Consider the following 53,543-nt stretch of genomic DNA (forward strand, 5'->3'; position numbering starts at 1 on the left):
CTGGTGCGCCCGGCAGGATTCGAACCCACGACCCCTTGGTTCGTAGCCAAGTACTCTATCCAACTGAGCTACGGGCGCTACGTGAAGCCAAAGATTATATACACTCTGACAGAAATTGGAAGCCCTTCGTTGCATTTCGATGAAATTAGTCGGTGACGACGTTTACGCGGGGGCTTTCCCCAAGAGAGTCCGGGGAAGGTTTTCGGGATAATCGGGCTTTCAAACACTGAACCCAGCCCGGAGCGTCCATGAAAACCCTGCGCATTCTCGATACGGAACTCGAAATCGTCCGCCTTGTTTCCGCTCACCCGCGGCCGGGCGCACCGGCGATCGTCTTTCTTCACGAAGGCCTGGGCTCCGTATCCATGTGGCGGGATTTTCCCCAGCGGGTGGCCGATGCCACCGGGTGTGAGGCGGTGGTCTTCTCGCGCTATGGCTACGGACGCTCCACGCCGCACCGGGGCGAGGCTCGCACGCCCCGCTACATGCACGACGAAGCCCTTGAGGCCTTGCCAGCCGTGCTGCAAACCCTGGGTCTGGAGCAGCCCTTCCTGCTGGGCCACAGCGACGGCGGCTCGATTGCGCTGATCAACGCCGGCGGCACCCACCGCCCGCTGTCCGGAATCATGGTGATGGCGCCCCATGTGCTAGTCGAGGATTTCACCCTCGCGGGCATCCGCAAGGCGGTCGAGTTCTATAAGACGACCGACCTGCCCGCCCGCCTCGCCCGCCACCACCGCGACGCGGCGACAACTTTCCGCGTCTGGCAGGACATCTGGCTGGACCCGGCCTTTCGCAGCTGGAACATCGAGAACTATCTCGCCACCATCCGCTGCCCGGTGCTGGCGCTCCAGGGCGAGGATGACGAGTACGGAACGATGGACCAGATCGAGCGCATCGCCCGCCAGGTGGCGGACGTGGATCTGGTCAAGCTGGCCGACTGCCGCCATTCGCCCCACAAGGATCAGCCCGAAGCGGTGATCGAGGCGGTGTCAGGTTTTGTCGCCCGCATCCTGGATGCCCAGGAAAGCGCGGCCTGAGCCTTTTAAACCGGCCCTTACCCGTAAGGCGCCGGCTCAAAACGCCATCCACCAGTCGCCGTTTACATCCGGCATGTCGCAGATGGCCTCGATCTCGCTCAAAGAGTCGCGGGCCAGGATGATCTTGTCGGCGATGCCCATGAAGGCATCCACGATGCGCGGGTCGAACTGCTGGCCGCGGCGTTCGCGGATCATCTCCAGCACCTCTGCATCGGGCAGGGCCTTGCGGTAGCAGCGGTCCATCGTCAGCGCATCGAAGAAATCCGCCAGCCCGACGATCCGCCCGGAAAGCGGAATGGCGTCGCCCGCGATGCCCAGCGGGTAGCCGGCACCGCTGTAGTGCTCGTGGTGCGAGAGCGAAATCTCGGCGGCCAGCTCCAGCATGGGCAGATCCGAGCCTGACAGGATGCCGGCGCCGATGCGCGGATGTTCACGCATCAGCTTCCATTCGTCGGTCGTCAGCGCACCGGGCTTACGGAGGATGCTCTCGTGGATGCCGATCATGCCGATATCGTGCAGCTGGGCCGCCTTGTAGAGCAGCTCGCAGTATTCGTCCGGGTAGCCCAGCGCCTCAGCGATCATTCCCGCAAAGAGGCCGATCCGGCGCATGTGGTTGCCGGCCTCACCGTTCTTGTGTTCGGCGGCGCGCGCCAGGCGAAACAGGGTTTCCTGATGCGCATCTTCGAGCGCGCGGTAGGCCCGGTCGCGTTCGCTGCGCAGGGTCTGCACTTCAAGGGTCAGCTGGTTCAGCCGCGCCTCGGCGGCGACCCGCTCGCGGTGGTCCTGATCGCGGCGACGGGTCAGTTCGTCAAGCTGGTCTGCCAGACCCGTGCCGTGGGCAGGCAGCGTGAAGGCGGTGAATTGATGCAGCGTGCCGTGACGGTTCGTCATCATGTGCTCCTTGTTCAGGCATTTTCGAGGACAGGCGCTGCGGCGCCTTGGTCCTGTGTTTCGGCGGGTGCGGCGTCCCCGATGGGTGGGGCCACGGGCAACCAGAGAGTGAGCGTCGTTCCGACGCCCGCCTCGCTGTCGAGGTCCACGCTGCCGCCATGTATCTCGATGATTTCCTTGACGAGGGACAGCCCGAGGCCAGTGCCCGGAATATTCCCCGAGCTGTCGGCGCGGTAGAAGCGCTCGAACGCCCGCGCGCACTGTTCGGGCGTCATGCCCAGCCCTTCATCGCGAACCCTGAGGCCGATGCGGTCCTCCTGCAGTTCGCTGGACAGCTCCACGCACCCGCCGCCCGGCGAATACTTGAAGGCGTTGGAAATCACGTTGACCAGGGACTGCTGGATCTTCGCGGCGTCGACCATCACCTCGGGCAACTCGCCCAGCAGCTCGAGATTGATCGAGCGCTTGTCGCCGGGAATCATGAAAGCGGCCACGGTGTCGCGGACGATGGCCCCGAGAGGCTGGCGGACGAGCTGAAAATCCTTGGCGGCACGGGATTCGATGCGCGCCAGGTCGAGCAGTTCGTTGAGCAGCGAGGTCAGGCGGGTGGACTGCCGATTGATCGTGTCGAGGAAATCGCGGGTGCGGTTTTCGTCGTACTTGCGGGTCAGCAGCAGTTCGGAGAAACCCATGATGCTGGCCATCGGCGTGCGCAGCTCGTGGGCCGCGGTCGACAGGAACTCGCTCTTCATGCGGTCCACCTCGGTCTCGCGGGTAACGTCCCGGTAGTACAGCACGAAGGCCGTGTTGTTGCTGCCCACACGGCGCACGCTCCGCGAGAGCACGCGTGGCGCCGGAAGCAGCATGGGCAGGGTGCGGCGGCGGTGACGACGACGGGAATCCTGATAGTTCTCGGCCAGATCGACGCCGGCCGGCGTGTAGGGCTCGGCCGGATCGCCGAGGACGCGCATGCGTTCGTCGAATTCTTCAAGGGTGAGCCCGACGATATCCGCCACCGTAAAGCCGCTCATGCGCTCGAAGGCCGGGTTGGCAAAGGCCAGCCGGCCGTTGCTGTCGAAGGACACAAAGCCGTCCGGGCTGAGGGTGAAGATTGTCTCGAGGCGCACGAACCACTCGTAGGTCTGGCGCTCGGCCTCGCGGCGGGCGGTGATGTCGTGCTGGATGCCGACATAGTGGGTCAGCTTGCCGCTAACCGGATCGCGCACCGGCGACACCGACAGTTCGTTCCAGAACGGCTGGCCGTCCTTGCGGAAATTTCGCAGCACCACCTGGGTTTCACGCTCGTTGGCAATGGCGTGGCGAAGGGCCCGCACCTCGGGCGAATCCATGTCGGAGCCCTGCAGGTAGCGGCAATTGCGCCCCAGCGCCTCGCTGGCGGAATAGCCGGTGATGCGCTCGAAAGCCGGGTTCACATAGATGATCGGCGCCTCCGGCTGGGTCATGTCGGCAATCACGATGCCGTTGCAACTGGCTTCAAGGGCGCGATTCTTCATGTTCAGGATGGTCTCCGTGCGCGCCTGCTCCTCCTCGGCCATGACCTTTTCGGTGACATCGGTGACGATGCCGTCGATGCGCAGCGGTGTGCCCTCCTCGTCCAGCACGACATGGAAGCGGTCCCTGACCCAGCGGATTTCCCCGTCGGTGCGGACGATCCGGTAGCGCTGCTCGCCGTAACCCTCCGAGAGCACCTGCAGATAGGCCTTGCGCGCGGCTTCGCGTTCGTCCGGGTGGATGAAGCTGGTCAGGCCGAAGGGCGAATCCGGCGACTGGGCCATATCCGAGCCGGTCAGTTCGGTGACCGAGGGGCTGATGTAGAGCACGCTCACGAAATCGGGCGAGAACGAATACACCACGTCACGCAGCGAATCGAGAATGGCCGCGAGCCGGCCCTGGGTTTCGGCCAGCTGCCGGCTGCGGGCTTCGACGCGCGCTTCGAGCGCCTCGTGGGCGCCACGCACCGAAACCATCATGCGGTTCAGGGCCAGGGTCAGCGTGGCAATCTCGTCGCAACCCTGGATCGGCAGACGATACAGGCGCGTGCTGTCGCCGCTTTCCTCAATCTCGCGGGCGGCACGGCTCAGTTCGCGCAGCCCGCGGGTAAGCCGCTCGGCAGCCCGAACCGACAGCCGGTTCGCCAGGCCCAGGGTCAACAGGCCCGTCACGACAAAACCCAGAGCCAGCAGGCTCATCGACTGGTAGACCACCGTCGAATCGACGCCGATCTCGATGCGGTAGCCCTTGAGGCCACTGCTTTCGTCGAGTTCCAGGCTGATCGAATTCTGCTCGCCGGTGTTGTCGCCGGTGCGCGCCACCTCACGCCCCTGCCCGTCGAGCAGGCGCACCCGGTGGTGCTCGGGCGCTCCGGCAAAGTAGCGGCCGAACAAGGCCGGCAGGTCGATTTCAACGCTGAGTGCGCCTTCCACCGAGCGGGTGGGCGTAAACACGATCGGGGCCGCAATCAGGAGCCGGGTGTCGCCGGCATTGCTCCGAAGATCCGTACTGATCGCCTTCTCGCCGCTGATCACCCCCTCGATCAGCGGCTGGATCTCGTCCTCCAGCAGCCTGCCGCTGCCGACGGTGATCTGTGCGCGCCCCCTGTAATCGTGGATGCTGATCGCGGCGATGCGCGGTTCGGCTGCGACAAACTCGCGCAGGAAGGGCAGCAGGTAGGCGTCGCGCCCTTCCGAATCGCCGATCGCGTTGGTCACCAGCGAACGCCGCGCCATCGAGTTGATGTCGCCGTTCAGCTCGCGCAGGGCTTGCTCCAGGCCATAGTGGCCCAGGGCAACCACGTTACGCAGCTCGGCCTCTATTTTCTGACTGAGCAGATGGTGGATGATGCCGTAGGCCACGGCGCCCAGCGGCACGACAATGACCAGGGTGATCATCAGCGCCAGCGCCGAGAAGCGGTTGGCCAGGCTCTCGCCCAGCCACTCTGTGGCCCTTCGGATCACGCGGGACATCGCTTTTCCGAACATCGCCTCAGCTCCCCGAGGACGCAATCCGGAGGAGCCGCCCATCCGGGGTGTAGCGCGCCATGAACAGCTCGTCCGGGCCAAGGGCCTCGTGGCGGGTGGCGGTAAAGGCCGGCGCGTAGCGGCGGATCACGCCCTCGTAGGGCGGCAGGTTTTCAAGAGCCATGCGCACGGCCGCCACATCGGTCGACCCGGCGCGGTTGATCGCCCGCGCCACCAGATGCATCAAGTCGTAGGCGTGCGCCAGGCCCACCACGGACGGAATGCGGGACGGATCGTCCTGCCTGAAAAGGGCCATCGCCCGCTCGGCCAGGCTCCGCGCCAGGGCGTTGCGAGGCGTTTCGAACGAATAGGTCTGCACCACCGCAAAATCCAGCTCGTTCAGGGCTTTGCCGGCAAGGCGGGGCAAATCGCCACCGCTGACACCCCAGTGATTGGCAACCGGCACGCGCTCGCCGGCCGGAATGGTGGCCAGCTCCTTGAGGAACAGCGCGCCATCGCGCTCATTGCACACCATCAGCAGGCCTTCCATGCCAAGCCGGCGCAGGCTGACGTACTGCTCCATGAAGCTCTTCGCGCCACCCCAGGTAAACCACTCGACCCCCACCAGGGCCGCATCGCGGCTGCTGTCGAGCACGTTTCTCGCCGCGGAGACACAGCTGCGGCCCCAGGCGCTGTTGGGCACCAGGATGCCGATCCGCCGGCTGCGCCGGGCAAGCAGGTGGCGCGTCATCGTGCGGATGGCCCAGGAGTCCTTGAGGGACAGACGGAACACGTTGTTGGGCTGGGCGCCGCTATCGACGATGGCATCCGCCGCGGACCAGGGATTGAACATCAGGATCCGGTTTCCGTTGGCAACCGGCACCTGCTCCAGCGCCACCGGGCTGAACTTGCCGACGAAAAAGCCCACCATGTCCTTCATCATTGAAAATTCGATGGCGTTGTCGACACCGCGCGCCGGCACGGTGCGGTTGTCGCGCACCACCAGTTCGAGCGGGCGACCGCCCAGCACGCCGCCGGCCTGGTTGATATCGGCCAGCGCAAAATCCAGCCCGGCACGAATCGCTTCGTCGGAAGTGCTGGTCAGGTCGCGCAGCTCCGCGTCGAAACCGATCAGCACCGGTGCCGCTGCGGCACGGGCGCTGGCCGGCAGGGCCGCACCGGCCCCCAGGACGAGCGCGGACTGGATGAAGCGACGACGGTCAGGCACGGCGTTTTTCATGGAAATCCCAAATAAACAGAAGGCTTGTGCGCGTGCTCAGACAGTTTCCCGGGCCTGCTGCTCGAGCAGGCTTTCCACCTTGTCGATCAGCTCCAGCGGGCTGAAAGGCTTGGTGAGATAGGCGTCGGCGCCGGCGTCTCGCCCGGCGTTGAGGTCGGCCTGCTGGCCGCGTGCGGTCAGCATCACCACCATCGTGCCGGCAGTTTCACGGGCTTCCTTGATCTTCCGGCACACCTGAAAACCATCCAGCTCGCCCGGCATCATCACGTCGAGCAGCACGATGTTCGGCCGCACCGCCCCCAGCATGCGCAGCCCGCTTACACCGTTCTCGGCTTCATGAACTTCAAACTCGCCGAAATCCAGGGTCATGCGAATCAGCTTGCGGATGTCCGGCTGGTCCTCGACCACCAATACGATCGATTTCATTGTTCAGCTCCCTCGGTTTTGCGCTTGTTTCGATTCATCAGTCGCGCCAGATCCTGCGCGTAGCGCTGGGCCTGGGCAAGATCAAGGGCCTTGGCGTCGCCGCTCGGCGCACCAGTGGGCAGTTCAATCGTGAAATCGGTCATGCCGTCTTCAGCCGAAGCAAGGGTCAGGTTGCCGCCGTGCATCTGCACGATCTGGCGGGCCAGGCCAAGTCCGAGGCCGAGACCCGGCGTGTCCTTGCGTTCGGCGTTGCGTCCCCGGTAGAGCACCTGGAACAGCCGTTCGCGCAGATGAATCGGCACGAGATCACCGTAGTTGCGCACCGAGATCAACAGGAAGTTGCCGTTCTGCTTGAAGCTCACCAGCACGTTCGAGCGTGCCGGCCCGTACTTGATGGCGTTGTCGAGCAGCTCACCGAAGGCCCGCCCCAGCCAGGCACGGCTGCCATAAACAGGTGGCATCTCGTCGGCGGGACGCTCCACCAGCAGCGAAATACCGCGCAGCGTGGCCGCAGGCCGCAGCAGATCCACGCAGCCGTTGATCCACTCGGGCACCGGAATGCGCTCGTCGTCGGCAATCGGTTCGCCACCGGTGATGCGCGCCAGATCGGCAAGACGTCGCAGGGCATCGAGCAGCTTGCGCCCTTCGCTCACCGCATCGCGGGCCTGATCAGCCAGACCCGGCGCACGCTCGCCAATGGCGTTCATGCTGAGCAGCAGTGCATCCAGCCCCGCCTGGAAACGCTCGAGATTCGCGCCGCACTCCCGCTCCACCATGCCCGACAGGTTGGCAATGGCGCTGGCGTAAAAATGCTCTTCGGTCAGGTTATGCAGGATCACCACGTAATCGGTACCCACCGGGCTGGCCAGCAGGTGGGCGCGAATCGTGTCGGCCGCGGCCACCAGGCAATCCTCACCAATCTCGATATCCGCCGCGTGCGGCACAGCGACATGGCCGCCATTCACCGCCTCGATCATTCGCAGCAGCGCCGGGTTGGGCATCGCGACCCCGACCCGGCACGGAATCAGGCACAGGGCGGCTTCGTTCCCGAAACGCACGACGCCATCCCGCCCGACGATGAAAATGCCGTCGCGAACAGTGTGGAAGAGACGCTTCATCATCGGATTCATTGCAATGCGGGTAAAAATTGTCTTCGCTTATTTTAACGAAATTGTTGTTTTTGTCATTTTAATCGTTTCTAATATTTACGTAGGAAATCGGCTTATAGCCCACAAAACCGTGACTTTCGTCACAAATCCACACGCATACCCAATCGTCACCGCAGGCACACGCTCGGAATGCGTAAAACAGAAGACATTCCATCGCCGCCAGCCATCTGCAGGCGCGGGAACTCGTCGAATCGGGGGGTTTACAGCAAGGGCTGGATCTTCTTCAAGCGCCGCGGGCATCGACCCGGAACGGCTTGAAGCGCCGCCCGTCACTCGTGACGCAGCGCGTCGATGGGGTCGAGCTGCGCAGCGCGGCGGGCCGGAAAATATCCGAACACCACGCCGATGGCGGCCGAGAAGCAGAAGGACAGCAGATTGATGCCCGGATTGAACAAGAAGGGCATGTGCATCAGGGACGACAGCCCGATGCAGGTCACAAAGGCCAGCGCAATGCCGACCAGCCCGCCAAAGGCCGAAAGCACCACGGCCTCGATCAGGAACTGGAGCAGCACCTCGTTCTCGAGGGCCCCGATGGCGAGGCGGATGCCGATTTCCCGCGTCCGCTCGGTGACCGACACCAGCATGATGTTCATGATGCCGATGCCGCCCACCAGCAGGCTCACCGCCGCCACCGCCCCCAGCAGGCCGGTCATGGTGCGGATGGTGCCGGAGAGCGTTTCGGCGATCTGCCGGGTGTCCATGATGTTGAAATTGTCGGCCTCGTTTTCGGCGAGCTTGCGACGCTCGCGCAGCAGCGAACGGATCTGCGCCATGACAGCCGGCGTGTCGGCGCCGTTCTGCAGCGCGATCATCATCGTCGGAATATCCTGGGTGCCGGTGAGGCGGCGCTGCACGGTGCTGATGGGCATCAGCACGATGTCGTCCTGGTCCATGCCCATCGCCCCCTGCCCCTTCGAGGCCAGCAGGCCGATCACCTGGCAGGTGAAGGTTTTGACGCGGATCTCGTCGCCCAGCGGATTCCGGCTGCCGAACAGCTCCTTCTTCACCGTGGCGCCGATGATGCACACGGCCTTGCCGGCGCGCTCTTCGTCGTCGAGGAACTCCCGGCCGGCCGCCAGCTTCCAGTTGCCGGCAATCAGGTAGGCGTTGGTGGTGCCGTTGATCGAGGCCGACCAGTTGTTGTTGCCCGCCACCAGGGTCACCGAACTGCCGGCCACCGGCGCCACCACCTGCAGGCTGCTCACCTGGCTGCGGATCGCTTCGACATCCGCCTTGCGAAAGCTGGGCGAGCCCGCGCTGTCACGCCCCGGCCCGAGGCGCTGGCCGGGGCGCAGCATCAGCAGATTGCTGCCGAGGCTGGAAATCTGGTCGGATACCATCCGCGTCGCCCCGTTGCCGAGGGTCACCATCGTGATCACCGCCGCCACCCCGATGACGATGCCCAGCACCGTCAGGAACGATCGCATCAGGTTGCGGCGAATCTCGCGCAGGGCCAGCAGCAGGGCACTCAGGAGCACGCCACGCCCTCCTCCCGAGCTTCATCCTTCACTTCATCGCTGGCCACCGCGCCATCCACAAAATGCACGATGCGCCGGGCGTAGGCCGCCATGTCGGGTTCGTGGGTCACCATGATGATGGTGATGCCCTGCTCCCGGTTCAGGGCCGCCAGCAATTCCATGATTTCGTGGCTGCGCGTGCTGTCGAGGTTGCCGGTGGGCTCGTCGGCGAGCAGCACCAGCGGGCTGGTGACGATGGCCCGGGCAATGGCCACGCGCTGCTGCTGGCCGCCGGAAAGCTCGGCCGCCGTGTGCGCCTCCCACCCGTCCAGGCCCACCCGCGCCAGCGCCGCCTTCGCTGCGGCGTGGCGGGCCGCGGCCTCCTCGCCGCGGTAAAGCAGCGGCAGTTCGACGTTCTCCTGGGCCGACGTGCGGGCCAGCAGGTTGAAGCCCTGGAAGACGAAACCCAGGCAATGCCGGCGCAGCAGGGCCCGCTGGTTGCGCCCCAGCCGCTCCACGTGCACGCCCTGAAAAAGGTATTCGCCGGCACTTGGCGTATCGAGGCAGCCGATGATGTTCATCGCCGTCGATTTGCCCGAACCGCTCGGCCCCATCACCGCGATGAACTCGCCAGAGACAATTCGCAGATCGACGCCACGCAGGGCCTGGAAAGCCGCCTGGCCGGTGCCGTAGGTTTTGGCGATGCCGGAAAGCTCGATCAGAGCCGGCGCCGTGCTCACCGCGGCGCCTCCTGGTAATCGGTGATCACCGCCATCCCGGCCTTCAACTCGCCCCCCAGGATCTCGGTGAGGCGGCCGTTGCTGACACCGGTTTTTACCGGCACGGCCCGCGGCGTGGCGTTGTCCAGCACCCACAACTGCGGCGCACCGGGATTGCTGACGTTCAGCGACTTTTTTGGCGCGGCCGGCGGACGCGGCAACAAACCGGCCACGATGCCGCCGTCAGGCTTGGGCGCGCTCACCTGCGGCGGCGTGAAGCGCAGCGCGGCATTGGGCACCAGCAGCACGTTCTCGCGGCTGGCGGTGACGATGGAGGCCGTAGCCGTCATGCCCGGCCTCAGGGCCAGGTCGTCGTTGGCCACGGTGAGCACGGTTTTGTAAGTCACCACATTGTCGGTGATCGTCGAACCAAGGCCCACGCGCTGGATGGTGGCCGGAAAATTGCGCCCCGGCCACGCCGCCACGGTAAAACTGGCCGGCTGGCCGAGCTTAACGGTGCCCACGTCGGCCTCGTCCACCTTCACCTGCAACTCCATGCGCGCGAGGTCTTCGGCCAGTGTGAACAGCACCGGAATGGTCATCGCCGCGACCACCGACTGCCCCGGCTCGACCTTGCGCGTCAGCACCACGCCATCCACTGGCGAACGGATCGTGCCCTTGGACAAGTTGGTCTGGTCGGTCTTGAGCACCGCCTCGGCCTGCACCACGGTGGCGCGGGCCGCCGCCTCGTTGGCCACCGCCCGCGACACGCCGGCCTCGGCAGTTTCGAGTTCGGTCCTGGCCGGCACCTGCCCGCCGGACAGCACGGCCACCTGGCGCATGCGTGCAAGCGACGCCTTCGCCTCCACCACCGTCGCCCGCGCCTGGGCCACCGACGCCTCGGCCGCAGCCAGCGCCGCCGTGGACTTGGCCACCGCATCCTTCAACTTTGCGGAATCCAGCTGAGCCAGCAGCTGGCCCTTTTTGACGTGATCGTTTTCCTGCACCAGCACGCTGGCCAGGGTGCCGGACTGCTCGCTGCCCACGTCGACGGATTTGGTCGGCTGAAGGGTTCCGCTGGCCGACACGGTAACGACCAGATTGCCGGTAAGCGCTTCCTCCGTGAGGTAGCGCCCGGTGGCTTTGTCTTCGCCCGAAAAAAAAATCAGGCCGACAAGCACCAGCGCGGCCAGCACGCCGGCCCCGATCAACAGCCGGCGCAACCAGCCGCCCCCGAGCACACCCTTTGGTGCCGAATTCAAAATGGCGAGCAAGTCATCCGGCGGTTTTTTTGCAGTTTCTGTCATGACGCTTCCTTGCCCTTCGGGCCTGCGCTTGCCGGCCAGGCAGCGGAATGCGCCCAGCCGCCGCCCAGCGCCTTGTAGAGCTTGATCAGGTTGGTCCGCATGCCGGCCTCGGCGGTGGCGAGCGCGTCTTCGGCACTCAGCCGGGTGCGTTCGGTTTCAAGCACTTTCTGAAAATCCACCAGCCCCGACTGGTAAAGATTGCGCGACAGCTGCGCCGCATTCCGCGCCGCCACGGCCGCCGCCCGCCGCGCCTCGACCCCCTCGCGCCCGGCGGCATAGGCAAACAGCGCGTTTTCCACTTCTTCCAGCGCTGCCAGCACGCTGCCCTGGTAGGACACCAGCGCCTGCTCCTGCACCGCACTCTGGATGTCCACCGCACTCTTCAGGCGACCGCCGTCGAACAGCGTTGCCGCCAGCGTGCCGCTCACCGCCCGCGCCAGGCTGCCGCTTCCGCCAAGGGCCGCAAAACTGTAGGCCTGCCAGCCAAACGAAGCCCCCAGGTCGAGGCTCGGAAAACGCTTCGCCAGACGCTGCCCGACGCGCGCCGTCTCGGCGGCAAGCGTGCGTTCGGCGGCAATCAGGTCGGGGCGACGGATCAGCACGTCGGCGGGAATACCGGCGCCGACAGCCGCCGGCAAATCGGGCAGCTCGCGCGCTTCGGCCAGCTGCGCCTGCAGGCTTCCGGGCAGCCGGCCCAGTAGCACCGCCAGCCGGTTCCCGGCTTCGGCCTGCCCGATCTCCAGATCGGGAATGCCGGCGCGGGTCTGCTCGCGGCTGGTGCGGGCCTGCTCCACGTCACTGCCGGCGGCAAGCCCGGCCTGATAGCGCCACTGGGTGATCTGCAGCGTCTCGCTCTGGCTGGCGAGGTTGTCACGGGCAATGGCCAGCCGGCGCCGGAAGGCGATCAGCTCGATGTAATTGCGGGCCACTTCAGCCACCAGTGAAACGCGGGTGTTGTCCAGGCTGGCCTCACTGGCCGCCAGATCGGCGCCAGCCGCCTCGATGCCGCGCCGCGTGCCGCCAAAAATGTCGATTTCCCAGCTTGCATCGAAACCGGCATCGTAGATCGTGCGGGCCGGCAGGCTGGCAAGATTGGCCGCGCTGCGGCTGCGGCTCGCGCCGGCCGAGCCCGACAGCACCGGGAAAAGCCCTCCCGCCGCCTGCTCCCGGCTGGCCCGCGCCTGACGCAGGCGGGCCTGGGCGAGGCGCAGGTCGAGGCTGCCGGCCAGCGCCTCGTCGATCAAGCCATCGAGCCGCGGATCGCCCAGCTGCCGCCACCAGCGGGCGAGATCTCCGCCCGCCTCGACGCCCCCCGCCGACGCTGCCGCAGACCAGGTGGACGGCAGGATGATTTCAGGTGCCACGTAATCAGGCCCGACCGGCGGCGGCAGGCCCGCGCAGGCACCGAGCAGGCTCGCAGCCAGGGCGAACGGCACACAACGGAAAAGTGATTCAGTGATGATCGTGTCGCCGGATTCAGGGCGCCAGCGCGGAAGGCCGGACACCAACTCCGTCGATTTTACGGAGCCGGCCGGGGCACGTTCTGTTCAGGATCATGGAAGGGCCAATAAAGCGGGCCTCGTCTGCCAGTCCGTGTTTGCCAGTCAGTGAACAAAAAAAGGCGACCCTGAAGGATCGCCATTTTCTGTTTTTCGCTGCGTGCAGAAACACGCCCGAAAAGCTGGCACTTAGCCGTTTACTGCGTCTTTCAGCTTGGAGCCGGCCGAGAACTTCGGCTGCTTGGAAGCCGCGATCTGGATTTCGGCACCGGTTTGCGGGTTGCGACCCACGCGGGCAGCACGCTCGCCAACCGAGAAGGTACCGAAACCGACGAGGGTTACGCTTTCGCCCTTGCCGAGTGCTTCGGAGATGATTTCCATGACGCCGTCAACAGCACGGCCGGCATCGGCTTTGGTCAGACCACTCTTGCCAGCCAGCGCATCGATCAATTCAGTCTTGTTCATAGCTCTTAATGTGTAATGAAAGAAATGGGTGGATAGAGAGAAGCCGCCACAGGTGACGCCTGGTGCCAGCTGTGCACACCACACCACCCGCAGGGCGCTAGCTTACATGGCTCTTTTCAGGATGTGCCACGAATATCTACGTTTTCTGCGGCTTTCCGCGCCGCAGCATTGCAAAAAACCGTAACTCAGCCGTCCGCCAACTCGCGCAAACGCTCCAGCGCCTCTTCGATGCGCTCCACGGCCACCACGCGCATCCCCGGGATGTCGTGCCGGGGTGCGTTGGCCTTGGGCACCAGCGCCAGCTTGAAACCCAGCTTGGCCGACTCCTTGAGGCGCTCCTGCCCGCGGGGTGCCGGGCGGATTTCACCGGCCAGGCCCACCTCGCCGAACACCACCAGCTCCCGCGGCAGCGGACGGTTGGTCAGCGACGAGACGATTGCCAGCAGCACCGCGAGGTCGGCCGCCGGCTCGGCGATCTTCACGCCGCCCACTGCGTTCACGAACACGTCCTGATCGAAGCACACCACACCGGCATGCCGGTGCAGCACCGCAAGCAGCATCGCCAGCCGGTTCTGCTCCAGGCCAACCGAGAGACGCCGCGGACTCGGGCTGTGGGCGCTATCGACGAGCGCCTGGATTTCGACCAGCAGCGGCCGGGTTCCCTCCTGGGTGACCAGCACGCACGAGCCGGGCACCTGCTGGCCGTGCTGGGAGAGGAAGATCGCCGACGGGTTGCTGACGCCCTTGAGGCCCTTCTCGGTCATCGCGAACACGCCCAGCTCGTTCACGGCGCCAAAACGGTTCTTGAAGGCACGCACCAGCCGGAAGCTGGAATGGGTGTCACCCTCGAAATACAGCACCGTGTCGACGATGTGCTCCAGCACCCGCGGGCCGGCCAGCGTGCCGTCCTTGGTGACGTGGCCGACCATGATCAGCGTGGTGCCGCTCTGCTTGGCAAAGCGGGTGAGCTGGGCCGCGCATTCGCGCACCTGGGCCACCGAGCCCGGCGCCGAGCTGAGCGCTTCGGAATAAACGGTCTGGATCGAGTCGATCACCGCCACGTCGGGCTTGATGTCACGCAGGTTGCCGAGAATGCGCTCGAGGTTGATCTCGGGCAGCAACTGCAGGCCGTGGGCGTCGAGTTGCAGGCGCGATGCGCGCAGCGCCACCTGTTCGGCAGATTCCTCACCGCTGACGTAGAGGGCCTTGAGATGCCCCGAGAGCAGCGCCAGAGCCTGCAGCAGCAGGGTTGATTTGCCAATGCCCGGATCGCCACCGATCAGCACCACGCCGCCGGGCACCAGCCCGCCGCCGAGCACCCGGTCGAACTCTTCGATGCCGGTCGGCACGCGGGCGGATTCCTGCGGCTTGATGTCGGCCAGGGTCTGCAGGCGGCTGGTCTCGCCGGCCAGCGCGGCAAAGCGCTTGGCCACCGGCGCTTCCGGCTCGACGACCGATTCAATCAGGGTGTTCCAGGCATTGCAGTGGGGGCACTGCCCCTGCCAGCGGGGCGACTTGCCACCGCATTCGGAGCACACATGCACCGTTTTGACTTTCGCCATCAGGCCGCATCTCCCCGCACGCCAACCGGCACGCGGGCTGCAAGGGCACAGAACAACTCGTAGCTGATGGTCCCGGCGGCTGCGGCCACTTCGTCGGCGGCAAGGCCTTCGCCCCACAGCGTAACCGGCGAACCGATGCCGGCATCCGGCAGGTGGGTGAGATCGCAGGCCAGCATGTCCATGGACACCCGGCCCAGCGTGCGCGTGCGCCGCCCGTCGACAAGGATGGGCGTGCCGGTGGGGGCATGACGCGGGTAACCGTCGGCATAGCCGCAGGCCACCACTCCGACCCGGGTCGGGCCGGTGGCTTCAAAGGTGCCGCCGTAACCCACCCGCTCGCCAACGGCAATGTCCTGCACGCCGATGATCTCGGTCGTCAGGCTCATCACCGGACGCAGGCCAATGGCTTCGGCGCTCAGCAGATCGGGCATCGGCGAAGCGCCGTAGAGCATGATGCCCGGCCGCACGATGTGACCAGTGGCCTCGGGAAAGCGCAGCAGCGCCGCCGAATTCGCGAGACACAGCGGCAGCTTGAGCCCGGCGGTGATCTGCCGGAACACACCCATCTGGGCGCCGATGCCGGTCTCGTCGTCAGCCTGGGCAAAATGCGTCATCAGCGTGATGTCGCGCACCGCGGGGATGCAGCGGAGCTGCGCCAGCGCGGCCGGAAAGCTGTCGGCGGTAAAGCCCAGCCGGTTCATGCCGGAGTTGATCTTGAGAAGCACGTCGATCGGCTCGGCAAGCCGGGCCCGCTCGAGCATCGCCAGCTGGGCATCGCAGTGGATGGCCGGGGTGAGCTTGAGCGCAAGGATTTCAGCGATGTCGGCCGGCTCGAAGAAGCCTTCGAGCAGCGCAATCGGCTGGGAGATGCCGGCGGCGCGCAGCGCGCGGGCTTCGGCCAGGTCGAGCAGCGCGAAACCATCGGCGACTTCGCCCAGGGCGCGCACCGCGCGGTCGAGGCCGTGGCCGTAGGCGTTGGCCTTGACCACTGCGAAAGCCTTGGCATGGCCGGCCCGGTTTTTAGCTAGAAGGTAATTGTGACGCAGGGCCTCGAGATCGATCGAGGCACGAATGGGACGGGGCATGGTGCGGAATTCAGTTTCTTTCAGACGACAAACGGGCGATTTCCTCGACGACGAAATCGGCAAAAGAGCTTACCAGCCGCGAGCGGAACTTGTCCTTGAGCAGGATGACTTCCAGCGGGGTGTAGAGCGGCGGATTGAGCGGAACACCCACCAGCGCACCGCTGGCAACCTCGCTGCGGATGGCCGCACTCGAGGCCACGGCGATGCCGAAGCCCTGAGCGGCCATGTGCTTGACCGACGACAGGCTGCCGAGTTCGGCGGTCACGTTGAGATCTTCGAGCGGAATGCCGGCCGCGATGAAAAACTGATCCACCAGATCGCGAATGCCATTGCCGGGTTCCCGGTGCAGCAGCGGGTAGCCCACCATCTGTTCGGCGCGCACGGATTTTTCGGCGGCCAGCGGATGGCCGGGGGCGACGATCAGCTGCAGCTCGTCCTGCCCGGCGGCAACCCGGTCGAGGGTAGGCTCTTCGGTGACGATCTCGATCAGGCCCACATCGAGATTACGATCCATGACGCGGCTCTCGATCAGGTGGGAGTTGCCCACCGACACCCGCGGCACGACCAGCGGATAGCGCCGCTTGAAGCCCTCGAGCAGACAGGGCAGCCAGTAGCCGGCAATGGTGGTGCTGGTGCCCAGGTGGAGGATGCCCGACAGTTCGCCGGTCAGCTCGGACACCCGGGATTCGAGTTCCTCGGTCAGCCCGAGGATGCGCTCGGCGTAGGCCATGACCATGTCGCCAGCCGCGGTGAGCGTCACGCGACCGTGGCCGCGGTCGAACAGGCGGGTGTTGAATTGTTCTTCCAGTTGCTTGATCTGGAAGGTCACGGCCGGCTGGGTCATGAACAGAGCCTCGGCGGCACGGGTGAAGGATCCGTGCCGGGCAACGGCGTGAAAAACCTGGAGGCGGCGATCAGCCATTGTTCATAAATCCGGTTTATGGATACTGCTATTGGAGCACAACATTGATCTTGTCGCCAGAAGCCTTCATAGCCTTCGTGGTATAAAGCGCGCACCGTAAATTCACCGAGCTTCCGTCTCCCAGCGATGCCCTTCGGTTTCTACATGATCATGGCGGCGCAGTTTTTCTCTGCGCTGGCCGACAACGCCCTGTTGATCGCATCCATCTACGTACTCCGGGAGATGCAGTCGCCCCAGGAATACGAGCCGCTCCTCAAGCTGTTCTTCACGCTGTCGTACGTGCTGCTGGCGGCTTTCGTGGGTGCTTTTGCCGACTCGATGCCCAAGTGGCGGGTCATGCTGATCAGCAACGGCATCAAGATCGCCGGGTGCTCGCTGATGTTCGTCGGGCTGCATCCGCTGGCGGCCTACGCCGTCGTCGGGCTGGGTGCGGCGGCCTATTCCCCGGCCAAGTACGGCATCCTCACCGAATACCTGCCGTCCCGCCTGCTGGTGGTTGCCAACGGCTGGATCGAAGGCCTGACCGTCGGCGCGATCATCCTCGGCACCCTCGTCGGCGGCCTGCTGATCAAGCCCGCCATCGCCCAGTCCCTGCTGGGTTTCGATTTTCCGCTGATCGAAACCGGCATCGACACGGTGCCCGAGATGGCCCTCTGCGTGGTCGGCGTGCTGTACATCCTGGCGGCGCTGTTCAACCTCAAGGTGCCGGACACCGGCGTTGATCACAAGGCGCTCAAGTCCAACCCGATCTACCTGTTGCACGACTTCAACCACTGCCTCAGGTTGCTGTGGCGCGACAAGCTGGGCCAGATCTCGCTGGCCACCACCACCCTGTTCTGGGGTGCCGGTGCAACGCTGCAGTTCATCGTGATCAAGTGGGCCGAGCATGCGCTGCACCTGGATCTGTCCAAGGCTTCGATGCTGCAGGGCGTGGTGGCCATCGGGGTGGCCATCGGCGCCGTCCTGGCAGCCCGGATGGTGACGATGAAGTCTTCGGTGAGAGTGATTCCGCTCGGCATCGCGATGGGTGTCATCGTGAACGTGATGATCTTCGTCACCGACATGGGTGTGGCGATGGCGCTGATGGTGCTGATCGGCGCCCTGTCCGGCTTCTTTGTCGTGCCGATGAACGCCCTGCTGCAGCACCGCGGCCACATCCTGATGGGTGCCGGGCACTCGATCGCGGTGCAGAACTTCAACGAGAACCTGTCCATCCTCATCATGACCGGCATCTACGCGCTGCTGATCCGCGCGGATGTCTCGATCAACACCGTCGTGATCGCCTTCGGCCTGTTCGTGGCCGGCACCATGTACATGGTCAAGCGCAAGCACGAAGCCAACCAGCGCGAATTCGACTCTGTCGCGTCGCTGGAAGACGCCCACCATTAAGCGATGGGCAGGGATCGCTCCCTGCCCGACTCTCGGCCCGACTCCCTGCCTTATTCCGTACCGTCCAGCAGCCGGTGGGTTTCGGCGTGACGGTACATGTCGAGAACGCTGGCGAGGCCGGTTTTCTGGCGGACCAACGTCTGGTAATTGGCCACCGTCTTGGCGCTGAGAAAGAGCCGCGCGGCAATCTGCTCCACCGTCCGCCCAGCCGCCAGCAAGCGAAAAATCTCGAACTCCCGGGGTGACAAGGCCAGGTGCGCGGCCTCGCCGGCATCGGCCCCAAGCGCCGACGCCACATCCGGCGACAGCGGGCGCTCGCCGCGGGCGGCCTTGCGCACCGCGTCGATCAGCGCATCGGGCTCGCTGCTCTTGGTGAGATAGCCGTCCGCGCCAGCCTGCAGGGCCTGGCAGACCATTGCCGGGCTGTCGTGCATCGAGAACACCAGCACCCGCAGCCCGGGCTGGCGGGCCTTCACGCGGACCAGGGTTTCCAGCCCGCCGCGGCCCGGCATCGACAGATCGAGCACCAGCACGTCGGCCTCGTGGCTGGCAAACCAGGCGCAGGCCGCATCGCTGTCGCCAAAATCGGCCACCACCTCCATGTCGTCCTCCAGTTCGAGCAGGCGCCGGTAGCCGGTGCGCACCACCGCGTGATCGTCCGCCAGCACGACGCGCAGGCGGCCGCTCATGGTGCGCCCTCCGTGGCCAGCGGCAGGCTGGCGGCAAGGCACAGGGACTCGCTGGCAAGCTCCCAGCGCAGCACCGCGGGGTCGTCATCCGCAACGCGCACGGAGAGACTTACCGGGCGAGTGAGGGCCTGGCGGGCAATGTGCTGGAGCGCTTCATGGATCATGCGGCAAAGGGTCAGGCTGAGGTCACGGGGCAGGACAAGATGAGGCGGCCGGATTTCAAGCCGGCAGCGGGCCGACTGGCGGGAGGAATCCTGCCAGCTTTTCAGCAGTTCGTGGAGCTGCGGCTGCAGCGCCTGGGCGGCCTCCTCGGGCAGCGGCGCCGGATGCAGCAGCGCGTGAAGGCTGCGGGCGATCTGCGCGCCCTGGATTTCCACATCCCGCGCGGCGGCGTGCAGATCCGGCCGGGCGGCGGTCTGGCGCAGCAGAAAGGCATTGTTGGCGCGCAGCGCGGTCAGCGCCTGGCCGATTTCCTCGTGCAAGGCAGACGTCACACGACGGCGTTCGTCGTCTTCGAAGCCGCTCATGTCCATGCTCGCCCTCCGCTCACAGGCTGTAGCGCAGGCCCACCCAGAAGGTACGCGGCGCGCCCGGTGCGTAGAAGGTCGAGCCGACCTGCGGATAATCGCCTCCCACCTGCCCGAAAGGCCGTGTCACCACGCTGCCGCCGGCCGAAAAGGCCGTCGAGCCGAGTTGCGCCGCGCTTGCGTACTGGCGGTCGAACAGGTTGTTGATCTGCCCGAAAAGCTGCAGCCCGCGGCTCATGTCGTAGCGCGCACCGAGGTTCATCAGCGCGTAGCCCGCGGAGCGGCCCGGGCCCAGGTAGGTGCTGCCGTCGGCCTGGTGCTGGTTGTTCTCGTTGCCGCGGGCAAAGGCGCCGGACACCGCGATCATGTCGGCGCCCAGGGACAGCGCCGGCGTGAGGCGGTAGTCGGCCGAGGCCTTGACGAGGTGGCGCGGAATCAGCGGAATACGGTTGCCCGGGTGGATCGCGATGCTGCCCTCTAGGCCGGCGCCGGCGCTGTTGGTGCTGTTGCCGGCCCCGCCCACGCTCTCGACCGAGCGATAGGTCGCGTCGATGAACGTGTAGTTGAGCGCCAGGCTGAGGGCCCCGATGGCGGTGCTGGCACCGGCCTCCACGCCCTGCCGGCGGGTCTTGCCGAAGTTCTTGAAATAGCCGTAGCCAAGCTGGTCATCCGCCACAAAAAGAATGTCGTCGTGGTTTTCGGCGCGGAACAGGCCCAGGTTCCAGCGGGTCACGCTGCTCGCCTGGCCGCGCAGGCCGAAGTCCCAGGTCTTGGTCACAACCTGCTTGAGCGGCGGATCGCCGGCCATGGCGTTGGGCAGCTTGCAGGGGTTGTCCGGGTTGGCGCAGCCAAGCTCGATGGCCGTGGGGGTGCGGCTGCCTTCGCTGTAACCGGCGTAGGCATTCCAGGCGCGGGACGGCGTGTAGGTAAGGCCGACGGCCGGGTTGAAGCGCTGGAAGCGGTGATCGCCGTCGAGCGAATCGGCCCCGCCGCCGGGATTGAGCTGGTCGCGATTGCTCACCGTGCTGCGGTTATAGCGACCGGAAAGGGTGGCGTGCCAGCGCTCGCTGAGCGACAGCGTGTCGGTGGCAAAAAGGCTCCAGGTGCGGGTGCGGCCGCCAAGGCTCACCCGTGAGTCGAGGCTGGTTTCACCGGGATCGGCGCTCTGGGAGCCATCCGCCCAGGCCGCCACCGGGGTCACGCTGCGGTCAGCATTGATGTAGCCGTACTGACCGGACTGCTGAAAGTGGATCTGGCTCTGGTCATAGCCGGCGCCGGCTATGAAGAGGTTCTTGCGCCCGGCCAGCTCGCCGGAAAAACTCGCCTGGCCGGAAAAGCCCAGGTTTTCCTGGCTGCTGCGGCTGCGGTTGATGAGGCCGGTGCACTTCTCGTTGGGCTGGTCGGCCGCCAGGGCGTTGGCGATGCAGGCCGCCGACGGAAACGGCGTGCCGGCAGCGGTTTCGCCGGGCAGGTAAACGTTCTGTTCGAGCGAAGCCTCGTTCAGGTCGCCGTTGTGGGTGGCCGTGTTGATCTTGCGATAATAGATGTTGCCGGAAATCATCAGCGCGTCGCTCAGGCTGTGCTTGCCGGTGAGGTTCACAAAAAGCGAGCGGTTCTGCGTGATGTCCGGCTGGGTATAGATGCTGCTGTAGTCGCGGGCCAGCAGACGGCGTTCCTGAAGGCCGTTGCCATTGAGCCTGTTGTCGGCGTAGGCCAGCGTCAGGTCCAGGTCGGTGCGGGCGTCCTGCCAGCCCAGCTTGCCAAAAAACTGGCGCACGTCAGAGGGCGAGTTGGTGCGCCAGCCGCTGTCACGAAACAGGTTGCCGGCCACGAACCATTCCAGCCCCTTGTCGTTGAAACCGCCGTGCTCCAGTTCCAGCGAGCGGCGGCTGTTAGAGCCCCCCGTCACCTGCACCGAACTCCCCGGATGGCTGCGCCCCTCCTTGGTCTGGATGGCCAGCGCGCCGCCCAGGGTGTTGAGACCGAACAGCGGGTTGGAGCCGGGCATCAGGTTCATCGAGGCGATCGCCGCCTTCGGAATCAGATCCCAGCTCACCACGTCGCCAAACGGCTGGTTGATGCGCACGCCGTCGAAATACACCGACAGGCCCTGGGGCGTGCCCAGCAGCGGCGAGGCCGTGTAGCCGCGGTAATTCACGTCCATCTGGAAAGGGTTGCCCTGCACCTCGTTCACATGCACGCCACCCAGCCGGCGGTTCATGAAGGCCGACACATCCAGCGCGCCGCTGCCATCGATATCCCCGGCCGTGGCCGACTGCACCGGTGCGGCAATCTGCCCAAGGGGCAGCTCCAGCCCCGGCAACGGCGTCTGGCCGATCACCGTGACCGTCGGAGCGACGGTTGCAGGCTCGTCGACAGCTTGCGCAGGCAGCGCAAAACACAGGGCAAGCGCCGAAACCAGCGGGTGAAGGGGCGGCAGCGGACGGGTTGGGTGCAGCATGATCGAAGTCTCCGTTATCGTATTTTTTGCAGAGACTACCGGCGCGCTGCCCGGCACACCATGGGAGAAACTCCCGACCCGCAACGGGCGCAGCGGCTTGGTCCCTTCCGGGCTCGCCCGGTATGATCGACGCCCCTTCCCCTTCCCGCTCCGCCGACCGGACGAAACGCCATGCACGCCATCATCGAGCCCACCGCCACCGACCTCTACTGCCACCTCGACGGCGCCCCCGACGAACTGCGCCTCGACAGCGCCGACGCCCTGGGCCGCCTGCAGGCCTGGACCGTGCGCTGCCGGGAGGCCGCCCGTGCCAACAACGACGACGCGCTGCTCGCCATCGGCCGCGAAATCTTCGCCTGGCTCAACATCCCGACCTGGATCAGCACCTGGGCCCGCAGCGAAGGCCCGCAGCGCCTCGAGATTCGTGCCGCCAACCCGGACGAACCCCTCGCCGCCGCCCTCCTCGCCTGCCCGTGGGAACTCCTCGCCGACGTGCAGGGCTTCATCGCCGCCGATCCGGCGCGTCCCTTCGAGATTGTCCGCGTACGCGGCGAAGCCTCGGCCGAAGACATCGAAGCGGCCACCGGCGCCGTTGCCCGACGTGGCTTTGCCGAAAACCTGCTGGCCGAAAACAAGCTCGACGAAGCCCTCGAAATCCTGGGCAAGGAAGTGCTGACCGTGTTCGAGCGCCTCGACGACAACCGCGAAAAAGCCATCACCCAGGGCCGCATCGCCGACGTCTTGTTTGCCCAGGGCAAGCTCGACGAAGCCATGGCCATGCAAACCGAGCGCCTGCCGGCCGTCACCGCCCTGGGCGATCACGAAGGCCTGGCCCACATCCGCTACTCCATGGCCAACATCCGCCTCGCCCGCGGCGAACACGAAAGCGGCAACCTGCAGCAGATCTACGAAGAGCTCGCCGAAGCTTTCCACCTGAGCTGCCAGTACGGCCAGCCCGACGCCATCGGCGGCATCGGCCTGCTGCTTGTCCAGGTGCTTGCCATGGGCGGCCTGCGCGACGAAGCCCTCGAAACCCTCAACACCGCCGAAGACGCCTTCACCACCCTGCGCGACCTCGACGGCATCGGCCAGGTGCGCGAACTGCGCGAAGCGCTGGGGGCCTGAGCTGACGACAAACCCGCAACAATCCGGCATGGCTTGTTGCGGGTTTTGAAACGACACGGCAGTTTCTGCACGGGCCAGCGTCCAGCGTATTGGCCCGCAGTTGTCCTTGCGAAATTCCCCGGTCGGGCTGGGCTGAAACCACGGCCTTTTTTCTTGGCCATGCCACCGTGGAATCTTTGTGGCGGCTGCAGGTGCGTTCTGTACCTTTGTAGGGGCGACTTCAGTCGCCCTCAGCCGGCAAAATCAGGGTAAATCCCGGGTTCGGCCTCCGCGGGCGACTGGAGTCGCCCCCGCATGGCGCCTGGATCGCACAGGGTGCATCGTCGGGTCGATGCATTTCCACAGACAACGATAACAGAGTGAAGGTAGACGAGATAAGTCACCGGGGAATCCTGAGATAAATCCGGGATGACGCTGGATGAGGCGGGACCAAGTGGGATCGAATCTGAAAGGCTGTTTAGCGGGGTAAAACCGCGCGGCGATGCGATTCGATCCACTTTCAGGGCAGGATTCTCACCAGCTTCGGATGATCAGCTCACCGGGTGACTTCGATGATCTTCCAGGGCCACCAACCGTATAGTTCAGGTCGACGCGGTCCATTGTGAGGCCGTCGAAGGCGCGACGCATCTCGGGAATGTCGTTCACCGAGATCACCATCCGGCCCTTGATCGCGCGGGCCAGTTCGGCCAGCCGGTCATACTCATCAAGGCCGAATCCAACGCCGTAGCCTTCAGTTCCCCAGTACGGCGGGTCGCAGTAGAACAGGGTATGTGGCCGGTCGTAGCGGGCCACGCATTCGGCCCATCCAAGGTGTTCGATAGTGCAGCGGGAAAGACGCAGGTGGGCTGCCGAAAGATCCTCCTCGAGGCGCAGCAGGTTGAGCCTCACACGGGTCGTTGTTCCGGTACCGAATGTCCGGCCGTCGACCTTTCCCCCAAAGCCCAGCTTCTGCAAATAGAAGAACCGCGCGGCACGCTGAATATCCGTCAGCGTTTCGCCCGGTGTGGCGTTCATCCACATCCAGATTTCTCGGCTGACCAGAGCCCAGCGAAACTGCCGCACGAATTCGTCGAGGTGGTGCTGCACGACCCGATAGAGGTTCACCAGGTCGCCGTTTATGTCGTTCAAGACCTCGGCCTTCACCGGCGGCTTGAGAAAGAACAGTGCCGCTGCGCCGCAGAAGGGCTCAACGTAGCACTGGTGCTCCGGGAACAGGGGCAGCAGGTGCTTGGCCAGGCGGCGTTTGCCGCCGATCCACGGAATGATCGGGCGGGCTTGAGTCGGATTTTCAAAGATTGGTGCCATGTGAAGCCTCTTGTGTGTCGGGCGCTCGGGGCGCGCACTTGGGAGGCTCGATGGCCTTCAGCTGGTTCAAGGTGCCACAGCGTGGGCACTTGATGTTGAGGCGGGTGTATTCCCCCTCCCCAAGTTTTCGGTTGCACTTACCGCATCGAATCGTTTCCATTTTTTATGCCTTTGCGATAGCCTCGCACCGCCGTCGCGACGGTGGCGGTGCCCTGGCTGAAAGCAGGCTGTCTCTGCTGGAAGTGGCCGGACGGGTGCGTCAACACCCGGTTCGGTCGCACCGTCTCTCTTTCCATCGCTTGATCAGAGCAGGGAGAGTTGGGCCGCGTTAGCCGGCGGCGGAGTGATCGGGGTGTTGAGGACGCCCTCTATGCGGCGGTACGAGAGGCGGTACTTCAGCGCGAGGTCGAGGACCGTGACGCCGGTGCCGTAGTCGGCGATGATCTGACGGTCGCGGGCGCGGAGGATGGCTTTCTTGCAGCTCGGGACGTACAGGCCGCGGTCGTCGCCGTAGTTCCGGACCAGGATCAACGTTGCCTCGTAGCCGACGATCTCGACCAGCTGGGCGAAGCGTGCGGCGCCGTCGGGGTTGTTGTTCTCCCCGCGGGGCACGGGGAAGCGGATGCCGGGCATGGCCTGGATGAGGGCCACGGTCGCCGGCAGCCCGATCTGGGTGATCAGGTCGCGGGCGGATTGGGGCAGATCATCCAGGCACACGTCCATCATTGACTCCGTGCGGCGTCAGCGGTTTTGAGGGTTTCCCATGCGGCAAGCAGCGCGTCGAAGCCGTCCGGCTTGCGCTTCGGCGCCACGCTCCGGGCGAGGTCGCGCACCGAGGCCCACCGCATGGGCGCCCCAGCTGCGGCGAGGGTCTCCATCCGCGCCTGGATGGCAGCCGGGAGCTTGCGGGCAGCCCAGGCCTTGAGGCCCTCGATCACCGGCATCATGCTCCCTACCCAGCGCAGGTCATCGACCCCAGCGATCCTCAGCACATAGCTGTTGAGCGCGGCTTCAGATGGGTCGCGAACAGCACCGATCTCGACCAGCAGCAGCCACACGGCCCTGGCCTTGCTGCCTTCGTCGGAAGTGTCGAGGGGGCGCCGCTCCGGCTTCGGTTTCGCCGCCGCCGGCTTGCGGGGTTTGAAGCCGAGCCGCTTGAGTTCGTCGATCACGCGGTCGAGCTGCAGGGTCGTGCAGTCCGAGCAGCTCGACTTGCCCTTCACGGCGCGGCCGACGGCCTCACGGTAGGCGTCGTCGGAGAGATCCAGCTCCCGCTTGGCGACCTGGATCATCCGGATCTTGCTGGCGCGGATGCGTTCGAGAGGGACGGAGGGCATGGTCAGGCGTCCTCCCCGTCGTCGTACAGCTTCCGCCCGGTCGCTTCAAGCATGTCGCCTGCCACCTCAAGGACCTCCATGTTCATCTGGTCGACCTCATTCCATTCGACGGCCATCTCGTTGAGCTTGCGGGCCATGGTCTTGAGGCGCCGCCGGTGGCCAGCGGCAATCTGTTTGGGGGTGCGTTCGGGCATGGTCAGCCCCTCCCTTTCACGGTTTCAAACTGGGTAGCGCCGTCGCGGAGCGTGGCCAGGGTGTTGCCCTGTTCATCCACGATCTTGAAGTGGGTGCGGCGGTCGGAGTGGTAGTGCAGCGTGCTGCAGCTGGCGTCCAGGTCGGCACGCAGCTGCGGGCTGTCGTCGAAGCGGCCGAGGACAGCCCAGCTGCCGCTGGCGTTGCTCATGAGGGTGATGCGTGCGAGGCCCATGTCACACCGCCGCCAGGTCGAGGGGGATGGCTTGCCACTGCCCCGACTGACCAACGCGCTTGTAGAAGCGCACGTACACCGCCGTGCCGCTGGCCTGGATGCTGTCGCGAATGGCCTGCATGGCGTTCGTCCATTCGGCGTCGTCGATTTCGAGGCGCAGCAGCTCGAGCACGGCGGCGGTTTTCAGTTGGCCTTTGCTATCGGTACGAAATGCGCGGTCGATGAGGACGCGAATATTTGCGTTGGCGCCCTCGCTCCAGCGGTGGATGCAGCGGTTGATCAGTTCTTTGGCCGCTTCGATCTGCTCCGTGAAGATGATCCGCTCGGCGTAGGCCCGCAGGATCTTGTAGTCGCCGTCGTAGGTGGTGATCTGCACGTTGCCCTTCTCGCCGCCCATCTGTACTTCGTACTGTGCGGCGCTGATGCTCACCAGCTCTGCAATGCTCGCCAGGGCTAGTTTTTTGAGTGCGGCCAGCTGGGCGTGTGCAGCAAGCGCGGATTCGACCAGGCTGCGGGCAACGCCGTCGCGCAGCTTGTCGTGGGCACTGACCTGGGCTTCGGGCACGAGGTGGCCGGCGGCGTTGCGCCAGTAGCCCTCGGGAGTGGCGGTTTGGGAGTTTTCAGCCATGGTGGGCGGTCCTTTCTGTGAGGGGTACAAAGCTGGCCGGCAGGCCGGGCAACGGAGAGGGGTCGAGCCAGGTGAGCTGGCATGCGAGGTAAGGCACGGCGTGGACTTCAGATCCAGCGATCCGGGCGCGGGTGTAGCGGCCCGGAATCGCCCGAACTGTGGGGTGATCGACGACGTGGATCACCGGGCTGTCGGAGAAGCTGCTGATCTCCGCGCTGATGATTTCCACTCCGGCAATGCGCAGGGCTTCGACGGCTTGGCGCAAGTCGCGCAGGTCGCGTTCAAAGCGGGTGTAGGCGTGATCTGGGTGGCGCGTCATACCCGTCTCTCGATCTTTGCTTTCGGCTTGGCCACACGAAACGAGTACGTGCTGATGACGTTCCCGGCCGGATAGCAATAGACGACCGGCCGGCTATTGCGGCGGGTGATGATCACGTCGCATACACGTCGCACCACGATCAAGGCATCAAGGGCGGCAGAGATGTCCTTCCGCCTACCTTTGATCGATGCGATCAGATCCTCGCGAGCGATCGGTCGCTGCTTGGAGTGCGGCACCAGTGCGCTGAGAATCTGCTCATCCAGCGCAGGGTTGGACTCGGGAACCGGCGCAACGCCGGTGGGGGCCGGCGGGATATCCTCAGCCCGGATGCAGACCTCTTCAGGGCGGGCCATGCCGAGGGCGGCTTCCAGCTTTTCAATAATTTTGGTCGGGCTGGCCGGATAGGTTCCGGCGAGCACGGCATATATCGTCTTGAGGCGCACGGTGCCAATCTCATACAGCCAGATTTTCGGCTTGCTGCATGCGGCCAGTTCGGCCTCGATGGCTTCGACGCGGGCAATGTCGGATCGGGAGTAGCACGCAGACCAAAGGCGGGTTTTGTGGGCGCTCATAGCGGCGTTGCTCCCGGCCGATACGCCCAGTGCGTTACCCCGCGGGCGGCGCCGCTATCCACATACCACCAGCCGCCACGCTCATCCATGTGGCCCAGCCAGGGGAGTTGCCCTCCGAGCTTGTCGGCCATCCAGATCAGCACAATTTCATCCACAGGCGGGCGCTCGGTAACAACGGCGATGCGCTCGACGAGCATCAGGCCCGTGGCCGGATCAGGCGTTGAAACGGCCAGGCCGGCCTGGTAGGCAAACAGCAAATCGGCAGCAAAGCGCAGGTCTGCTGAGAGCCGGTTAAGCTCGGCCAACGCGATCGTTTCCGTGGTGACGTCGGCCGTTTCGTTCACCAAGGTCACCTGCTTGTACAGCTCGCCCACCAGGCGTTCGGCTTCGGCACGGTCGGCATCGCGATTGCGGGGCACATGAGTAGGAAGGGGGGCGTTCATGCTTTGTCTCCGGTTTCGGTTTGCGGCTCGGCGATCATCTCGACGGGGCCGGGCTCGATGCACTCAAGGGCCATGCGGCGGGCGGCTTGGATACGCGCCTCGGCATCGGTGCCCACGCGCTCGAGCGTGATCAACACGCCCAGCCCGAAGGCCACTACGAGGGAAAGTGCAAAGCGTTGTTTTGGGGTGGCCATGTCAGTTCCCCTTTTTCTTCGCATCGAGCACGATGCCGCGGTCGATCTGCGGGGCGCCCAGCTCGGCCGCACCGTTGAGCGCCAGCGTGACCAGGTTGCCCACCAGCAGCGGGTAGCACAGCGACACCGTGTTGCCGTCGGCGTCGCTGGCCCGCAGCACATCGCGGATCGCCTGCCAGGCGTCGGGGGCGAACAGCGCGTCGGGCTTCTGGCCGGCGCGGGCCAGGCGGTGCGCGGCGTAGGCCTCCAGATCAGAATCGAGCGGTAGCATGCGCACGATCTCCAGGCGGTTCTTCACCTCCCGTGCCTCCAGCCCCTTGGCGTTCAGCTTGCGCAGCAGTTCGGGCTGGGCCAGCAGGATGATTCCCAGCGCCCGCTTCCAGCCCAGCTTGAATTCGTGGAAGCGCTTCAACTGCTTGATGGCGGCCACTGTCATGTCGTGGGCCTCTTCAAAAACCAGCACGCACTTCTGCCCTTCGGCCACCCGGTTGGCGATCAGCTCATGCGCCTGGCGGGCCAGCAGCTCGGCCGACTGGCGTAGCGTGGCGTGGGGCTCCAGGTCGCGCACGATCGCCTGCAGGATGCCCACCCCGGTCAGCCGGGATTTGTCCGTCACCTTCGGCTGGATCAGGTGCACCGGCTGCTTCTGCTCGCGCACCTGGTCCTGCACCCACTCCCAGATCGTGGATTTGCCCGAGCCCGACTCGCCCACCACGGCGATCATGCGGGCGTTATGGATGCCCTCCACGATCACCGATGCCACGTAGCGCTGTTCGTCGCCCAGATACACGTCGTCGGCGCACTGCGGGTCGGCCCCGAAGGGGTTGAACATCAGCTTGAAATGGCGTTTGGCTTGAGCGGTCAGCATTGCGGGTTCCAGCAAATAGGGGTCGGGTTCGGGGGTTTTGGGGGTGTCAGGGGTTTCGGGGACCGCGGCCAGGGGCCTTCTGCGGCCGCCCCGGCCAATCTCGTCGTCCGGATCGAACGCGGTGGCGATCTCGCCATCCGGCACGCCCTTGGCGCGCAGGACGTCGGCAATCTGCTGCCGGATCGACGCTTCCGGGGTGCGCTTGGGCCACTGCGCCCAGTTGCACAGCAGGTTCATCGCCGTCGTGTCCATCGGATTGCCGATCGCCTGCATCACCGCCGCGCCGAGATCCGTCTGTGTGATGCCATGGCGCTGGAGCACCGACTTGAGCTTGATGGGCATGTGGTACTCCGGTCGTTTAAAGGCGGGCTTCATGGCCGAGCCCTCGGGTTGTTGGGTGTTTCACGGTTAAACTCCTCACGTCGTTGCTGCGACACGGGGCCCGATACATTCGGTGCCCCACTCTCCGGCCTGGTGTGTTGGCGCACACCGGGCCGGAACCTTCTTAAAAACCACTCGCCTTGCGCCCATCGGCGCCCGCCTGCAGGGCCGCAATTTGGGCTTCCAGCCAGGCCGCGGGCACCTCGGCGCCGTGCTCGGCGATCAGCTGCGCATACACATCGGGGCGGGTGTCGCCGGCGGCCTTCAGGCGGCGCACCGCATCGGGCGTGGCCACCGGCGGCAGCTCGCGGGCTGCCGTTTCCATCGGGTGATCGATGCCGCGCTTGGGCAGGTAGGTCGGCACCGTCACCGCGTCGAAATCAGCAAACGGGTTCAGCGTGCCTTCGTAGGCGTTCGCCCGTGCCTTGCGGGCGGTGGCCACTTCCAGGGCGCTGGGCACCCCATAGGCCGCCTGGTTGATCCGGTCGAGTTGCTTTTCGGAGGCGCTCTTGGGCAGCGCCTTGTAGGTGCCAAAGTCCACCCCGTGGTCGAAGTAGCCCCCCGCGTCCTTCTCGGCTGGGGCGATGGTGTAGAGCCGCTCCGTGCCGTCCGCGTCGCACATCACAAGGTCGATGGCCGGCGCGCGGTACATGTTCAACCGCACCGTCACCCGTTCGCGGATCTGCACCCCCGGTACGCCGCCCACGTAATACGTGCGGCTGCCAAAGCCCTTCACTGCAAAACTGATCGTCGATTGGTCGTCCACCAGGCGCGTTTCGTCTTTGCCGGCAACCTGGTCGCGCATCAGTTCGATGCTTGGTGCCAGTCGCAATTGCTCGGCGGTGATGCGTTGCCACATGCCCCAGCGGGTCAGCCCGTGGCGGCTGTGGATCGCCTTGCTGCAATGCGCCGCGCGCACCTGGTCGGCGCGGGCATTGAGGGCGGCAATGTTCTCTGGCAGCCACATGAACAGCCGGCTCTCAAACACCTGCTCCCAGATGTTGTGCATGCCCTCCACGCTGCCCTTGGCCCGGCTTTTCTTAACAGCGTGCTCATGCACCGTAATGCCGAGCTGCTTGAGCAAGCGCCGTGCATGGGCCGCCCGGCCGGCGCTGCCCTTATCCAGCACAAAGTTGAGGGGCACGCCGTGCATCGGCTCGCCGCGGCTTTGCATCGCTTCAATCACAAACTCGATAAAGCCCATCGAATCCTCGTGGCCGGCGAAATAGCGCACGAAGTAAGACCCGGAGTACGGATCAGTCACCATCCAGCGGATGCACAAATCGTTCTGCACACGCTTGAGCGCATCGGGCTTGTTTTTGTACACCTCGGTTTCATCCAGCAGTTCCACGCCCCGGATGCCGCCACCCGGCGCGTAGAACAGCACCGCCACCGAGCTGTCGATCTGCCAAACCTGATTGGGGTGGGCGTACTTGATGTGCACCGCAGCATGGCCGGCCGAGAGTTGATCCGGATGGCAGCTATAGGCGCGCATCGCACGCGTCAGCGTTGTCGCCGATGGTTTGACGATCTCCCCCGTCAGTCCGTCGACCCTTCCAAGGCCCTGCGCATGAAGCAGGTCTGCGGCCGCGCCGAGCTTGAAATTACGTTTGCCGTTGGCCCGGGTGCCGTGGTGGATCAAGCCCGCCGCAGCCAGCGCCACATCCTCGCTCACCGAAATCCGGCCCGCGTCGGCGCGCTGTTTGCGGCCGGCGTCGTACAGGCCCGCCGCCTTCAGGCGGGCGTACAGCGTCGCCTTGCTCTTGCCCAGGCGCGTGGCCGCGTCGAGCATGATCGCCCCGCGCTCCCGGTGGCCCGCGGCCTTCAGCCGGCCGGCCAGCTCGCGCAGCAGCTCCAGTTCCACCACCGTGGCGGCGTCCATGTCAGAACTCCTCTGCCTCGGCCGCGGGGGCTGCGGTCATGTCGGCAAGCCAGGGCGGCATCACCACCTCGGCAAAATCCACCGGCATCCCGTGGGCGTTGGCCAGGTCTGCCAGGCGCTGGTACGTGGCGCGCAGAGTGTCGGCCGCCTCGGTAGCGGCGGTCGCATCGCCCAGGGCCATCACGTCGGCAACCGCCTGGTCAAAGCGGCTCACGTAGACCAGCATCGCCAGGGAGGCATCGCGCAGCGCCCCCAGGGCCCGGTTGCGCTTCTCCAGGGCCACCTTGCGGTTGGCGTCCTGGGTCAGCGTCATCCCGATCAGCTGCTCCTTCAGCCCGTCCCGCTCCTCGCCGAGCACGTGAATCCGGCGCTCCTTCAGCTCTACCTTCTGGCCCAGGTCGGCAATCACCCGGTCCTTCTCGGCGAGCTTCTTGGCGTGGCGCTCGGTCAGCTCGCCGATCAGGTCGGTAACGGTGTCTCGGTCGTTGGTGTCGGCGATGGCAGACTTGACCAGGGCCTGGTCGTCGTTGGGGAGCGCACGCAGGGCTCGGTAATCTTTGGCCCGCAGTCCAAGTCGCTCAGCAGACTCGAAAATGCGGTCGCCGAGCAGTTCATAGTTCTGGGCAATTTCTGCGCATGTCCGATAGCTCTTGCCGATCAGTGCATCGCACGCCTCCTCCAAAGTCTGCAACCGTCGCAGATTTCCGGATGCGTCAGCAAAATCTAAGTCTTTGTATTTCTTGTCATCCCTAAGCTGGATGAATGTCTCCGCAATCATTTTGTCTGCGACGTGTCGCAGAAAAAGCGTCGATTCGAGACGGCCGACCAACTTGCCGACCTCAAGCGACGAACTCTGCAGCCGATCGCGTGCGCCAACTTCGGTCAGGGCCTGGCCCTCCTCGGCGATCAGCCCAGCATCCAGTGCCGGCAGGGTTTCGGGTGCTGCGATAGGGGTAGGTTTGCGTCCCATGGTCAAGGCTCCGAGCTGTAGCGGTTACGGATTTCTTCAAGGCGCTGGGCGGCGCGCATCAAGGCTGTGGCGTGTGCCACCGAGATGCGTACGAGCGCCGGCCCCAGGCGGTAGCGGCCGGTCTCGCCGATCTGCTCCACAAAGCCCACCGCCTTCAGGTTGTGCAGGTCACGGGTGATCGATGCAGGGCTCACCTTCAACCCGGCCGCCAGGTCTTTCGGCGCCAGGCCGTGCATCTCCTGCCCGGCCAGCAGGAGGATCGCGTCGAGAATGCGGCGCTGGCTGCCGTTGTCGTGCATGTGCCGCTCGTCGTGCTTATTGGTCATGGCGCGCACCCCAGGTCCAGCTCGGGCTGCTCGCCCTTGCGCACGTTCTCCCGGTGCCAGGCCAGGGATTCCAGCCCCGCGCCGAGCTTGCCCAGCGTCGTTTCGCGGTCCATCTGGCCGGCCATGTAGTCCAGCAGCGCACCCGTCGCGCCGTGCAGGGTGGCCTGCAGCACATGCACATCCTCTGCAGTGGTTGCCCGCCCGGTTGGAATCGCGATCACGACCGCGGCCTCCGCGGCGGCCAGATAGCGCACCACGTTGATGGAGCCCGTGAGGTGCTGCCAGGCCAGCACGGCCTTGGCCGGCATGGTCTCGGCCTCGATCCACTTGTAGAGCGTGGCCGGTGTCGTACTCATCAGCTCGGCCAGCCGCTCAATGGAGAGGCGCCGGTGTTTGAGCGCGTGGCTCTTGTCCATTTCGAACGCCATGCGCAGGCTGTTCGGGACGGGTTTCGAATGTCGGACGGTCATTGGATTGGACTGAGAGGTCAGATTTCTGGACAAAAACCGGGTTGGAAAGGCTGAAATGGCGTTTCAGGCGGCTAAACTTCGGGGCGTCGAACAACGCAACCGGAGAAACGTCATGGACGATCCTTTCAAGCACCACTGCGTAGAACTCGAAGCCTGTCTCGGCTCCACAGAAGCCGGGCATCTGGCGGCGTTCATGGTGTTGGGCCTCGGCGAGTTGGCTTTGCAGTTGCATGAGCGTGGGCTTATCGATCTGCCACGTTTTGATGAGATGTTGTCGGCTGGGCCGCTGCGGACTGCGCTGAGTCCGACGTGGACTCATGCGTTTGGAGTGCTCTCAGCACATCTCCATCAAGACGAAAGTGACGCAACTGGCTGACCAGCTCGGCCACCGCGCTCTGTACGATCTGTTCCAGCGTGATCTCCTCGCCCGCAGCGGCCTGCCGGTCGGGCGTGGAATACACCGCGAGAGCGATCAGGCGCTTGGTGGCCGCCCCGCCAAACTCCTGCGCGCCAGCTGCGCGCTTGAAGCGGGTCGAGAGCGAGAGCGGGGTTGTGCTGGCGATGTGCTCTGTCGGGCTCTCGTCGTGGGGCGAGACGTGATTGATCTCGGAGCGCACCCGCCAGGCCTTAAAGAGGCGGCGAGGGGTTTCGGACGCGGAGGTTCGGGACGAAACGTCGAGCGGGTCGACTACATGCTGGGCCGGCACAAGGACGTAATCACCGGGCTGAATGCCGGGGCAGGCCGAAACGTCCCAGACGCAGCCGGCAACGTTGATCTGCAGGCGGGCATTGACGATGCGCAGGCCGCCGTCGAACTTATGGGTAGTAGTCATGGCGCGCCCCCTCAGAACTTGAAGCCCACGCCCAGGCGCAGGTTGTTGGCCACCACGCCCACTTCCAGCACCAGGCCGGCATTGAGCGCCGCGTCACGGTAGTCGGACGGAAGCGCGTTGAGGATCAGCGCCCCGGCCAGCGACCCGAGCAGGAACTGCCGATTCACGCGGCCGATGTCGCCACTTTCAGTGGGCTGTCGCAAATTCACGTTAGCCGGGCCGGCGTAGCTCGCCGCGTAAGCGCGATCCGGCTGGCCGGGAATACGGCTGACGGGGGCCGAGGTGTCGGCGGCGTCGCGGGCCCGGCTGTGTTCTTGGGCCCAGTTAATGGCTACGAGGGTCGCCAGGGCAAAGCCCTTGCCCTGTTGGGCGGGTGTCCAGTCGTCGCCGGCATGGGCTTGGGGAGCGGTAAAGATGGCGGCGGCGCAGAGCGCGGCAGCCAGCGGTTTGAAGTGTTTGAACATGGCGTCAGGCTCCGAGGGCAAAGCAGCGGAAAGCGTCGATGCCACAGGTGTTCCAGATCCGCAGCGCCGCCTCAAGAAAGGCGAGCTTGAGGTTGTCCGGTTCGACGCCGGTTTGTTGACGAAGGGTTTGCATGGCGGGCCTCACGGCGTGGGTTGAGAAACAGGCGCGGGCTTGAGGCCCAGCACGATCGCGGCGCGGTGGGTGTCGCCCCGAAAGCCCTTGGCGCGGCCGCGCAGCAGGTCGACAAAGGCGTAGCGCTGGATCTGGTTGTGGCGTGCCAGCTCCGACACACACAGGCCGTGCAGGCGGATGTAATCGAGGGCCGTCTCGGGCGTCTGGGGATACGGGATGACCGGCTTCGGGTCCGGCGCCTTATGCGTGGTAGATTGTGGTTTTTTCATGGTGCGAGGCGTTACAAGTCATGAATCAGAAGGCGACCGAAACATTCATCGTGGAAGCAGTAGACGGGGTCATGTCGCTGCTTCAGGTGCTGGTTGTTGCACTGTCGAAGGAGGGCAAGCTGGACACGGCGGAATACGCCCGCCTGCTGCTGGACTTTCGGCAGAAGCTGGTTCAGCCGGACTCGTATCAAGACGCGCTGTTTCAGCGAATGCTGGAGATGCTGGTTGATGGCGATCCGCAGGTGCTGATGCGGCGGTGGGAGATGCATGTGGTGCCCACTGGGCAAGAGCCTCCCCACGCTGACGAATGAGGGATTTGGCGTCGTCCGCAGTGCGGACGCCTGTCAGCACGTAGTTGCCGTCAATGCCGAGTTCCGGCCGCATCTGCACAGCAACAAGCAGGTCTTTTGTGGGGAAGGCGTTGCGCGACTTGCGTGCTGAATAGGCGGAGAACTTCATGCCGAGAAAGGTGGCCACCTCTCGGTCCTTGCTCACCCGCAGCTCATATTTCAGGCGGTTCTCGATGTCCACAAAGTTACGCGGCGCTTCATCTTGCGTCGCTGCCGAAAGGAGATCGCGCATGCGCTGGATCAATTGTTCTTCCGTGGCGGGCACGGCTAGGACTTTGGTTGCGGCCTCGTTGATGCGTTCGGCCTGCGCCTGGCCGGCAAAGGCCGCCACTTGCAGTGCTACCGGGTGGTTGGTCAGGCAGAAGGCGCGATAGGCATCCTGCCGTATGACGCCTGCAGCTAGCAGCGCCGCGGCGGCGTCGAGTACGCCGGCCTCGCTGTCGCCGATGCCGCCCAGCGCCCCGAAAAGAATGGTGGCCGGCGAGGCGGGCCATTCGTCGCTGAAGGCGGCTGAAACGAGCACGGCCCAGGCGTCGTTCTCGGTGAAGTTGAAGGTGCTCGGCATGGCTGGCTCCTTGCGGGCTGGTGTGTGGTGTTGTGAAGCGTTGTGCGGGTGTATGTGGCTATTTTGGGTAAAAAATTACACATAGTCAACGCTACTAGGGGAATTTTTTTATGCACTCTCACGTGCGACTGAAAGAAGAACGGGAGCGTCTGGGATTCAGCCAAGTTGAGTTCGCGGATAGAGCCGGGACGACACGAAAAACGCTTTTCAACTGGGAGAGCGGCACCGGGGGACCGACCGCCGAGGTACTGGCTACATGGGCAGATCTAGGGGTTGATGTTCAGTACATCGTCACCGGCCAGCGCCAAGGCCAAGGAATCGGTGAATCCGCCGTGCACCAGGCGGTGATAGATGCGGTGGATCTGCTCTCACTAGGCAAAAAGGTGGATGCCGCGCAACTGGCGAAGGCCGTGGTCAAGCTGTGCGCGAGACACTCCGCGGCGGGTCTATCGGGCTCTGTTATGAGTCAGCAAACCGTTCATGGCGGCACGGCGCAGCAGTTCAATGCACCCGTAGAGGCCGTGACGGGCATGGTCATCAACAAGGGCAAAGGTAAGGCATGAAGGTCGAGCAACATTTCCATGCTCCGGTGACCCATGTGACTGGGATCCAAGCAGAGATGAATGATGTGTGTGCGCTCACCCATGAGGAATGGTTGAGGGAGCACCAGCAGGATCAGGAATTCATCAAGGCCACTCGCATTGCAGCAACCCGCCCGGAGCGCATCCTGCTGGAGCGGCTGATCTGCCTTGGGGTGCGACCTGAGCACGTCCGTGAGCTGTGGAGCATGCGTTTGCTGCTGCGACAGGATGAAGGTGGTCTTGTCATCAAGCGCCCGCGTTGGCTTGTGTGGGCGGGCAGTGCAGCATTCATGACTATGGCAGCGGCTTCGCTACCTCTCGCTGCGCACGCTGTTCTGTTATCGAACCGCTCACCGCTATGGTTTGTGGCTTTTGTTTTGTTCGCGGTTTGTATCGCTTGGGCCGTCTGGTGTGGCTTAAGCTTTATTCGCCCATGGCGTTTGGCGAAGCGGATGAAGCCACTTGTTGATCAGGTAAACCGCGGAGTAGGTTTGGGGAAACCAGCATGAATACCTTGCTCAAATGTGTGCTTTTCGGACTTGTATTAAGTGTCACTGGCTGTGCGACCCAAAATCGCCAACAACTGACAAAGGACGAGTGGAAAACAGTCACACGACATACCTTCCCCGGTGTCACCAAGGATCAAGCCACCATCGCTGCCGAGCGTGTGCTTCAGCTCGCAGACGGCGACGACTTTGCAATCGTCCGCGATCAGGATGGATTGACGGCGGCACGTAACTGGTCAATCTATTTCGTGCTCGGTTTTGTGATGGGCACCGACTACTGGAACGTGAGAGTCAAGCAGGATGATCTGGGGGCGCATGTCAGCTTTGCTGTCGGCTCGCAAGCACAACCGAGCCAAATAAGGGCTCCTGCCCGTCACCCTTTAGATGAGCGTCCGACCGTCATGGGAACGATGCCTGAAGGCACCGCCATCTACGACCTCTTCTGGTCCCGCATGGCTTACCTGCTCGGCCAGCGCGATACATGGATGAGCTGCGCCGAATCCGACGAGCGGGTGAAGGCTGGCAAGGCGTGGGGCATGAATGAGGCGCTTTGCAACAGCTTCAACGTGAAGGACGAGACGCCGGAAGGGCCGATGGTCTCGGTGCAGGATGCGACCAGGACGAGTGCCAGATGATCTTGACGTGGCTGGCGTTGGTGTTTGTGGTGTCGGCGTTGGTCATTGCGCTTTGGATTGCCATGGGGCGCCAGGCACCTCCATCACTTGACGGAAATTCTAGCCCCACCGCATCAGATGCACGGACAGATGGTCCGAGCGGGGAGCAGGTGCTTTATTCGACACCGATTGCACCTGGTCTGAAGATGGAGCTGTTCGCCAGGCCCCGGTCAGGCTCAAGGGCTGAAGATGAGCTGCTGTCCAACTTTCACCGCTTGGAGCGCATTGACCGCTACACGGCCGCCGACTACCTGGATGCAGAGCTTGGGCGTTCCCGCTGGTCGGTGCTGGATGAGTTTGATCGGGAGCGGTTCACGCGTCTCGCAACGCCATCGGAGGTGCTCAACCACGAGCACAAACTCGATAGCCTCAGGGCCATGTGTCGGGCGGAAAACCTAAAGGTTGGCGGCAAAAAGGCGGAGGTCATCGCCCGGCTCCTGGCTGCCAATCCCTTGCGAGTGCCCCTTGAACAGTGCAGCGCATACCGCACCCTCACAGATGCAGGGATAGCGAGGGTGGAAAGCTACTACCGCAAAGAGGAGCGCAGCTGGAATGCCGTGGCAGCCGCCATCATTGCCGCCCTTGATCGGGATGACATTTCTGCCGTTGTCGAAATCGCTCAGCACTACAGCGAATCCTTGACCCGTCCCGTCATGGCAGTTCAAGGTGATATGGCGCGGAGCTATGTTGCGGGTATGTGGACAACTCCAGCTGAAAGCCGCGCGACTCGCATATACGCGGTGCTGATGGGCACCATTGGTACATCCTTTCCTGGCAAGTGGTGGTTGGATAGGCAGTCGCCACAGCCCGAAGGGACGGCTGCCGACACGGAAGAAAAAGAGCGAATGAGTAAAGCGGCGTCCATCATCGTGCGAGACGGCACGCACATGGAAATCTTTGGGGTGCGCATACCTCGCGATGCAGACCAGCAGCGCGCCTTGGGCAGGCAGCTCGCGGATGATGATCTGCGCAAATTGAAAGTGATCACGACCGAGGCCGAGATCTCAGCCGGTCGAGATGGCTGCCCCTCCTGCAAAGCCTTGGAAGGCGTGTGGAACATTGATCGCGCATTTGAGGAGATGCCTCTTCCCAACGAAAATTGCGAGCGCTATCAGCGCGGCTTTAATATGCATTGCTGCGCCTCGTGGGTTCTACCGCGTAGCTACATTGACCAGTTGATATCGCCAGAGGCAGACACCGAGCCTCCGAAGCCCTTCGCCTCCTAGTCCCCTCCGCGCGCGCGCAACACTGCGCGCATGCAATCCCCGCTTACCACTTCCCCCCGCGGCCTTGAGCTGATCCGCTCGTTCGAGCGGTTCGAGCCCCAGGCCTACCTGTGCCCGGCCGGTGAATTGACGATTGGTTACGGCCACGTCATTCGCAAGTCCGAACCGCACTTGCGCACCGCGACGCTGACCCGCGCCGAGGCGGAGGCGCTGCTGCGGGGCGACTGCCGGACCATCGAGATCTACCTCTCCGCGGTGCTGCCCGACTGGGTGCGCATCCACCACTTCGACGCGCTGGTTTCGTTCTGCTTCAACTGCGGCATCAAGGCCTTCGACGGCTCGACCCTGCGGGTCAAGCTCAGGGCCGGTGATCGCCTTGCCGCGCAGGCCAGTTTCAGCAAGTGGGTGTTCGCCAAGGGCAAGCGCTTGCGCGGGCTGGGGGTGCGTCGGGCGTGCGAGGCGATGATGTTTGCGGGGTGTTCCGACAATGCCATCGAAACCGAGCGCCGCCGGCTCGAATCCCTGAAAGGTCCGCTATGAGCATCCGCTTTTCCGTCGTGGCCAGCTCGGCCGAGGCCCAGGACGAGGACGTCCTGATCGACGCCCACCACATTTCCACCGACCGGGAATGGTTCGAGCACCCGATCCGCACCCACCGGTTGCGCATCGGTCATAGCCTGCACCTCCTGGCCCACGTGGCCCTCGGCTTCAAGCTGCACCGGGGCGCACGGGACGAGCTGTGCATCAACGTGAGCCACGACGACCCCGGCGCCTCCCACGCCCTGCAGCTGGTGAGCGTGATCACCGCGGCCCCGGCCGGCGACGAGCTGCCCGGCGCCATCACGCTGGACGAAGCCGGCGACGCGGTGGAGTGCGACGCGGTAACAGTGCGGCCGGGCGGCAGCGCCCCCATCACCCTACTGCGGGCCAATGTGCTGGTGATTCGCGAGGTGCCGGTGGAGGTGCGCCATGGCTGAGCCGCAGACCCTGCCCGAGCCCAAGCCGGCTCGCCAGTCCAAGGTGCTGCTGTTCAACGGCGCGGCCGCGGCTGTGTCGGCGCTGCTCACCGTGGCCGACAGCTTCGAGCCCTTCCTGCCGCCCGACTTCTACAAGGCCGCGCTGGCCGTGGTGGTGGTCGTCAATGCGGTGCTGCGGATCTACACCACGCAGCCGGTGTGCATGCGGGGGGGCGAGTGATGTTTCGCTACTACTTCTGCGCGGCGCTGGCTCCCACCTCGGCTTTCACCTGGTACTGCGGCGCCGTGGCCGCCCATCTCGACCGCTGGCGCAGCAGCTTGACCCCGTTCTCCCGCCTGCGCTGGCGCACGCCGGCGCTACGCGACAGCGTGCAGCGCCTCGCCCTCAACCCCACCGCATCGGCTCGCCTGTGCGGCCCGATGCTGCAGCGCGCCCGCGCCTGACCCTGCCATGACCGACTTTTCCGACCGCGCCAGCGAGCGCGAAGCCGAGTTCATCGACGACGCGCTGCTCGAGCAGCGCCTTCACGACCCCTCCGCCGGCAAAACGGTGGCCGACAGCGCAACCCACTGCGCCGGCTGCGCCCAGCCCATCAGCGAGGCCCGCCGCCAGGCCGTGCCGGGCGTGATTCTGTGTTTTGACTGTCAAGATGAAGCGGCTTGGCTCGAAGCCGCAGCGCGGCGAAATGGCAGGCCGGTATGAGCATGGATCTGGAGCTGCTGAAGTTCGTCCTATCAGTGATCAACCTTGTTGCCGTGGTGTGGCTGGCCCTGTCGGGTCGCAACCGTGTGACCAAGGACGCCCTGGACGCAAAGCTGTCTGGCTTCGGCGACCGGCTGACAGCCATCGAGCGCGACCAGCGCCATGCACCGACCCACGACGATTTGAAGCGCATCCACTCGCGCCTCGACGAAGCCCTGACCGGCTTGAGCTCGGTGAACGGCAAGCTCGAAGGCACCAACAAAACGCTGGATTTGATCCACGAACACCTTTTGAACAGGGACTGACCATGAGCTACACGGACCTGCTGCGCGAGGATGCACGGCTTGTTCTTCTTCGCACGCTTTCCGAACTGCCGGCCCGGCGCGGGAACTCGTCGGTGCTGCTTTCCATCATGGATAGCCAGTATGGCCATGCCGTGTCGCGCGACTACGTGAAAACCGAGCTGCGCTGGCTGGAAGAGCAAGGCCTGGTGAAGATCGAGGTGGCGGGTTCGGTGCTGGTGGCCACCCTCACCGAGCGTGGCGAGGATGTGGCCGGCGGCCGCGCCCGCGTGGATGGCGTGAAGCGGCCTGGAGCCTGACATGGGCCGCAAAAGCTCAATTGACCAGCGCTCGGAAGACTTCCGCAAGCATGTGTTTCAGCGCCTGCGCGAAAACCGTCTGACACTCGACGCGTTGCGGGCCGAGCTCGAGGATGAGTTCCCCGACGAACCGACGCCCAGCCGGTCGGCCCTTGGCCGATTTGCTCAGTCCGTGGATGACATCGTCGCCCATGAACGCGAGATGGCGGTGTGCGCCGAGGCGCTGGTTTCTGAATTGGGCGAGGACTTCGACGCCAAGAGCGGTGCGCTGCTGGCCCAGGCCGTGACCACCCTGACCAGCAAGTACGCGATGCGCCAGATCCGCGACAACACGGAGATGGAAATTGGCGACGTGCTCGATCTCGCCCGCGCGGCCAAAGCGGCTCAGGAGGCGCGCTCGCTCAACCTGAAAGAGCGCCGCGAGGTGGAACGCCTGGCACGCGAAAGGCTGCTGGCCGAGCAGAAGGAAAAGCTCGCCGACATGGAGAAAAAGGGCGGCCGCCGGTTCGACGCCGAAACCCTGCGCATCGTGCGCGAAGAGATCTACGGCATCGTATGAGCACGCCTGCCGTTCCCCTTTATGGCTATCAGCGCAGATGGCTGGCCGACAAGAGCCGCTTCAAGATCGGCATGTTTGCCCGCCAGACGGGCAAGACCTTCACCACCACGCTGGAGGTGGTCGACGATTGCTTCGAGGCCGAAGCGATGGGCGGTCGGACACGCTGGGTGATCCTCTCCCGCGGCGAACGCCAAGCGAAAGAGGCGATCGAGGAAGGCGTGAAGAAGCACTGCAAGGCCTACAGCCTGGGCATCCAGATCGTCGAGGGCGAGTTCAAGGGCGAATCCGGCGAGCGTTACACCATGCTCGACGTGACCCTTCCGGGTGGATCAAAGATCACGGCGCTGCCGGCCAACCCGGATACGGCGCGCGGCTTCTCGGCCAACGTGTTCCTGGACGAGTTCGCCTTTCATGCCGACAGCCGCAAGATCTGGACGGCCCTGTTCCCGGTCATCTCCAACGGCTGGAAGCTGCGCGTCACCAGCACGCCGAACGGCAAGGGCAACAAGTTCTACGAGCTGATGACCGACAAGGCGCTGGCCGGTGTGTGGTCGCGGCACCTGGTGGATATCTACAAGGCCGTGGCGGATGGCCTGCCGCGCAACGTCGATGAGATGCGCCTGGCGCTGAACGATGAAGATGCCTGGAAGCAGGAATTCGAGCTGGGCTGGCTCGACGAGGCTTCGGCCTGGATCTCGTTCGAGCTGATCGACGGTGTCGAGCACGACCACGCCGGCCAGCCGGACGGCTACACCGGCGGGCCGTGCTTTGTAGGTGTGGACATTGCCGCCCGCAATGACTTGTTCGTGATCTGGGTTGTCGAGATGGTGGGCGACGTGGCCTGGACGCGGGAGATCATCACCCGCAAGCGCATCAAGTTTGCCGAGCAGGATGCACTGCTGGATGACGTGTTTCTGCGCTACCGGGTGCTGCGCTGCTGCATGGACCAGACCGGCATGGGCGAAAAGCCCGTGGAGGACGCCAAGCGCCGTCACGGGGAGATGCGTGTCGAGGGTGTGTTGTTCTCCGGGCCCAGCAAGCTGACCCTGGCTACACGGGGCAAAGAGGCTTTCGAGGATCGCAAGATCCGGATACCGCTGGGCGACCGTGAGCTGCGCGCCGATCTCCACAAGCTTCAAAAAATCACCAGCCCCACCGGCGCCCCGCGATTTGTCGCGGACTCCGACGAGGCCGGGCACGCGGACAGAGCCTGGGCGTGCTTTCTCGCGCTGAATGCAGCGAGCGGCGAAGTGCAACCCGCTGCCGGCGCCACCGTCGAGGCCGCCAAATCCACTTACGACCCCCAATCCCTCACCGACCGGCAGCAGCGCGGCGTTTTGCTCAGCCGCCCCTACAGGCCGTTTTTCCGGCGGGGATAGGTCCGAGCGGTGCGGCACCGCTTGCCACCCGGTTTATAAACCCCTGTAAATCGCTTGCCGGGGATTTCTGGAGCCATGATGAAACTACCCGACTGGATTTCCCGGTGGATACCCGGCACTGAGCCGGCCCCCCGGGCCGAGACGATGCGCGAAGCGGCCGGCAGCTATGCGGACGCCGACGAAGACCAGTGGCGCAAGCTCACCGGCGATGCCGACCGCGACCTCTCGCCGATGACCCAGGACCGCATGCAGAAAATGGCGGCCTACCTGTGGGAATCCAACCTGATGGCCAACCGCCTGGTGGAGCTGATGGTGGCCTATCTGCTGGCCGAGGGCGTCAAGCTCACCTGCAAGGATGATCTCGGCCAGAAGACGCTGAACCGCTTCTGGCGCGACCCGATCAACAACATGCCGCTCAAGCTGGCCGAGAAAGTGCGCGAGCTGGCCCTGTTTGGTGAGCAGTGCTACCCGGTGTTCCTCAACGAGGTGTCGGGCGCCGTGCGCCTGGGCTACCTGGACCCGTCGCTGATCGGCACCGTGGTGATGGACCCGGACAACGCCAGCCAGCCCATCGGCGTGGTCACCAAGAAAGACCGCAAGGGCAACGCCAAGCGCTACCAGGTGATCATCAACGGGCCGGAAGAGGTGTTCACCGCCCGCACCCGCGAGATCCGCGCCGGCTTTACCGATGGGCCGTGCTTCTACATCCGGGTGAACAACATGGCTGCCGGCGGCCGCGGCCGCTCCGATCTGCTCGCCCAGGCCGACTGGCTGGACGCTTACGACAGCTTCCTGTTCGGCGAGCTGGACCGGGCCAAGTTCATGCGGGCCTTCTTCTGGGACGTGACGCTCACAGGGGCGACCGAAGACCAGGTGAAGAAGAAGGCCTCCGAGATCTCGGCGCCGTCGCCCGGCGCGGTACGCGTGCATAACGACAGCGAGGAGTGGAAGGCCGAGACGCCGGACTTGAAAGCGGCCGACAGCAGCGAGCATGCCCGCCTGTTCCGCAACCACGTGCTGGGCGGCGCCACGATTCCGGAACACTGGTTCGGTGGCGGCGGCGATGTGAATCGCTCCACCGCCGGCGAGATGGGCGAGCCGACCTTCAAGGTATTCAGCATGCGGCAGGGCCTGTGGAAGATCGTGCTTGAGGACATGGGCCGCTACGTGCTGCGCCAGGACGCGCTCGCCACTGGCGGCCGCGAGCCGGATTTCGAGGACGAGGCCTACGAGGTGGAGGCCGTGTTCCCGGAACTCACCAGCCGCGACACCACCAAGTGGGCAGCCGCCCTGCAACAGGTGGCCACGGCCATGCTGGTAATGGTGAATGCCCAGCTCATCACCCGCGCCACCGCCGTGAAGATGCTGGCCACCGTGGCCGGCCGCCTCGGGGTGGAGATCGACGCCGAGGCCGAAATCGCCGCGGCCGAAGCCGAGGCGAAGACCAAGGCCGCCAACGATGCCTTCAGTGGTCTCGATACCGCTGCGCCGCCGGCGGCCGCATGAGCACCCTTGCCCAGGCCGTCGAAGCCGAGCTAAAGGCCGTGCTCGAAGAGCGCGACCGCTACCTGGCCACCAGCGGCGACACCATCGCCAAGCTGCTCAAGACGGCGGAGGGCAGGCTGCTCGCCTTGCTGGCCGACCAGCCGAGCGACGCGGCCCAGTGGAGCCTCTCGCAGGTGCAGGCCCAGGTACGCCATGCGCTGGCCGAGTTTGGCGACCAGGCCGCGGCCGAGGTGGCCAGCCAGGCCGGCCAGGCATGGGAGATCGGGCAGGCGGCGATCGACGCCCCGTTGGCGGCCGGCCGCATCGCGGTGGTTGGCGCTGCGCCTGTGCTCGACACGCGCCTGTTGTCAGCGATGCGGGCCTTCATGACCGACCGCATCAAGGACGTGGGTACGGAGGCCATCAGCAAGATCAACACCCAGCTGGGCCTCACGGTGCTGGGCGCCCAGTCGCCGGCCGAGACGGTGACGGCGATCAAGGAGGTGCTGGGCGAGACCTCCCGCCGGCGGGCACTGACCATTGTGCGTACCGAGAACTCGCGGGTGTATTCGACAGCCGCCTTTGAAAGGTTGTTGCAGCAGGCGCAAATGGTTGAGGGCCTGCAGAAGCAGTGGCGGGCCAGCGGCAAGCCACACCCGCGTATCAATCACCTGGCAGCCGACGGCCAGGTGCAGGACGTGACCAAGCCCTTCAAACTCGGCGGCGCCGAGCTGATGTACCCCCACGATCCGAAGGCGCCGGCTTCCGAAACCATTCTGTGCGGCTGTACGATGGTGCCCTGGCACGCCGACTGGGCCGGCGCCATGCAGAACCCCACCCGCAAGTACGCCCAGGACGAAGTCGGCAAGCCCGTGCGCGAGCTGCTCGCCCGCTGATCCTTCCTTTTTTCCCTCCCGCAGTCTCCCGGCCTTCCGAAGCCTTTCGTCTCCCGGTCGTCGCGCGCGCGCCGGCAGGATGGCACACGCAATCACGTTGCCATTCACCAGGAGACTTCCATGGCCGAACCCGATGCCGTCGCCGCGGCAAAACTCTTCACGGACGCGGGCATCACCGTGCGCGTCCCCAAGCTCGACAAGGACGGCAAGCCCGTCCGTGATCCCGAGACCAAGCGCTTTGTGCTGGTCGACGAGGAGCTGAGCGCAGATCACATCGTCGGCGTGCGTGACCTGGGCAACAAGCTGTCGATCACCGTTGCCGACGGCCAGAAGTACCAGGCCTCCAAGTCCGCCAGGGCAGGCAAGTAGCCATGCCCAAGCCGATTCCCGCAACGGGCATCATCGGCGTGGTGGCCCTGCGTGAGGCCGCGACGACCGAATACGGGCAGATCGCCGACCTGGTGCGCGCGGGGCTGGATGCCGTTCTCAACGCCAACCCGGACCCGACCACCGGGCGCCGCTATTTCGATATCGAGGCGCTCTTTCCGGATCGCGTCGTTGTCGAGCTTGACGGCCGCTACTGGGCCTATCCCTACACCCTCGCCGACGACAACCAGGTGCAGCTCGGCGCGCGGGTTGAGGTGATCGAAACCTACGCGCCGGTGACCACCCCGCTGCGCGAGGCCCGCGACACGCCGGAAGGCCACTTCCTTGAAGCCCGCGCAAGCGACAGCACGGGCCTGGTGTGGGATGCCGTGCTGGTCCGGTCTGGCGCATCGACCAACGGCCGCTTCTACCCCGACGCCGTGCTGCGCGAATCCGCAGCCCTGTTCGACGGCCGCCCGATCTTCGTCAAGGGCGACATCCAGCACCTCAAGGGCGAAGGCAAGGACGTGCGCAACATCATCGGCTACGTCTCCGCCACCCACTTCGTCGAAGGTGCGGCACCCGATACCGGCTACCTGGCCGCCACCGTCACCTTCCTGGGTTCGGCATCGACGCTGCCCGAGACTATTCGTGAAGCCTGGGACCGGGGCAAGAAAGACCTGGTAGGCCTCTCCATCGACGCCACCGGCACCGCCCGCGATCTGCGCGTGGCCAACAAGACACTCAAAGTGGCCGCATCCATCAATCGTGTGGATTCGGTCGATCTGATCGTGGACCCGGGCGCCGGCGGCGGTCTGGTCCGGATGCGTGAAGCCGCCGACCCCAATTACCAACAGGAGGACTCCGATATGGGTCTGAAGGAACGCATGCTGGAGGCCATTCGGGTGAAGTCCCCCGAAAAAGCCGCCGCCATCGATCTGGCCACCGTCACCGACGATGCGCTGGAAACCGCTTACCGGGAAGCTGTAGCCCCTGCTGCAGCGCCCGTCACCACCGGCCTGGTCACGCTGGAAGACCTGCGCATGGTCGAGGCCCGCGCCAGCGCCCGCGCCACGATCGCCACCTGCACCTTGCCCCAGCCGGCCAAGGACAAGCTGCAGGCCGACTTCGCCGCCCGTGAACGCTTTACCGAGGCCGACGTGAGTGGCGCTATCAATGCCGAGCGGGCCTATGTGGCGCGCTTTGTCGAATCCGGCCAGGTGCGCATGCCGGGCTTGAACATCGAGATCACCGAGCCGCGCCACGTGGTGGTGGGCCAGATGCTCGATGCCTTCTTCGACGCTGGCCACAAAGACCACGTCCATGTGCAGAGCTTCAAGGAAGCCTACGGCCAGATCACCGGTGACTGGAAGGCGACCGGCCGGGTGGAAAACTGCGACCCGGTGCGCATGCGTGAAGCCCTGGGCGAAGCCTCGTTCCGCGAGGCGCTGGATTCGACCAGCTTTGGCAGTGTGCTGGGCAACGCCATCACCCGCCGGATGATTGCCGACTACCGGGACATGGGGCAGTACGACGTGTGGCGCAACCTGGCCGATACGGTGCCCCTGAACGACTTCCGGACCAACGAGCGCACCCGCTACGGCGGCTACGGCGATCTGCCGGTGGTGCCCGAGGGCGACCCCTACCAGGCCATGACCAGCCCGACCGACGAGAAGGCGACCTACGCGCCGGCCAAGCGCGGCGGCACGGAAGAAATCACCATCGAGATGATCCGCAACGACGATGTGGGCGCCATCCGCCGCATCCCGACCAAGCTCAGCCGGGCAGCCAAGCGCACCCTGGCCAAGTTCGTGCTGGACTTCATCCGCGCCAACCCGACGATCTACGACGGTCTGCCCCTGTTCCATGCCACCCACGGCAACCTGGGCGCGGCGGCGCTGGACTCGGCGGGCGTCTCCGCCGGCCGCCTGGCCATGCTCAAGCAGACCGAGCTGAACAGTCTTGACCGCATCGGCATCGGCCCGGCCCAGATCTGGGTGCCCGCCGACCTGCAGGAAACCGCCACCAACCTGTTTGCCCGCAGCACCAACAACGACAAGACCTTCGTGCAGAACCTCAACCTGCAGGTGAACCCGGTCTGGTACTGGACCGACACCAACGACTGGGCCATGTCGGCCGACAAGGCGGACATCCCCACCGTCGAGATCGGCTTCCTGGACGGCAACCAGGAACCCGAGATCTTCATCCAGGACAACCCCACGGTGGGCTCGCTGTTCACCCACGACAAGGTGACCTACAAGATCCGCCACGTGTATGGCGGCAACGTGGTCGAGTTCCGGGGTCTGTGGAAGTCGGTGCTGTAAGACATCTCACGGCCCTTCGGGGCCTACCAACTGCAAGGAGTCACCCATGTTCCGCAAGCCCTTTGTCTTTACCCGCAACCTCGTTCTGGCGCTGGCCGCCATGGCGGTAACGCTGTTCACGCCGGCAGCGCTGGCCGACACCGCCAACTACCCGACCACCACCTCGGTGCAGATCCTGCCGCTGGTGATCTCCGGTCAATACACGGCCACCACCATCGGCGTGGTGCAGATCAAGCTGCCCTTCAAGGCCCGCCTGGTGGGCGTATCGGCCACCGCCCGGGCCTCGGGCGGCACCAGCCCCACGCTGACGGTGAACGTCAAGCAGGGCGCCACCTCGGTGCTGTCGGCGCCGATCGGCATCACTGCGGGCACGGTGGCCGAGGGCACGATCACCAGCCCGCAGCTGGCCGACGAGAGCACGTTGACGGTGGATCTCACCATCGGTGGCACCTCGCCCACCTGGAACGACATCAGCGTCGTCCTCACCCTGGCGCGGAACTGAGCCATGTTGTCGGACTACCAGGGGCTGGTGGATCGGCTGGTCCGCGACGACGCGGGCAAGCTGACCGCCGCCGACCGCGACGAAGCCATCGGCCTGGCGCTGATCCGCTATGGCCAGGCCCGGCCGCGCCAGGGCGTGGCGGACGTGACCCCCACCGGTGACACGCTGCCGCTGCCGGCAGGCTGGGTGGTGGGCAGCTCGACCCTCGCCGGGCTCGAATACCCCATCGGCCAGGTGCCGCCGGCGTCGATCCCCGGCGAGCTCTACCTGGGGCCCGACGGCCTGGTGGTGATGCTGGCCGGCCGCCCAGCCGGCCCGGTGCGGGTGCGCTACACGCTTCAGCACGCGCTGTCGGCCACCGAGGACACCCTCCCGCCCGCCGACCGCGAGGCGGTGGCCAAGTACGCTTCGGCGCTGCTGTGCGAGCAGCTCGCCAGCTTCTATGCGTCTGACACCGATTCGACCATCAGCGCCGACCGCAGCTTCGGCCAGACCCGCAGCCAGGCCTTTGCTGCCCGGGCGCGGGAGTACCGCAAGCAGTTCCAGGCCGCGCTGGGCATCGAAGAGAAGACCGCCGCCCCGGCCGGGGCCGTGGTCCAGTTGAAAAGCACCGACAGCCGCGGCGGTAGCCGCATGTATCACGGGAGAATGGGATGACGGGAGTGATTGCAGGGCTGGACCGGAGCGATCCGACCAAGCCCAGAGCACGGGAACTGGCTGTCGACAGCCTGGGCCGCCTGGTGGTGGTGATGTCGGGCGACGCCGCGGCCGGCGCCGGCGCGCCGGTGGATGGCTCCGGCACCATCACGGTCGGCGGCACCGCCCAGGTGCTGTTTGGCGGCGTGGTGCCGGATGCCGGCTACGCCATCTACAACGCCGACCCCGACAACGACCTGTGGATCAACGACACCGGCGCCGCGGCCGCCCCCAACGCCGCCGGCACCATCCGCCTGGCGGCCGGGGGCGGTGGCTACGAGACGCCCCGGGGCGTGGGCGCCGCCGCGGCCGTGTCGATCTACGGCGCCGTCACCGGCATGGCCTTCACGGCCCGCCGCTGGACCCGCGACACCCCGGCCCTCACGCCCATCGACGGCTCCGGCACGATCGCCGCCGGCGGCACGGCCCAGCCGCTCTTCAACGGTGCGATTCCGGCCACGGGCTTCGCCCTCTACAACCCCGATCCCGACAACGATCTGTGGATCAACGACGGCGGCGGCAACGCCGCCATCGCCGGTGCGGGCTCCATCCGCATCCCGGCCAACGGCGGCGGCTACGAGACCCCCGCCGACATGGTGCCCTGGGCGAGCGTGTCCATCGTCGGGGCGGTGACGGGTCAAAAATTCACAGCCAGGAGGTGGTGAGATGCCGGTTTATTTTCCGGGGAACGGGTTGCCGGCGGGGGTGAAGCCTGTCGGATTTATTACTACGCCAACAAAGCGAAGAATCGAGACGCTGAATGGCGTAGTGATGCCGCCGCGAACTGCTCGCTATCCGACTCCCAAGTGGAATGCCGCCCGCGCGGGTGTCGCCGTCGGCACACGCAACGCCAAGGTCGCTCTGCTGAGCGACTCGACCGGACTCGGGGCGTGGGGGTCCGGTGTCTCCTTTGCGGGAAACTTATACAACGGCTGGTTCAGGCGCCTAGGCAATAAGATCAAGTCGGTCCCCGTCACCCTCGGAAGTTGGTACGGCGACTCCGGCTGTGGGATTGCCGGTGGTGGATCTGCCAAATTCAAAGAGTACGACCCACGTATTTCATTCGACACGGCAGTGTGGGACTACAACACGCCGTATCAGGTCGGATGCTTCGGTCTCAAGACCAATGCCGCAACGAGCGCAGGTACGATCGGCTTTCTGCCCGACAAGGCCTACGACACCGTCGACATCTACTACAAGAAGGCAAACGGTCTGGGTAGCTTTACTGTAGATGTGGGTGGGGCCGTGCTTGCGACAATCAACTGCAACCAGCCAACAACCGCAATCGTTAAGACCACGGTTACTGTTCCTCTCGGTGTTCAAACACTGAACATCAGCAAGGTCGGTACGTCTGTGCTGCAGTTCCGTGGAACGTCTTGCTACCGGAACAATGCGGAGGTGCAGCTCATCTCCGGTGCGTGGAATGCCCAGTCGATGTGGGGTTACTTAAGGGGTGGGGCGGCATCCGAACCGGCCGACGGCCCTCGGCAAGACATCCTCGCGATCGCACCCGACCTCACCATCATCTGCTTGGGCATCAACGACAGCACCTTGGCCAAGCCCATCGATGAGTTCAAGACGCGCTACCAGGAGATGATTGATCTGTGCAAGACCACCGGCGATGTAGTGCTGTGCATTCCCAATGTCATTGACTACGCCGGCAACGCAAACCAAGATACCTACTGGTCAGCAATCAGGGAGATCGCTGACATCAACGCCATCAACCTCTTTGATCATCAACTGGCACTCGAAAGTTGGGTTGCCGCGAACAATCGAGGGTTGTTCGCTGATGGACGGCATCCGTTGGCTGCCGGTTATGAAGTCATGAGCGAGGCGTTTTACGGTTGGGGGGTGCTTGGACAGTGACGACTGGGACTGCGTGTTGCCCACTTTTCGCTATCACTGGATCTCAGCCAAACACCCGTGGTGATCACTACCTTGGACCATGAGGAACGAAATGAATAAGGAAGACCCCTCCCAGGGGAAGATGCCCATCTGGATCTGGATCGTAACGTCGCTGACGGTCTTTTCCATTTGGTGGCTTTCGGGGATGTTGATCGATCACTTCGTCGATGAGGCGTCCAGGGGAACATTCGGAGATAAGTTCGGTGCGATCAACGCTCTGTTCTCCGGTCTTGCCTTTGCAGCGATCATCTACACGATGCTCATGCAGCGCGCCGAGTTGATGCTGCAACGCGAGGAATTAAAGGCGAATCGGTTGGAGTTGAAGAATCAGAGCGCTCAGCTTGAGGCCCAGGCGTCGATTTTGAACAGACAGTCGTTTGATGTGGCTTTTTTCAAGCTGCTCGAAATTCTGGAGGGAGTGAAGAAGGATCTCGCAAAGCTCGATGCGAGCGATCCTAGGTATGAGGTATCAAAGCGAGCCGGCGATGATTATTTTGTCTATTTTTTCAACAAGCTGAAAGCGATATGCTCTTACCATACTCAAACGGGTGAGGCTGGACGCGAGTCATATAGAAAGCTTGGCACTGACTTATCTGAAATTAATATCCAGGGGGTCGTGCTTGGTGCAATCATGACTGATGCAAGTCATGAATATCTATTCACTTTGAAGCCGTACTTCAGTGTTTATTCAGCATTGATCCGCCTCCTCATGGAGGGTACTCCAAAATCAATGCTCCAATACAAAGAAGTACTTAAGGCCGTCCAGTCGAGAGAAGAACAAATCGTTATATTTTATGGGGTTAGGCACTCTGTCGCACTCGGGGACGAGCAAATCGTGTCATTTATGTTGGAGCATGGATTGCTTTCTGACATCAACGCCGGCTTTCTTTTCCACGCAAGTCACGCTGTCGAGGTGGACAAAGGATTTTTCAAAAAAACTGCAGCCTCGGACTCCATCTGATTGCCTGACCATTCCACAGGCGCACGTGGAGTTTGGTAAGAGACATGAACCTCGAACTCACCCCCACCCCGCGCCCGGATCTGTCCTCCGCCACCCCGGCCATCCTCCACGCCGAACTCCACCGCGCCCTCCTGGAGGCCACCGCGCTCCTCGAGCGCGAGGTGAAGGACGCCACACCCACCGCCACCGGCCTGACCCGCGCCAGCATCGGCAGCTTCATCACTGAGATCCCCGACGGCCTGCTGGGCGTGGTGGGCAGTGCCCAGCCCCATGTGGAGTATGTCGAGCTGGGTACGCGGCCGCACTTTCCGCCGCTTGAACCGATCCAGGACTGGGTGCGGGTGAAGTTCGGGATCTCGGAGCAGTCCGAGATCGAGGCGGCGGCGCTGGCCATCGCCCGCAAGATCGCCGCCCGGGGCACCCTCGGGGTCGGCATGTTCCACCGCACCTGGGCGCGCCTGGAGCCGCAGGTGCAGGCCATCTTCTCCCGCGCTGCAGATCGCATCGTGGCGCGCATGGCGGGCGGGTCGGCGTAGTTCCGGCCTGGCTGCACCTCTCTTTCTCCATCCCTCCACTGCTGTTCCCTCCGAAGGGCTTCGCCTCCGGGCGGCTTCGCGCGCGCGCGTAGTCTGCCGGGCATGACGCACGTTGCCCTTGTCCGTTCCGCTCTCTTCGATTTGATCGCCTCCGTGCCCGAAGTGGGCCGGGTGCATGCGTACCAGCGCTTTGCCTCCCGCGAGGCCGAGATGAAGGCGCTGTACGTGGCCAACATCGGCGGTGCCGACCAGCTGCGCGGGTGGTTCGTCACTCGCACGGCGACCCGTGAGCGTGCCTTCACCCTCACTACCACCGTACAGCGGGTGAGCTGGACCATCGTCGGCTACATGGCGCTGGCGGATGCCGATCAGTCCGAGCTGTCCTTTGACTGGCTGGTGGAGGCGATTCGCGCCGCCTGGCGGGCCAACCCGACCCTGGGCGGCCTGGTGGCGCCGGTGGCGAGCGACGACGAGGCCGGCATTCAGGTGGATGAGCTGGCGACGGTGCTGTTCTGCGGCGTGCTGTGCCACCAGGCGCGCCTTTCCCTCAAGACCGAGTTCGAGATCTAGGAGCCCTCCATGGCCAAGACGCCCAACCCATTGCCCGCCTCTCCGGACCAGCCGGCCGAGCAAGACCCGCCCGCCGGCGGCCGCTGGATCCGCCAGCCCGACGGCAGCCTCACGCCGCACCCCGACGACCTTCCGCCGGCCGAGCCGGCGCCCCAGGAGTAAGCCATGTCCCGCTATTCCCGCAACGCCCTGATCCTGGCCAAGGTGGAGACCACCGCCGGCGTCGATGCCGCGCCCACCGGCGCCGCCAACGCGCTGCTGGTGGCCAACCTGACGATCAACCCGCTCAAGGCCAACAACGTGAGCCGCGACCTGGTGCGGCCGTTCTTTGGTGGCTCGGAGCAGCTGGTGGGCACCGCCACCGTGGAGGTGTCGTTTGACGTGGAGCTGGCCGCCAGCGGCACCGCCG

At 64.8% G+C, this 53,543-nt stretch carries 67 protein-coding genes and 1 tRNA gene (1 of these 68 running past the window's edge); 29 read left to right on the forward strand and 39 right to left on the reverse strand.

Annotated features, from left to right (window positions below; all coding sequences use genetic code 11):
- Position 1: 1 nt before the first annotated feature.
- A tRNA-Arg gene (locus Q1W26_RS02580) sits at positions 2-78 on the reverse strand.
- A gap of 170 nt (positions 79-248) precedes the next feature.
- On the opposite strand from Q1W26_RS02580, the gene Q1W26_RS02585 reads away from it, so the two are divergent.
- Positions 249-1,040, forward strand: coding sequence for an alpha/beta hydrolase (locus tag Q1W26_RS02585; RefSeq protein ID WP_300435469.1), 792 nt, complete (start codon positions 249-251; stop codon positions 1,038-1,040).
- A 36-nt stretch (positions 1,041-1,076) separates the two neighbouring features.
- On the opposite strand, the gene Q1W26_RS02590 is transcribed toward Q1W26_RS02585, so the two are convergent.
- From Q1W26_RS02590 to Q1W26_RS02650, 13 genes are all read right to left on the reverse strand, one after another.
- A complete protein-coding gene (locus Q1W26_RS02590; RefSeq protein WP_300435471.1) occupies positions 1,077-1,931 on the reverse strand; it encodes an HD domain-containing phosphohydrolase in 855 nt (284 codons plus the stop codon).
- A gap of 14 nt (positions 1,932-1,945) precedes the next feature.
- The gene (locus Q1W26_RS02595) at positions 1,946-4,915 is read right to left on the reverse strand and encodes a PAS domain S-box protein (RefSeq protein ID WP_300435473.1); all 2,970 of its coding nucleotides are present in this window, start codon (positions 4,913-4,915) and stop codon (positions 1,946-1,948) included.
- Between the two features lie 19 nt (positions 4,916-4,934).
- Positions 4,935-6,137, reverse strand: a complete 1,203-nt coding sequence (locus Q1W26_RS02600) for an ABC transporter substrate-binding protein (RefSeq protein ID WP_300435476.1) — start codon at positions 6,135-6,137, stop codon at positions 4,935-4,937.
- 48 nt (positions 6,138-6,185) lie between these two features.
- Positions 6,186-6,575, reverse strand: a complete 390-nt coding sequence (locus Q1W26_RS02605; protein ID WP_300435479.1) for a response regulator — start codon at positions 6,573-6,575, stop codon at positions 6,186-6,188.
- Positions 6,572-7,696, reverse strand: a complete 1,125-nt coding sequence (locus tag Q1W26_RS02610; protein WP_300435482.1) for a HAMP domain-containing sensor histidine kinase — start codon at positions 7,694-7,696, stop codon at positions 6,572-6,574. Before Q1W26_RS02610 ends, Q1W26_RS02605 begins: the two co-directional genes overlap by 4 nt.
- A gap of 317 nt (positions 7,697-8,013) precedes the next feature.
- Positions 8,014-9,222: an ABC transporter permease gene (locus tag Q1W26_RS02615; protein WP_300435485.1), complete on the reverse strand. Its 1,209-nt coding sequence runs from the start codon at positions 9,220-9,222 to the stop codon at positions 8,014-8,016.
- A complete protein-coding gene (locus tag Q1W26_RS02620; RefSeq protein WP_300435487.1) occupies positions 9,213-9,941 on the reverse strand; it encodes an ABC transporter ATP-binding protein in 729 nt (242 codons plus the stop codon). Before Q1W26_RS02620 ends, Q1W26_RS02615 begins: the two co-directional genes overlap by 10 nt.
- Positions 9,938-11,227 (reverse strand): efflux RND transporter periplasmic adaptor subunit, encoded by a 1,290-nt coding sequence (locus Q1W26_RS02625; RefSeq protein WP_300435489.1) that lies wholly within the window; start codon positions 11,225-11,227, stop codon positions 9,938-9,940. The genes Q1W26_RS02620 and Q1W26_RS02625 overlap by 4 nt, the downstream gene beginning before the upstream one ends.
- A complete protein-coding gene (locus Q1W26_RS02630) occupies positions 11,224-12,732 on the reverse strand; it encodes an efflux transporter outer membrane subunit (protein WP_300435491.1) in 1,509 nt (502 codons plus the stop codon). Before Q1W26_RS02630 ends, Q1W26_RS02625 begins: the two co-directional genes overlap by 4 nt.
- Before the next feature lie 183 nt (positions 12,733-12,915).
- Positions 12,916-13,191 (reverse strand): HU family DNA-binding protein, encoded by a 276-nt coding sequence (locus tag Q1W26_RS02635; protein WP_300435493.1) that lies wholly within the window; start codon positions 13,189-13,191, stop codon positions 12,916-12,918.
- 185 nt (positions 13,192-13,376) lie between these two features.
- Entirely contained in the window at positions 13,377-14,753 is a 1,377-nt protein-coding gene (radA, locus tag Q1W26_RS02640; protein WP_300435495.1) for a DNA repair protein RadA, read from the reverse strand.
- Positions 14,753-15,838 carry an alanine racemase gene (alr, locus tag Q1W26_RS02645; RefSeq protein ID WP_300435497.1) on the reverse strand — a complete coding sequence of 362 codons (1,086 nt, stop codon included), beginning with the start codon at positions 15,836-15,838 and terminating at the stop codon, positions 14,753-14,755. The genes radA and alr overlap by 1 nt, the downstream gene beginning before the upstream one ends.
- Positions 15,839-15,848: 10 nt before the next feature.
- Positions 15,849-16,760 (reverse strand): LysR family transcriptional regulator, encoded by a 912-nt coding sequence (locus tag Q1W26_RS02650; RefSeq protein WP_300435499.1) that lies wholly within the window; start codon positions 16,758-16,760, stop codon positions 15,849-15,851.
- Positions 16,761-16,886: 126 nt separating this feature from the next.
- Here Q1W26_RS02650 and lplT point away from each other — a divergent pair, with 126 nt between their 5' ends.
- Complete coding sequence (gene lplT, locus Q1W26_RS02655) at positions 16,887-18,149, forward strand: lysophospholipid transporter LplT (protein ID WP_300435501.1); 1,263 nt, start codon at positions 16,887-16,889, stop codon at positions 18,147-18,149.
- Between the two features lie 50 nt (positions 18,150-18,199).
- Here lplT and Q1W26_RS02660 read toward each other — a convergent pair whose 3' ends face one another.
- The 3 genes from Q1W26_RS02660 to Q1W26_RS02670 are packed head-to-tail and all read right to left on the reverse strand — an operon-like array spanning position 18,200 to position 21,826.
- Positions 18,200-18,838, reverse strand: a complete 639-nt coding sequence (locus tag Q1W26_RS02660) for a response regulator transcription factor (RefSeq protein WP_300435503.1) — start codon at positions 18,836-18,838, stop codon at positions 18,200-18,202.
- Positions 18,835-19,365 (reverse strand): hypothetical protein, encoded by a 531-nt coding sequence (locus Q1W26_RS02665; protein ID WP_300435505.1) that lies wholly within the window; start codon positions 19,363-19,365, stop codon positions 18,835-18,837. The genes Q1W26_RS02660 and Q1W26_RS02665 overlap by 4 nt, the downstream gene beginning before the upstream one ends.
- Before the next feature lie 19 nt (positions 19,366-19,384).
- The gene (locus Q1W26_RS02670; protein WP_300435507.1) at positions 19,385-21,826 is read right to left on the reverse strand and encodes a TonB-dependent receptor; all 2,442 of its coding nucleotides are present in this window, start codon (positions 21,824-21,826) and stop codon (positions 19,385-19,387) included.
- A 171-nt stretch (positions 21,827-21,997) separates the two neighbouring features.
- Between Q1W26_RS02670 and Q1W26_RS02675 the strand changes: the two genes are divergently transcribed.
- A complete protein-coding gene (locus Q1W26_RS02675; RefSeq protein WP_300435509.1) occupies positions 21,998-22,951 on the forward strand; it encodes a hypothetical protein in 954 nt (317 codons plus the stop codon).
- Between the two features lie 513 nt (positions 22,952-23,464).
- Here the strand turns inward: Q1W26_RS02675 and Q1W26_RS02680 are convergent.
- The 22 genes from Q1W26_RS02680 to Q1W26_RS02780 all read right to left on the reverse strand — a co-directional run bounded on the left by Q1W26_RS02680 (position 23,465) and on the right by Q1W26_RS02780 (position 35,687).
- Positions 23,465-24,256: a DNA adenine methylase gene (locus tag Q1W26_RS02680; protein WP_300435511.1), complete on the reverse strand. Its 792-nt coding sequence runs from the start codon at positions 24,254-24,256 to the stop codon at positions 23,465-23,467.
- Positions 24,240-24,416 (reverse strand): Com family DNA-binding transcriptional regulator, encoded by a 177-nt coding sequence (locus tag Q1W26_RS21470; protein WP_366143628.1) that lies wholly within the window; start codon positions 24,414-24,416, stop codon positions 24,240-24,242. Before Q1W26_RS21470 ends, Q1W26_RS02680 begins: the two co-directional genes overlap by 17 nt.
- A gap of 143 nt (positions 24,417-24,559) precedes the next feature.
- Entirely contained in the window at positions 24,560-24,982 is a 423-nt protein-coding gene (locus Q1W26_RS02685; protein WP_300435513.1) for a Mor transcription activator family protein, read from the reverse strand.
- Complete coding sequence (locus tag Q1W26_RS02690) at positions 24,979-25,593, reverse strand: regulatory protein GemA (protein WP_300435516.1); 615 nt, start codon at positions 25,591-25,593, stop codon at positions 24,979-24,981. Before Q1W26_RS02690 ends, Q1W26_RS02685 begins: the two co-directional genes overlap by 4 nt.
- Before the next feature lie 2 nt (positions 25,594-25,595).
- Complete coding sequence (locus Q1W26_RS02695; RefSeq protein ID WP_300435518.1) at positions 25,596-25,787, reverse strand: hypothetical protein; 192 nt, start codon at positions 25,785-25,787, stop codon at positions 25,596-25,598.
- 2 nt (positions 25,788-25,789) lie between these two features.
- Entirely contained in the window at positions 25,790-26,020 is a 231-nt protein-coding gene (locus tag Q1W26_RS02700) for a hypothetical protein (RefSeq protein WP_300435521.1), read from the reverse strand.
- 1 nt (position 26,021) lies between these two features.
- Positions 26,022-26,648 (reverse strand): DUF3164 family protein, encoded by a 627-nt coding sequence (locus Q1W26_RS02705; protein ID WP_300435523.1) that lies wholly within the window; start codon positions 26,646-26,648, stop codon positions 26,022-26,024.
- Positions 26,641-26,967, reverse strand: a complete 327-nt coding sequence (locus Q1W26_RS02710) for a hypothetical protein (protein ID WP_300435525.1) — start codon at positions 26,965-26,967, stop codon at positions 26,641-26,643. The genes Q1W26_RS02705 and Q1W26_RS02710 overlap by 8 nt, the downstream gene beginning before the upstream one ends.
- On the reverse strand, positions 26,964-27,539 hold the full coding sequence (locus tag Q1W26_RS02715) for a hypothetical protein (protein WP_300435527.1): 576 nt from the start codon (positions 27,537-27,539) through the stop codon (positions 26,964-26,966). The genes Q1W26_RS02710 and Q1W26_RS02715 overlap by 4 nt, the downstream gene beginning before the upstream one ends.
- On the reverse strand, positions 27,536-27,982 hold the full coding sequence (locus Q1W26_RS02720) for a hypothetical protein (protein ID WP_300435530.1): 447 nt from the start codon (positions 27,980-27,982) through the stop codon (positions 27,536-27,538). The genes Q1W26_RS02715 and Q1W26_RS02720 overlap by 4 nt, the downstream gene beginning before the upstream one ends.
- On the reverse strand, positions 27,979-28,176 hold the full coding sequence (locus Q1W26_RS02725) for a hypothetical protein (RefSeq protein ID WP_300435533.1): 198 nt from the start codon (positions 28,174-28,176) through the stop codon (positions 27,979-27,981). The genes Q1W26_RS02720 and Q1W26_RS02725 overlap by 4 nt, the downstream gene beginning before the upstream one ends.
- A gap of 1 nt (position 28,177) precedes the next feature.
- The gene (locus Q1W26_RS02730) at positions 28,178-29,386 is read right to left on the reverse strand and encodes an AAA family ATPase (RefSeq protein WP_300435536.1); all 1,209 of its coding nucleotides are present in this window, start codon (positions 29,384-29,386) and stop codon (positions 28,178-28,180) included.
- 163 nt (positions 29,387-29,549) lie between these two features.
- Entirely contained in the window at positions 29,550-31,307 is a 1,758-nt protein-coding gene (locus Q1W26_RS02735) for a hypothetical protein (protein ID WP_300435539.1), read from the reverse strand.
- A 1-nt stretch (position 31,308) separates the two neighbouring features.
- Entirely contained in the window at positions 31,309-32,277 is a 969-nt protein-coding gene (locus Q1W26_RS02740; protein WP_300435541.1) for a hypothetical protein, read from the reverse strand.
- 2 nt (positions 32,278-32,279) lie between these two features.
- Complete coding sequence (locus tag Q1W26_RS02745) at positions 32,280-32,603, reverse strand: hypothetical protein (protein ID WP_300435544.1); 324 nt, start codon at positions 32,601-32,603, stop codon at positions 32,280-32,282.
- Positions 32,600-33,019, reverse strand: a complete 420-nt coding sequence (locus tag Q1W26_RS02750) for a hypothetical protein (protein ID WP_300435547.1) — start codon at positions 33,017-33,019, stop codon at positions 32,600-32,602. Before Q1W26_RS02750 ends, Q1W26_RS02745 begins: the two co-directional genes overlap by 4 nt.
- A complete protein-coding gene (locus Q1W26_RS02755) occupies positions 32,976-33,305 on the reverse strand; it encodes a hypothetical protein (protein WP_300435549.1) in 330 nt (109 codons plus the stop codon). The genes Q1W26_RS02750 and Q1W26_RS02755 overlap by 44 nt, the downstream gene beginning before the upstream one ends.
- A 10-nt stretch (positions 33,306-33,315) precedes the next feature.
- Positions 33,316-33,906, reverse strand: coding sequence for a hypothetical protein (locus Q1W26_RS02760; RefSeq protein WP_300435552.1), 591 nt, complete (start codon positions 33,904-33,906; stop codon positions 33,316-33,318).
- Between the two features lie 11 nt (positions 33,907-33,917).
- Positions 33,918-34,370 (reverse strand): hypothetical protein, encoded by a 453-nt coding sequence (locus tag Q1W26_RS02765; RefSeq protein ID WP_300435555.1) that lies wholly within the window; start codon positions 34,368-34,370, stop codon positions 33,918-33,920.
- A gap of 4 nt (positions 34,371-34,374) precedes the next feature.
- Positions 34,375-34,503 (reverse strand): hypothetical protein, encoded by a 129-nt coding sequence (locus tag Q1W26_RS02770; RefSeq protein ID WP_300435558.1) that lies wholly within the window; start codon positions 34,501-34,503, stop codon positions 34,375-34,377.
- Positions 34,504-34,511: 8 nt separating this feature from the next.
- A complete protein-coding gene (locus tag Q1W26_RS02775; RefSeq protein ID WP_300435561.1) occupies positions 34,512-34,772 on the reverse strand; it encodes a hypothetical protein in 261 nt (86 codons plus the stop codon).
- Positions 34,773-34,841: 69 nt separating this feature from the next.
- Positions 34,842-35,687, reverse strand: a complete 846-nt coding sequence (locus Q1W26_RS02780; RefSeq protein ID WP_300435564.1) for a hypothetical protein — start codon at positions 35,685-35,687, stop codon at positions 34,842-34,844.
- A gap of 122 nt (positions 35,688-35,809) precedes the next feature.
- On the opposite strand from Q1W26_RS02780, the gene Q1W26_RS02785 reads away from it, so the two are divergent.
- The 26 genes from Q1W26_RS02785 to Q1W26_RS02910 form a co-directional block, all read left to right on the forward strand.
- On the forward strand, positions 35,810-36,250 hold the full coding sequence (locus Q1W26_RS02785; RefSeq protein WP_300435566.1) for a helix-turn-helix transcriptional regulator: 441 nt from the start codon (positions 35,810-35,812) through the stop codon (positions 36,248-36,250).
- Entirely contained in the window at positions 36,247-36,777 is a 531-nt protein-coding gene (locus Q1W26_RS02790; RefSeq protein ID WP_300435568.1) for a hypothetical protein, read from the forward strand. The genes Q1W26_RS02785 and Q1W26_RS02790 overlap by 4 nt, the downstream gene beginning before the upstream one ends.
- Positions 36,774-37,409, forward strand: coding sequence for a hypothetical protein (locus Q1W26_RS02795; protein WP_300435571.1), 636 nt, complete (start codon positions 36,774-36,776; stop codon positions 37,407-37,409). The genes Q1W26_RS02790 and Q1W26_RS02795 overlap by 4 nt, the downstream gene beginning before the upstream one ends.
- Entirely contained in the window at positions 37,406-38,674 is a 1,269-nt protein-coding gene (locus Q1W26_RS02800) for an SAP domain-containing protein (protein WP_300435574.1), read from the forward strand. The genes Q1W26_RS02795 and Q1W26_RS02800 overlap by 4 nt, the downstream gene beginning before the upstream one ends.
- A gap of 30 nt (positions 38,675-38,704) precedes the next feature.
- A complete protein-coding gene (locus Q1W26_RS02805) occupies positions 38,705-39,214 on the forward strand; it encodes a lysozyme (protein ID WP_300435576.1) in 510 nt (169 codons plus the stop codon).
- The gene (locus tag Q1W26_RS02810) at positions 39,211-39,651 is read left to right on the forward strand and encodes a hypothetical protein (protein ID WP_300435577.1); all 441 of its coding nucleotides are present in this window, start codon (positions 39,211-39,213) and stop codon (positions 39,649-39,651) included. Before Q1W26_RS02805 ends, Q1W26_RS02810 begins: the two co-directional genes overlap by 4 nt.
- Positions 39,644-39,871 carry a hypothetical protein gene (locus tag Q1W26_RS02815; RefSeq protein WP_300435579.1) on the forward strand — a complete coding sequence of 76 codons (228 nt, stop codon included), beginning with the start codon at positions 39,644-39,646 and terminating at the stop codon, positions 39,869-39,871. Before Q1W26_RS02810 ends, Q1W26_RS02815 begins: the two co-directional genes overlap by 8 nt.
- Positions 39,871-40,095: a hypothetical protein gene (locus tag Q1W26_RS02820; protein ID WP_300435581.1), complete on the forward strand. Its 225-nt coding sequence runs from the start codon at positions 39,871-39,873 to the stop codon at positions 40,093-40,095. Before Q1W26_RS02815 ends, Q1W26_RS02820 begins: the two co-directional genes overlap by 1 nt.
- 7 nt (positions 40,096-40,102) lie before the next feature.
- Positions 40,103-40,354 carry a TraR/DksA C4-type zinc finger protein gene (locus Q1W26_RS02825; protein ID WP_300435584.1) on the forward strand — a complete coding sequence of 84 codons (252 nt, stop codon included), beginning with the start codon at positions 40,103-40,105 and terminating at the stop codon, positions 40,352-40,354.
- Positions 40,355-40,356: 2 nt separating this feature from the next.
- Entirely contained in the window at positions 40,357-40,659 is a 303-nt protein-coding gene (locus Q1W26_RS02830) for a hypothetical protein (RefSeq protein ID WP_300435586.1), read from the forward strand.
- A 2-nt stretch (positions 40,660-40,661) separates the two neighbouring features.
- Positions 40,662-40,955 carry an ArsR family transcriptional regulator gene (locus Q1W26_RS02835; protein ID WP_300435589.1) on the forward strand — a complete coding sequence of 98 codons (294 nt, stop codon included), beginning with the start codon at positions 40,662-40,664 and terminating at the stop codon, positions 40,953-40,955.
- Between the two features lies 1 nt (position 40,956).
- Entirely contained in the window at positions 40,957-41,514 is a 558-nt protein-coding gene (locus tag Q1W26_RS02840; RefSeq protein WP_300435592.1) for a phage protein Gp27 family protein, read from the forward strand.
- A complete protein-coding gene (locus Q1W26_RS02845; RefSeq protein WP_300435596.1) occupies positions 41,511-42,893 on the forward strand; it encodes a terminase family protein in 1,383 nt (460 codons plus the stop codon). The genes Q1W26_RS02840 and Q1W26_RS02845 overlap by 4 nt, the downstream gene beginning before the upstream one ends.
- A 75-nt stretch (positions 42,894-42,968) precedes the next feature.
- Complete coding sequence (locus Q1W26_RS02850; protein ID WP_300435598.1) at positions 42,969-44,399, forward strand: hypothetical protein; 1,431 nt, start codon at positions 42,969-42,971, stop codon at positions 44,397-44,399.
- Complete coding sequence (locus Q1W26_RS02855) at positions 44,396-45,274, forward strand: phage minor head protein (protein ID WP_300435601.1); 879 nt, start codon at positions 44,396-44,398, stop codon at positions 45,272-45,274. The genes Q1W26_RS02850 and Q1W26_RS02855 overlap by 4 nt, the downstream gene beginning before the upstream one ends.
- A gap of 120 nt (positions 45,275-45,394) precedes the next feature.
- Positions 45,395-45,643: a hypothetical protein gene (locus tag Q1W26_RS02860; protein WP_300435603.1), complete on the forward strand. Its 249-nt coding sequence runs from the start codon at positions 45,395-45,397 to the stop codon at positions 45,641-45,643.
- Positions 45,644-45,645: 2 nt separating this feature from the next.
- Positions 45,646-47,964 (forward strand): hypothetical protein, encoded by a 2,319-nt coding sequence (locus Q1W26_RS02865; protein WP_300435606.1) that lies wholly within the window; start codon positions 45,646-45,648, stop codon positions 47,962-47,964.
- Between the two features lie 46 nt (positions 47,965-48,010).
- Positions 48,011-48,466, forward strand: coding sequence for a hypothetical protein (locus Q1W26_RS02870; RefSeq protein ID WP_300435609.1), 456 nt, complete (start codon positions 48,011-48,013; stop codon positions 48,464-48,466).
- Positions 48,467-48,469: 3 nt separating this feature from the next.
- Positions 48,470-49,123 (forward strand): hypothetical protein, encoded by a 654-nt coding sequence (locus tag Q1W26_RS02875; protein ID WP_300435612.1) that lies wholly within the window; start codon positions 48,470-48,472, stop codon positions 49,121-49,123.
- The gene (locus tag Q1W26_RS02880; RefSeq protein ID WP_300435614.1) at positions 49,120-49,827 is read left to right on the forward strand and encodes a hypothetical protein; all 708 of its coding nucleotides are present in this window, start codon (positions 49,120-49,122) and stop codon (positions 49,825-49,827) included. Before Q1W26_RS02875 ends, Q1W26_RS02880 begins: the two co-directional genes overlap by 4 nt.
- 1 nt (position 49,828) lies before the next feature.
- Positions 49,829-51,028 (forward strand): GDSL-type esterase/lipase family protein, encoded by a 1,200-nt coding sequence (locus tag Q1W26_RS02885; RefSeq protein WP_300435616.1) that lies wholly within the window; start codon positions 49,829-49,831, stop codon positions 51,026-51,028.
- A gap of 91 nt (positions 51,029-51,119) precedes the next feature.
- Positions 51,120-52,028, forward strand: coding sequence for a hypothetical protein (locus tag Q1W26_RS02890; protein ID WP_300435619.1), 909 nt, complete (start codon positions 51,120-51,122; stop codon positions 52,026-52,028).
- Positions 52,029-52,072: 44 nt separating this feature from the next.
- Positions 52,073-52,564: a hypothetical protein gene (locus Q1W26_RS02895; RefSeq protein ID WP_300435622.1), complete on the forward strand. Its 492-nt coding sequence runs from the start codon at positions 52,073-52,075 to the stop codon at positions 52,562-52,564.
- A 102-nt stretch (positions 52,565-52,666) separates the two neighbouring features.
- Positions 52,667-53,134 carry a hypothetical protein gene (locus tag Q1W26_RS02900; protein WP_300435624.1) on the forward strand — a complete coding sequence of 156 codons (468 nt, stop codon included), beginning with the start codon at positions 52,667-52,669 and terminating at the stop codon, positions 53,132-53,134.
- 9 nt (positions 53,135-53,143) lie between these two features.
- Complete coding sequence (locus Q1W26_RS02905) at positions 53,144-53,296, forward strand: hypothetical protein (RefSeq protein ID WP_300435626.1); 153 nt, start codon at positions 53,144-53,146, stop codon at positions 53,294-53,296.
- Between the two features lie 3 nt (positions 53,297-53,299).
- Positions 53,300-53,543, forward strand: the 5' end (the start) of a protein-coding gene (locus tag Q1W26_RS02910) for a phage tail tube protein (RefSeq protein WP_300435629.1). Its footprint extends 713 nt past the window's final position; the window shows 244 of its 957 coding nt (coding positions 1-244); it begins with the start codon at positions 53,300-53,302; the stop codon falls past the right edge of the window.

Origin of the sequence: Zoogloea sp., assembly GCF_030157465.1 — a bacterium.
In the GTDB taxonomy this organism is placed as follows: domain Bacteria; phylum Pseudomonadota; class Gammaproteobacteria; order Burkholderiales; family Rhodocyclaceae; genus Zoogloea.

Coding starts and splice junctions, on each gene's coding strand:
- Q1W26_RS02890 (WP_300435619.1), top strand. CDS start 51,120: ATGAATAAGGAAGACCCCTCCCAGGGGAAGATGCCCATCTGGATCTGG.
- Q1W26_RS02840 (WP_300435592.1), top strand. CDS start 40,957: ATGGGCCGCAAAAGCTCAATTGACCAGCGCTCGGAAGACTTCCGCAAG.
- Q1W26_RS02800 (WP_300435574.1), top strand. CDS start 37,406: ATGATCTTGACGTGGCTGGCGTTGGTGTTTGTGGTGTCGGCGTTGGTC.
- Q1W26_RS02755 (WP_300435549.1), bottom strand. CDS start 33,305: ATGCAACTGCAAAGCCAACTCGCCGAGGCCCAACACCATGAACGCCGC.
- Q1W26_RS02710 (WP_300435525.1), bottom strand. CDS start 26,967: ATGACGCGCCACCCAGATCACGCCTACACCCGCTTTGAACGCGACCTG.
- Q1W26_RS02835 (WP_300435589.1), top strand. CDS start 40,662: ATGAGCTACACGGACCTGCTGCGCGAGGATGCACGGCTTGTTCTTCTT.
- Q1W26_RS02900 (WP_300435624.1), top strand. CDS start 52,667: ATGACGCACGTTGCCCTTGTCCGTTCCGCTCTCTTCGATTTGATCGCC.
- Q1W26_RS02815 (WP_300435579.1), top strand. CDS start 39,644: ATGGCTGAGCCGCAGACCCTGCCCGAGCCCAAGCCGGCTCGCCAGTCC.
- Q1W26_RS02700 (WP_300435521.1), bottom strand. CDS start 26,020: ATGGGCCTCGCACGCATCACCCTCATGAGCAACGCCAGCGGCAGCTGG.
- Q1W26_RS02790 (WP_300435568.1), top strand. CDS start 36,247: ATGAAGGTCGAGCAACATTTCCATGCTCCGGTGACCCATGTGACTGGG.
- Q1W26_RS02760 (WP_300435552.1), bottom strand. CDS start 33,906: ATGACTACTACCCATAAGTTCGACGGCGGCCTGCGCATCGTCAATGCC.
- Q1W26_RS02690 (WP_300435516.1), bottom strand. CDS start 25,593: ATGCCCTCCGTCCCTCTCGAACGCATCCGCGCCAGCAAGATCCGGATG.
- Q1W26_RS02750 (WP_300435547.1), bottom strand. CDS start 33,019: ATGGACAAGAGCCACGCGCTCAAACACCGGCGCCTCTCCATTGAGCGG.
- Q1W26_RS02685 (WP_300435513.1), bottom strand. CDS start 24,982: ATGATGGACGTGTGCCTGGATGATCTGCCCCAATCCGCCCGCGACCTG.
- Q1W26_RS02880 (WP_300435614.1), top strand. CDS start 49,120: ATGACGGGAGTGATTGCAGGGCTGGACCGGAGCGATCCGACCAAGCCC.
- Q1W26_RS02675 (WP_300435509.1), top strand. CDS start 21,998: ATGCACGCCATCATCGAGCCCACCGCCACCGACCTCTACTGCCACCTC.
- Q1W26_RS02605 (WP_300435479.1), bottom strand. CDS start 6,575: ATGAAATCGATCGTATTGGTGGTCGAGGACCAGCCGGACATCCGCAAG.
- Q1W26_RS02720 (WP_300435530.1), bottom strand. CDS start 27,982: ATGAACGCCCCCCTTCCTACTCATGTGCCCCGCAATCGCGATGCCGAC.
- Q1W26_RS02860 (WP_300435603.1), top strand. CDS start 45,395: ATGGCCGAACCCGATGCCGTCGCCGCGGCAAAACTCTTCACGGACGCG.
- Q1W26_RS02745 (WP_300435544.1), bottom strand. CDS start 32,603: ATGACCAATAAGCACGACGAGCGGCACATGCACGACAACGGCAGCCAG.
- Q1W26_RS02735 (WP_300435539.1), bottom strand. CDS start 31,307: ATGGACGCCGCCACGGTGGTGGAACTGGAGCTGCTGCGCGAGCTGGCC.
- Q1W26_RS02770 (WP_300435558.1), bottom strand. CDS start 34,503: ATGCAAACCCTTCGTCAACAAACCGGCGTCGAACCGGACAACCTCAAG.
- Q1W26_RS02610 (WP_300435482.1), bottom strand. CDS start 7,696: ATGATGAAGCGTCTCTTCCACACTGTTCGCGACGGCATTTTCATCGTC.
- Q1W26_RS02810 (WP_300435577.1), top strand. CDS start 39,211: ATGAGCATCCGCTTTTCCGTCGTGGCCAGCTCGGCCGAGGCCCAGGAC.
- Q1W26_RS02895 (WP_300435622.1), top strand. CDS start 52,073: ATGAACCTCGAACTCACCCCCACCCCGCGCCCGGATCTGTCCTCCGCC.
- Q1W26_RS02665 (WP_300435505.1), bottom strand. CDS start 19,365: ATGAGCGGCTTCGAAGACGACGAACGCCGTCGTGTGACGTCTGCCTTG.
- Q1W26_RS02725 (WP_300435533.1), bottom strand. CDS start 28,176: ATGGCCACCCCAAAACAACGCTTTGCACTTTCCCTCGTAGTGGCCTTC.
- Q1W26_RS02730 (WP_300435536.1), bottom strand. CDS start 29,386: ATGCCCATCAAGCTCAAGTCGGTGCTCCAGCGCCATGGCATCACACAG.
- Q1W26_RS02825 (WP_300435584.1), top strand. CDS start 40,103: ATGACCGACTTTTCCGACCGCGCCAGCGAGCGCGAAGCCGAGTTCATC.
- radA (WP_300435495.1), bottom strand. CDS start 14,753: ATGGCGAAAGTCAAAACGGTGCATGTGTGCTCCGAATGCGGTGGCAAG.
- Q1W26_RS02855 (WP_300435601.1), top strand. CDS start 44,396: ATGAGCACCCTTGCCCAGGCCGTCGAAGCCGAGCTAAAGGCCGTGCTC.
- Q1W26_RS02805 (WP_300435576.1), top strand. CDS start 38,705: ATGCAATCCCCGCTTACCACTTCCCCCCGCGGCCTTGAGCTGATCCGC.
- Q1W26_RS02775 (WP_300435561.1), bottom strand. CDS start 34,772: ATGAAAAAACCACAATCTACCACGCATAAGGCGCCGGACCCGAAGCCG.
- Q1W26_RS02850 (WP_300435598.1), top strand. CDS start 42,969: ATGATGAAACTACCCGACTGGATTTCCCGGTGGATACCCGGCACTGAG.
- Q1W26_RS02625 (WP_300435489.1), bottom strand. CDS start 11,227: ATGACAGAAACTGCAAAAAAACCGCCGGATGACTTGCTCGCCATTTTG.
- Q1W26_RS21470 (WP_366143628.1), bottom strand. CDS start 24,416: ATGGAAACGATTCGATGCGGTAAGTGCAACCGAAAACTTGGGGAGGGG.
- Q1W26_RS02680 (WP_300435511.1), bottom strand. CDS start 24,256: ATGGCACCAATCTTTGAAAATCCGACTCAAGCCCGCCCGATCATTCCG.
- Q1W26_RS02740 (WP_300435541.1), bottom strand. CDS start 32,277: ATGGGACGCAAACCTACCCCTATCGCAGCACCCGAAACCCTGCCGGCA.
- Q1W26_RS02715 (WP_300435527.1), bottom strand. CDS start 27,539: ATGAGCGCCCACAAAACCCGCCTTTGGTCTGCGTGCTACTCCCGATCC.
- Q1W26_RS02650 (WP_300435499.1), bottom strand. CDS start 16,760: ATGGCTGATCGCCGCCTCCAGGTTTTTCACGCCGTTGCCCGGCACGGA.
- Q1W26_RS02590 (WP_300435471.1), bottom strand. CDS start 1,931: ATGACGAACCGTCACGGCACGCTGCATCAATTCACCGCCTTCACGCTG.
- Q1W26_RS02595 (WP_300435473.1), bottom strand. CDS start 4,915: ATGTCCCGCGTGATCCGAAGGGCCACAGAGTGGCTGGGCGAGAGCCTG.
- lplT (WP_300435501.1), top strand. CDS start 16,887: ATGCCCTTCGGTTTCTACATGATCATGGCGGCGCAGTTTTTCTCTGCG.
- Q1W26_RS02830 (WP_300435586.1), top strand. CDS start 40,357: ATGGATCTGGAGCTGCTGAAGTTCGTCCTATCAGTGATCAACCTTGTT.
- Q1W26_RS02585 (WP_300435469.1), top strand. CDS start 249: ATGAAAACCCTGCGCATTCTCGATACGGAACTCGAAATCGTCCGCCTT.
- Q1W26_RS02780 (WP_300435564.1), bottom strand. CDS start 35,687: ATGCCGAGCACCTTCAACTTCACCGAGAACGACGCCTGGGCCGTGCTC.
- Q1W26_RS02670 (WP_300435507.1), bottom strand. CDS start 21,826: ATGCTGCACCCAACCCGTCCGCTGCCGCCCCTTCACCCGCTGGTTTCG.
- Q1W26_RS02695 (WP_300435518.1), bottom strand. CDS start 25,787: ATGCCCGAACGCACCCCCAAACAGATTGCCGCTGGCCACCGGCGGCGC.
- Q1W26_RS02795 (WP_300435571.1), top strand. CDS start 36,774: ATGAATACCTTGCTCAAATGTGTGCTTTTCGGACTTGTATTAAGTGTC.
- Q1W26_RS02635 (WP_300435493.1), bottom strand. CDS start 13,191: ATGAACAAGACTGAATTGATCGATGCGCTGGCTGGCAAGAGTGGTCTG.
- Q1W26_RS02875 (WP_300435612.1), top strand. CDS start 48,470: ATGTTGTCGGACTACCAGGGGCTGGTGGATCGGCTGGTCCGCGACGAC.
- Q1W26_RS02820 (WP_300435581.1), top strand. CDS start 39,871: ATGTTTCGCTACTACTTCTGCGCGGCGCTGGCTCCCACCTCGGCTTTC.
- Q1W26_RS02765 (WP_300435555.1), bottom strand. CDS start 34,370: ATGTTCAAACACTTCAAACCGCTGGCTGCCGCGCTCTGCGCCGCCGCC.
- Q1W26_RS02865 (WP_300435606.1), top strand. CDS start 45,646: ATGCCCAAGCCGATTCCCGCAACGGGCATCATCGGCGTGGTGGCCCTG.
- Q1W26_RS02905 (WP_300435626.1), top strand. CDS start 53,144: ATGGCCAAGACGCCCAACCCATTGCCCGCCTCTCCGGACCAGCCGGCC.
- Q1W26_RS02845 (WP_300435596.1), top strand. CDS start 41,511: ATGAGCACGCCTGCCGTTCCCCTTTATGGCTATCAGCGCAGATGGCTG.
- alr (WP_300435497.1), bottom strand. CDS start 15,838: ATGCCCCGTCCCATTCGTGCCTCGATCGATCTCGAGGCCCTGCGTCAC.
- Q1W26_RS02885 (WP_300435616.1), top strand. CDS start 49,829: ATGCCGGTTTATTTTCCGGGGAACGGGTTGCCGGCGGGGGTGAAGCCT.
- Q1W26_RS02870 (WP_300435609.1), top strand. CDS start 48,011: ATGTTCCGCAAGCCCTTTGTCTTTACCCGCAACCTCGTTCTGGCGCTG.
- Q1W26_RS02660 (WP_300435503.1), bottom strand. CDS start 18,838: ATGAGCGGCCGCCTGCGCGTCGTGCTGGCGGACGATCACGCGGTGGTG.
- Q1W26_RS02705 (WP_300435523.1), bottom strand. CDS start 26,648: ATGGCTGAAAACTCCCAAACCGCCACTCCCGAGGGCTACTGGCGCAAC.